This window comes from Nitriliruptor sp., assembly GCF_040882075.1.
Lineage (GTDB): Bacteria > Actinomycetota > Nitriliruptoria > Nitriliruptorales > Nitriliruptoraceae > Nitriliruptor.
In genome coordinates this window covers 6,972-59,834 of sequence record NZ_JBBEBZ010000204.1, presented here as the reverse complement: position 1 = coordinate 59,834, position 52,863 = coordinate 6,972, and the positions used below count along the sequence as shown (strand labels likewise).

Sequence of the window (52,863 nt, the reverse complement as noted above, 5' to 3'; positions counted from 1 at the left end):
AGAGGGCGCGTCGCGTCGCGGGCTGTGATCGCTGGCGGTCAGCTGCAACCAGTTTAGATACCTGGCCCGAGTTCGATGCAGAAGGCCGCGGTGACTACACCGACCCGTCGCTCTCGGGACCCTCAACGAGCTGGCTGGTCCACGTGCGCTTGCGTCTCCCCGCTGCCCGCGCCGGGACGCCGCCGGGTCCGCTCGCGCGGGAACCTGCTGCGTCCGAGGCGACCTGCCGCACGTCATGGCAACGCTGGCATGCCCCGCCCAGCAGCCAGCTACCCGGAGCTCCGCAGCCGCGGCACACCGGGTGCACCTCGTCGTTGCGGCCGCATGCCCGGCACGTCACGGGTTCGCGAGCGGAGAGCGTCGCGACGAACTCGCGACGGCAGACCAAGCACACGCAGCGTCGCTTGGCCGGCCGTGGACGCGCTGCGGGAGGCGTCGGCGTCGCGGGGTTGGCGCCAGCGGCGCGGAGCTGCTGAGCATGGGCGCGCAACGCTGTGGCTGCCTCAGCCGCGGCCTGATCGAGTTCACGCGCATGACGGGTGGCGGCGCGCAACACTGCGGTCAGCTTCGGTCCCACCAACAGACCGACCTCAACCGAAACACGCGGCAGCGCGACGAGTTGGTCGACCTCCGTCCTGGCGAGGAACACACTTCGGTGACGGTCGCTGAGCTGGCCGTGCAAGGCCTCCCACTGCGCGACGATCTCCTCGCGGTCCACGCCTCCGCCTCCCCAGGCGCGTCCGCCGCCCACCCCGACAGCCGGTGACGACAGCGCGGGCCATCATCGCACCGACGCCGGACGTGCGCGCTCGATCCGAGGTCTCCACAACTCCGCTCGCAATCGAGGCTTACGAGTTCCGGACCAACCAAGGCAGAACGCCTGCGGGCTCAACGGGTGGCTGCAACAGCCTCTGCGAACTTCTCTGATGGTGTCATGAACTCGAGGGTCTTGCGGGGTCGGCCGTTGAGCTCGGCGGCGATGGCGGCGAGGTCGGCCTGGCTGTAGGGCTTGAGGTCGGTCCGCTTGGGGAAGTACTGGCGCAGCAGCCCGTTGGTGTTCTCGTTGGTGCCGCGCTGCCAGGGGCTCTTGGGGTCGCAGAAGTAGACCTGGATGCCGGTGTCGATGGTGAAGTTGGCGTGCAGGGCCATCTCCTTGCCCTGGTCCCAGGTCACCGACCTGCGGAGCTGGTCGGGCAGGGTCTGCACGTGCCGGGTGAGTTCGCCCACCACGTGTTCGGACTTGATCCTCTCGAGGTGGATCAGCAGCAAGAACCTGGTCGAACGCTCGACGAGCGTCCCGATCGCGGACATGCCCTTGCCCAAGATCAGGTCACCTTCCCAGTGGCCAGGCACCGCCCGATCCGCGGCCTCCGCTGGCCGCTGCGAGATGTGGACGACGTCGACCAGCTGCCCACGACCGTCGGTGCGCCGGTAGTTGCGACCACCGGGCCGGCGGATCCGTCGCTTCGTGCGCAGATGCTCGGTCAGCTCACGTTTGAGCGCGCCACGGGACTGCACGAACAGCGTGCGGTAGATCGTCTCGTGCGACACCTGCAGCTCCGCGTCATCCGGATACGTGCGCTTGAGCCAGCCGGCGATCTGCTCAGCCGGAGTTCGACAGTTGATGTTCGTGGCGAGGCACACGAATCTGCCGTGTGAGCACGCGGAGAGGGGTGTTACGGCCAGATCTGGCCGGCGGTGACGCTGGCACGTGTAGTGCCTAGTCGCCGGGCCGCGTGGGAGCCGCTTCAGGCGGGGTGATGTCGAGGAACCGGGGCGGGGCCTTGATGCCCACGGCGTCGAAGATCTGGGCGTGACGGGCGGTGGGTTGGGTGGTCTCGACGAGGCGGCCGGCGTTGCCGGCATGTTCGATGGCGGCGAGCTGGCCGAGTTCGTGGCGCAGGTTGCGCCAGGTGTCGTCGCAGGCGTTCTCGGCGATGCGGGTGATCAGCAGCGCGAGCCAGCACAGCAGTACGTGCGCCCGGATGCGCTCCTCGAGCTGATGCCGAACGGGTCGAAGATCGAGGTAGAGCTTGAGATCTCGCCACCCACGTTCGACTTCGAGCAGCTGCTTGTAGCCCAGCGCGACGTCCTCGGTGGACAGGGTCGGATCCGAGGTGCGCAGCAGGAACTTGCCGTCGAGCTTGGCGTCAGCGGTGATGGCGGTCCGGTTGATACGAAGCAGCCCGGACTTGGTGGTGCGCAGGAACCGGTTGTCACCGATGGTCGCGCGCTCCACCTTCCCCAGGCTGGGCCCGCCCGAGCCGGCCCGCGATCTGGCGCAGCGAGTCGCCGGCCGCCAGCCCGCGCGAGATCTCCTCGCGGTCCTCGAGGGTGAGATGCCGCCCAGCCCGCGTGGGGATCGTGGCGGCACGGCGACTCGTCGAGTCCTACAACCGTCACCTACGGCCAGATGGCTATGAGCTGAGCGCCGTGTCGGAGATCTCGGGCCGGCCGGTCTACGCAGCGCACGGTGCGCCGCCATCGACCAGTTCAAGGCGGAGAAGTACGACGGGATGCAACGTCTGGCGTCCGCCGACCGGGTCGCGGACGTCCGAGATCTACTCAGCCGTCGCCTCGGTATGAACCCTGATGGCATCCACATCGCCGGCTACCGCGACGTGGAACGGAACTTGACGGGTGAACTGCACCACGGCGGTGTCAGCTCGGGCGGGACCAGTCGCGCCGAGGCCCAGCAAGCAGGGGACGACCCCACCCGATGGCTCCGCGAGCAGCGGGTCGGTTCGATGGTCGACGAGACCCTGGCGTCCGCTGCGGTTGGTGCCGCCGCTGGCGGTGTTTTCACCGCAGCAGCGCAGTCCCTCCGGCTCGGCCTTGCCGTCAGACACGGTGAACTCAGCATCGCTGAGTCGATCGTCGAGATCGCTACGACGTCGGCAACCGCTGCAGTCAGGTCGGGGACCACATCCGGTCTCGCCCAGGTGATCCAGATCGGTGCCCGCGACAGCCAGATGCTCTCGCCCCTGGCCGCGACGACCGCGCCCGTGGCGATCGCCAGTGCCGTGGTCTCCACCGGTCAGGCGGCCTACGACTACGCGCTCGGCCGGATATCCCGAGCTGAGCTGATCGATCGGTGCGGAGAGATGGCTCTACGCAACACCGGTGCTTGGGCGTTCGGCATCGTCGGCCAGGCGGTCGTCCCGGTCCCTGTCGTGGGCGCACTGGTCGGGCTTGACCGCCGGATACATCACCTCCGCGATCGTGATCGAGGGTTTCAAGCTCGCCCGCGTCGCCGCTGCGGATGCCGACGCAGCCGAAGAACGCCTCGCCTCGATCGAGGACGAGATCATGACTGCGATCATGCGACTCGAGGGTGCCGGCTGACAGTCGAGGCGACCATCGCCACCGAAGTCGAGGTCTTCGAGTCGACCCTGGTGCCTGCGATGGATCGGCTCGAGAACGCGTTCGCCGATGGTTACGCAGCCGACGCCTTGGATGCGATGGTCCAGCTCAACCTCGACCTCGGCGCCAAACTCGACTGGACGACCTTGCCGGAGTTCGACGGGTTCATGGCCGACCACACGAGCCCGTTGCAGCTCTGAGAAGACAGGACCAGATCGTCAGGTCATCAGGGCGTAGACGTTGACGGGACCATGACGCTCGGCGGCTGCTGCCGGGAAGGTCGTCACCGGGCCTGCGACCCCACCCACCTCAGCACTCCGGCTCTTCGACAAACGCCAGAGCATCCCGAGAATGCAGCTGGCTCACGACGCCTTGGCCGGCCGTTGCGGTCGGGAACGAGTAGGTTTGCTAACGCCTCAGCGGACCCGGTCACCTGGTTGCCGTCGGTAAGCTGCCCCCCACCTTCTGCAGGGCGGGTCCACGATGGTCGGACTCGCGGAGGTTCCCGCGGAAGTCCTGCCCTCGTAGCTCAGGGGATAGAGCAACCGCCTCCTAAGCGGTAGGTCGCAGGTTCGAATCCTGCCGAGGGCGCGTTCTTCCGGTCAGGCGTCGGTCGTCCGTGCCGCGTCGCGGTGACCGTTGTTCGAGCTCTCGTCACGGTCCGCGGCCTCGAACGGCGGCGTCACACCCGCATCGCCAGCGTCGTCCTTGCCGAGCAGACCCTCGAACAGGGCGCGCGACCCGATCAGGGCCTGGCGGTACTGCTCGGTCGGGACCGGTCCGTCGCGGTCGGTACGGGGGCGGCTCTTGCGGTAGCGGTCCACGGCCGCGGGGTGGTCGACCGCGAGGTCCTCGAGCCGCTGGTCCGCGGCCGCCTCCGGGTACCCGCGGGTCTCGGCGAGCTCATCGAGCAGCGCGTCCGCGCTGCGGACCGACGCTTCGGGGCTGTCGATGAAGCTCGACTCGAGCGCCTCGAACCGGCCCCGGAACGACGAACGCTGTCCGGAGCTGATCGGCCGGATGTCGAGCTGCTCGCGCCGCGCTTCCCGCTCGGAGAGCTGCTCCTCGGCCTTGCGCTTCGATCCCGCGTCGTCCACGGTCCGCGCGTACTCGGCTCCGTAGCGCTGCTTGAGCTGATCGCGCTTGGCTTTGCGCTTCTTCACCGCGACGACGATGGCGGCGATGACCGCCAGCACGACGACGGCGGCGACCGCGATCGCGATGATCATCGTGGTTGAAAGTTCCACAGGACTCTCCATCGTTGGATGCTGGAGGTCAGCTTGCCCGTGTACCGCGATCCGGCCTCCGTCCGGTCGGCAGGGGAACGCACGCCCCCGACCGTCCGATCAGGCAGCGGCCACCCCCACCCGGCGGTGGCCGCACCCCTGCCGTTCGGACGTCCGAGCCACCTTCGGTCGGTCCGACCGAGGCTGGCTCAAGCCTCGTCGGTGGCCACCTCGACCTTGCGGAAAAGCGGCGTCGGGGTGCCGAGCTTCGTCCCCGCAGCCACCTCGGGACGGACCCAGCCGCGGCCACGCAGATCACCGTCGCCACCGAGCCAGCGATCGAGCTCCGCGCTGGCGAACGGGACGAACGGCGCGAACGCCACGTTCAGCCCGGCGATGGCCTGCACCGCGGTCCAGAGGGTCGTCGCCGTCCGCGCGCGGTCGGTCTTGGCCGTCTTCCACGGCTCGAGCGCGTTGAGGTAGACGTTGGCCGCCTGCGCGCCCGCCATCGCCTCCTTGAGGGCGCGGCGGAGCTCGACCTGCTCCAGCAGACCTTGCGCGGCGGCGAGGTGGTCGTCGACCTCGGCCAGGAGCGCCAGGTCCCGCTCGTCGGTGTCGACCGGCTCAGGGACGATCCCGTCGAACTGCTTGCCGGTCATCGCCAGCACCCGGTTGACGAGGTTGCCCCAGGCCGCCACCAGCTCGTCGTTGATCCGCCGGACGATCTCGTCGGCGGTGAGGTCGACGTCGTTGTACTCGGGCAGGTTCGTGGCCATCGCGTACCGCAGCGCGTCGGGCTGGTAGAGCTCGAGCTCGTCGAGCAGCGACCCTCCGACCCCCTTGGACTTCGACGCCTTCTCGCCTTTGAACGTCACGTACTGGTTGCCCGGCACGTTGGTCGGCAGGTTCAGGTCCCCCGCGCCGAGCAGCTGCGCCGGCCAGTAGACGGCGTGGAACGGGATGTTGTCCTTGCCGATGAAGTAGTAGCTCTCGGCCGACGGGTCCTGCCACCACGCCTTCCACGCGTCCGGGTCGCCCTGGAGCTGCGCCCACTCCTTCGACGCCGACAGGTACCCGATGACCGCGTCGAACCAGACGTAGATCCGCTTGTCCTGCGGGTTGTCGAGCCCCGCGTCCTCCGGGAGCTCGACGCCCCAGGCGAGGTCGCGGGTGATGGCCCGGTCGTGCAGCCCACCTCGGACGAACCCCTGCGCCCAGTTGATGACGTGGTTGCGCCAGCCCTCCCGCGTCGCGAGCCACTCGGCGACCTGCGACTCGAGCTTGGACAGCAGGATGAACCAGTGGTCGGTCGGGCGCGGTTCGGGCGTCGCGCTCGACAGCTTCGAACGCGGGTCGATCAGGTCGCCGGGGTCGAGGGTCTTGCCGCAGGTATCGCACTGGTCGCCGCGGGCGTCGGTCGCGCCACAGTTCGGACAGGTCCCCTCGACGTACCGGTCCGGCAGGAACCGTTCCACCTCGGGGTCGTAGAACTGCTCGGTGGTGCGGATCTCGAGGTAGCCGTTGTCGCGGAGCGCCTGGAACATCTCCCGGGTGACCTCGTGGTGGTTGTCGGTCATCGTCGAGGTGAACAGGTCGAAGCTGATCCCGAGCTCGTCCCAGTAGCGCAGGAACTCCGGGTGGTAGCGCTCGACCACCTCACGGGGGGTGACACCCTCGTTGTCGGCGCGCACCGTGATCGGGGTGCCGTGCGCGTCCGAGCCGGACACCATCAGCACGCGCGACCCCGCGATGCGGTGGTAGCGGGCGAACACGTCGGCCGGCAGGTAGGCGCCGGCGAGGTGGCCGAGGTGCAACGAACCGTTGGCGTACGGCCACGCGACCGCGACCAGGACGTGGCGACCCTCGCCGGTCGCGGCGGAGGACGGGGAGGTGGGGGTGTCTGCGCTCATGCGTCGAGCGTAACGGCCGCCGTGGCACCTTCCGTGACCGCCTGCGGCGGGTGGACCCGGCGCGGTAGGTTCGCGCCCGGAAGAAAGCACCACGTGGAGCGGAGGGCTTCCGTACGGTCAGCGAGCCACGGTCTCGCTGGACCGAACGCGGCCTCGGTCGACCCGGACCGGCTCGTCCGTGTCCTCCGCGTCGGGTTGATCGTCGTCGTCGTGGTGTTCGGGATCTCCACGGTGTGGCGTCCAGAACCCGGCTACTCGACCCTCCTCGACGGTGGCTCGCGCTTGGTCGGCCACGGGCTGGCAGCGCTGCTGATCGTGCTCCGGCCGACGCGGTCGGCTCTCGACCGGGCCCTGTGGGCCTGGGTCGCCGTCGCGCTCGTCACGCGGAGCCTCGGAGTGGTGACGTTCGCGTTCTGGGTCCGACCGCTCGACTCGCCGCCCTACCCGTCGATCGCCGATGCCTGGTGGCTGGTCTCCTACGCGGCACTGCTCGGGGCGGTCGGGGTGCTCGCCTTGGGCCGTCGACGGACCACCTCGCTGCCGCTGGTCCTCGATGCTCTGGTCGCATCGCTGGCGGTAGCGGCCGCCGTTGTCGCCTACATCCACCCCACCATCTCGCAGGTCGTCGACGATGGTTCGGCGTCGCTCACCGCGGTGGTCGTCAACCTCGCCTACCTCGGGGTCGACATCACGTTCCTGGTCGTCCTCGCCGGGCTGCTCGCGGCCGGCCGTGGGTTCCGATCCTCGGTCGTGTGGCTGCTGGCCGCGGGCATCGCGGCGATCGCCGCCGTGGACGTGGTCTTCCTGCAGGTGGCAGCCACGGGAGGGTTCGGTCCCGGGTGGTTCGCACCGCTGTCGGCGGTGTCGCTGGTCGGGTCGGCCCTCGTGGCGGTCGCCGCGTGGGCTCCGGATCGGACGGCCGACCGAGACGGCGCGCTGCCGCTCCCGCGTCTGGTGGCACCCATCACCGCTGCACTGGTGTGCCTCACCATCCTCGTGGTCGCCACCGGCGCGCCCGTACCGGTCGCAGCGGTCGGGCTGGCGACGGCCGGCGTGCTCGCCGCGATCGCCCGCACGGCGGTCACCTTCCGGATCGTGCGGACCGCCGTCGAGCTGCACCGGGTCGCTCGCACCGACGACCTCACTGGGGTGGCCAACCGACGCGCCTGCAACGAGATCCTCGCGAAGGCGCTGGCCGACCGGAGCCACGACGCGGAGGTGGCCATGATCGTGCTGGACCTCGACGGGTTCCGCGAGATCAACGACACCTACGGCCACCCACACGGTGACGAGGTCCTGCGCCTGGTCGCTCAACGGCTGGCCGGGGCCGTCCGGGACGGTGACCTGCTCGCACGGATCGGGGGGGACGAGTTCGCCGTGGTGATGGAGGGGACCGGCTCGGACGCGGCCACCGAGGTCGCGGAACGGCTCGCGGCCAGCGTGCGGGTCCCGCTGGCGGTCGGGCCGGGCGAGCTCGCCATGGACGTCAGCCTCGGCATCGCGACCTGCCCAGGGGACGCGACCGACGGCGCCGAGCTGCTCCGGCTCGCGGACCTGGCCATGTACGACGCGAAGAGCACCGGGTCGGGACCTCGCGTCTACGACCCGCGCCGACACGTCACCGGCGACAGGCGGCGACGGACGGTCGACGAGCTCCGACGCGGGATCGACGCCGACCAGCTCGTCCTGCACTACCAACCCCAGGTCCAGCTGGCGACGGGTGAGATCGTCGGCGTCGAGGCGCTCGTGCGGTGGGAACACCCCCGCGAGGGCCTGCTGGCGCCCGCGGACTTCCTCCCCGACGCCGAGAGCGGCGGCTTGATGCGACAGCTCGCCTCGAAGGTCCTGGAGCGCGCGATCGAGCAGACCGCGGTGTGGCACGCGGACGGCCACGCGCTCCGCACGGCGGTCAACCTGTCGGTCACCAACCTCCTCGACGTCGAGCTCCCCGACCAGCTCGATGCGCTGTTCGGTGGGACCTCCCTGTCGACGTCCGCCATCACCCTCGAGCTGACCGAGGACATCTTCATCGTCGACCCGTCGCGGGCACAGCGGGTGATCTCCGCCCTGCTCGACCGTGGGCTGGAGCTGTGGGTCGACGACTACGGGACCGGGTACTCGTCGATGAGCTACCTGCGCGACCTCCAGGGTCTGGCGGGGCTCAAGCTCGACCGCTCGTTCGTCGGCCACATCGACGTCGACCAGCGTGCATGCGCGATCGTGGCCTCGACCATCCAGCTCGCGCGGTCGCTCGACCTCGGCATCATCGCCGAGGGGGTCGAGACCGAGGCCGTCCGTGACATCCTCGCCGACCTCGGGTGCCCGACCGCGCAGGGGTACCTGTTCTCGCACCCGCGCCCGGCGGACGAGCTCGACCTCACACCGCTCACCGTCGCCCGAGGCGTGCGTCGGTGAGACCCGCTGGCCGGTGGCGGGCCCATCCCGACGAGGGCAGGCTCCGAACCCGCGAGGATGGCCACACGTCACCGCCTCCTGTTCTCCCTGTCCGCCCTGCTCGTCCTCGTGGCCGGAGGTCCGCTGCTCGTGCCAACCAGTCCCGCTCCTGACACCCTGCCCCACCGCGAACTCGCCGACGACGACAGCCGCTTCGCACGGCTCGGCGGCGTCGAGGTGCACCACAAGGTGGCCGGCGACACCGACGCGCCCACGGTCGTCCTGCTCCACCACTTCTACGGCAACGTCGCCACGTGGCGGCACGCGCAGACCGGGCTCTCCGACACCCGCCGGGTCGCAGCTTTCGACCGTCCCGCGTTCGGGTTGACCGAGCGCCCGCACCGTTCGACGTGGACCGATCGCAACCCGTACACGCGTGCCGCGTCCGTGGACATCACCCTCGACCTCCTCGACGACCTCGAGAGCGACCGCGCGGTCCTCGTCGGCTCGTCCGCCGGTGGGACGTCGGCCCTGGAGACCTACGCACGGGCACCGGAACGTGTGCGCGCCCTCGTGTTGGTCGCGCCGGCGATCACCGGCGACGTCGGACCACCGACGTTCCTGCGCACCGTGATGCGCACCCCGCAGCTCCGCCGGATCGGACCACGGATCGTGCGACGAGCGGCCGGCGACGTGACCGTCGACCGGGTCTCCGGCTCGTGGGCCGACCCCACCCGCGCCACCGACGACGACGTGCAGGCCTACACCCGTCCGCTCCAGGTCGAAGGGTGGGACCGCGGCTACTGGGAGCTGTTCGCTGCCGAGCCGCCCCCGAACCTGTCCACGCTCCTGCCTCGCATCGACGTCCCGACGCTGGTGATCTCCGGGGACAGCGACCCGGTCATCACGCCCCGACAGAACCGGCGGACCGCGGCCGCCATCCCCGGCGCCGAGTACGTCGAACTCGAGCGCTGTGGTCACACCCCGCAGGAGGAGTGCCCCGACGCCTTCCTCGGGGTCGTGCGTGACTTCCTCGACCGACTCCCGCGCTGAGACCGCGGCCCTCGCCGGGATCAGCCGGGGTCAGCTGGGGTCAGCCGTCCGGTTCGTCACCCGTGAGGACATCAGCGACCCACCCCTGGACCTCCGGGTCCCCCTCGGCCGGGCTCACGCGACGCTCCTCGGCCGCGAACGCGAGCACGTCGGCGACGTAGCTGTCCGCCGCCGCCCAGAGGTCGACGTCGGCTCCCTCGACCTCCGACAGGTGGTGCCAGTGGGCGAGCACCTCATGGAACAGCTCGGGCGGCTCCCGTCGCCCTCGCAGGTCGTCGGGGATGCGTTCGATGACGGGTTCGAAGGAGCGCTCGAGCCAGCGGTGGGCGACCACCGCCTCCGGCAGCTGGCGGCCCTCCTCGTGCTCGAGCCACGCCCCGAAGCTGTGCACGTCGTTGAGCAGACGGCGTGCCTGGTGGTCCTGGACGTCCAGACCGGTCAGCGTCCGAAGGAGCCGCTGGAAGCGACCCGGTTCGAGCACCGAGGTCTTGAGCACCATCCGGGTGACGCCCGGTTCGTCCTGGACCAGCTCGAGTTCGTCGACGTCGTAGCCGAGCTCGTTGATCCCCTGCAGCCGCTCCTGCATCCGGTACCGCTCGTCGTCGGCGAACACCTCGTCGCGGGTCAGCTCGGCCCACAGCGACGCGTACCGCCGACGGAACTCGTCGCTGAGGCCGAACGGGTCGACGTCCGGACCGAGGATCCCCGCCGCCTGGAGGTCGAGCAGCTCGCCCCCGCACTTCTCGATCGCCATCTCGACGTCGTACTCGCGCTGGCCGTCGGTCAGGTCCTCGTGCAGCTCACCGGTCTCGGTGTCGACCACGTAGGCCGACAGACGACCGGCGTCCCGTCGGAACAGCGTGTTCGACAGCGAACAGTCGAGCCACAGGAAGCCGTTCAGGTGGATCCGCACGAGCAGGTGGACGAGCGCGTCGAGCATCAGCTCGCGGAGCTCCTCGTGCGCATGTCGCTGGAACAGCAGACGGTACGGCACCGAGTACTCGAGGTGCTCGGTGATCAGGACCGGGTCGAGCCGCTCGTGCTCGCTGGTGTCGCGCGCGGTCACGACACCGACGACGTCGACGACCGGGACACCCTCCTCCTTGAGGTGGCGCAGGAACCGCCACTCACGCAGGGCGTACCGGCGGGGCAGCTCCTTGAGGTGGTAGAGCCGATCGTCGTACTGGACGGTGCGGACCACGTGCCGGTGGATGCCCATCGGCATCTCGACGATGCGTTCGTGGTCCCAAACGGCCAGCGTCTGCGTCCACGGCAGATCGAGGAAGTCCGGGTGCCCGGTCCGTGCTGTGAGCTGGAACCGCACGTCGCGTACCCACCCCTTCTCGGGCCACGCATCAGCCCTTGACGGACCCAGCGGTCAGGCCACGGACGAAGAACCGCTGGAGGGTGAAGAACACGATCATGGGCACGATCATCGTGATGAACGCGCCAGCGGTCAGCAGGTGCCACGCCTGCCCCTGCGAACCGATCAGGTTCGAGAGGTTCAGCGTCACCACCTGGACGTCGCTCTGACCGCCGAGGAAGACCAGCGCGACCAGCAGGTCGTTCCAGACCCAGAGGAACTGGAAGATGGTGTAGGCCGCGAGGACGGGGACGGACAGCGGCACGACCAGCCGCCAGAAGACCGCGAAGTGGCTGGCACCGTCGACCTTGGCCGACTCGATGACCTCGCGCGGCAGCGATCCCATGTAGTTGCGGAACAGGTAGACCGCGAGCGGCATGCCGAACCCCGCGTGCGCGAGCCACACCGCCAGGAAGGTGCCGTTCCAGCCGAAGTTGCCGTAGATCTGGAGCAGCGGGATGAACGCGACCTGCAACGGCACCACGAGCAACCCGACGAAGAGCACGAAGATGACCTCGCGGCCCTTGAAGTCCATCCACGAGAACGCGTACGCGGCGAACGCCGCCGCAGCGATCGGGATGACCGTCGCCGGGATCGCGACCACGATGGTGTTGAGGAAGGCGTTGGCCATCCCCGACCCGAACAGGACCTGGTCGTAGTTGGCGAGCGTCCACTGGGTGAAGTCGAGGGGGGAGGCGAAGACCGTCCACCAACCGCTCGAGTTGACCGCGTCCGCCCTGCGGAACGAGGAGATCAGCAACCCGAGGGTCGGCACGGTCCAGATGAGCACGATCACCAGCAGGACGATCCGCGGCAGCAGGCCACGTCGTCCGTGCTGCGCGTCACCCTCGGACGCGCCGCGGGTCACGCCCGAGTCGGCTCCCTCTTCGGCGGCGACAGGAGTGGCGGGGGCCTGGCTCATCGTTGCGCCTCCTGTTCGCGGAACCGTTTGACGTTGATGATCATGAACGGGATGGTCAGGACGATCAGCAGCACGACCAGCACGGCGGCGTGGCCGAACTGTCCGAAGTTGAACATGTTGCGGATGAAGAGGTTGGCGATGACGTCGGTGCCGAAGTTGCCGTTCGTCATCACGTAGACGATGTCGAAGATCTTCAGCACGAGGATCAGGATGGTCGTCCCGACCACGACGATGGTCGATCGGATCTGGGGGACGGTCACCCGCCAGAAGATCTGCACCTCGGTCGCCCCGTCGATGCGCGCCGCCTCGATGGTGTCCTCGGGCACGTTCTTGATGGCCGCGGACAGCAGGACCATGGCGAACCCGGCCTGCAACCAGACCATGATGACCATCAGCGCGAAGTCGTTGACCAGCTGGTTCTGGACCCAGGGGATCGGTGTGCCGCCGAAGGCGGTCCAGATGGCGTTGAGCAGCCCGATCTGCGGCGTGCCGGGGGTCCGCCAGGCGTAGATGAACAGCCAGATGGTGCTGGCACCGACGAAGCTGATCGCCATCGGCAGGAAGATCATCGACTTGGCGACCTTCTCCCACCGCTCCGAGAGCCGATCGGCGAGGACGGCCACCGCGAGCCCGATGGCGACCGACAAGGTCGGGACGATCACGAGCCACAGGATGTTGTTGGTGACGGCGGTGCGTACGCCAGGGTCGGTCACGAGGTAGCGGTAGTTGGCGAGCCCGACGAACTCCTCGGAAGCGGGGCCGAGGAAGCTGCGTCGCACGGTGTCGAGCGCGGGGAACACCAGGAAGATGGTGACGACGATCACGGCCGGGCCGATGAACACCCACGGCTTGAGTCGGCTCTCCCACCGCTCGGGCATACGCTCGACCACGGCGTTCAGCACCCAGAACAGCAGGAGGACGCCCCCGACCCCGAACAGGATCGCAGCCGCCGCCGAGACCAACTGGCTCACCGTGCTCTCCCTTCACGGGGTGGGGCGGCCCGGAGCCGCCCCACCGTCGTCCGGATCAGGCCTCGCTCGGCCACGCCGCGTCGATGTTCTGCAACGTCGCGTCGAGGTCCTGGGTGCCGTTGAGCCACCCGACGATCTCGGTCCAGAACGCGCCGGTGCCGACCTCGCCCGGCATGACATCCGAGGCGTCGAAGCGGGCGAAGTCCGCACCGCTCAGGATCTCACCCTGCAGGGTCAGCTCCTCGGTCGGGTAGATCCCGGGGTCGATCTCGGAACGGACCGACAACGCACCTGCGCCCTCGTGTTCCATCCACGCGGTCTGGCCCTCCTCGGAGGCGAGGAACTCCACGAGTTCAGCCGCGACCGGGTTGTCGGTGTGGATCGCGGCGAGGTCACCGGCGAAGAGCACCGGGTTGCCGACGGACTCGTCGATGGCCGGGAAGTAGGCCATGTCGAAGTCGGTCCCGAGCTCAGCGTCGTCGGGGAACTCGCCGGCGATGAAGCCCGCCTGGCGGTGGAAGAGGCACCCAGCCGGGTCGTTGAACATCGGCGCGTTGCCCTGCAGGAACGGGGTCTGGAGGATGGCGGTGGTGCCACCGACGACCTGGTCCTCATCGAACCAGATCTCCTCGAGCATCTCGAAGGCCTCACGGACCTCGGGCGAGTCGAACTCGAGCTCGTGCTCGACCCACTGGTCGTAGACGTCCGGCCCGTGCAGCCGGAGCATGATGTCCTCGATCCAGTCGGTCGCCACCCACCCGGTGTCACCGCCGGACTCCATGCCGATGCACCACGGCGCACGGCTCTGGTCACCCGAGTTGTCCGAGGCGAACTGGTCGGCCGCCGCCTGGAGGTCGTCCCACGTCTCGGGGACCTCGACGCCGATGTCGTCGAGTCCCGCGGGCGAGTACCACAGCAGGCTCTTGAGGTTCAGCTTGACGACGACCCCGTAGGTCTCGTCCTCGAAGGTGCCGGTGTCGATCATGCCGTCGATGAGGTCACCCTCGAGCGCGCCGACGTCGACCCCGGCCTCCTCGAGCGGGACCACGTTGCCCGCGGCAGCGATGCGCTCGAGCACGCCCGGTTGCGGGTAGAGCGCGACGTCCGGGGCGTTCCCGCCCGTGGTCCGGGTGACGATCGTGGTGTCGAAGTCCGGTGACGCTTCGACGTTGACGGTGTTGCCCGTCGACTCCTCGAACGCGTCGACCGCCGCCTGGAGCGCCGCCTGCTCCTGCTCGCCGGTGATGCCGTGCATCAACCCGACGGCGCCGGAGCCTTCACCCCCGTCACCGCCGCCGTCTCCATCGCCACCGCACGCCGCCGCGAACAGAGCGATGGCCGCCGTCGCTGCCAGCGTCCGCCTGATGTCTCGTCGTGCTGATCTCACGTGGGTTCCTCCTGCGTGGGGTGCCGCGCGACGGGTGGTCAGCGCAGTGTCTTCCCGGTCTCGTGGTCGAAGAAGTGCAGGTGTTCGGTCCGGAAGCCCAGATCCTTGTTCTCGCCGACCTTCGGCGGGTTCCCCGGCGCGAAGCGAGCGGTGAAGGTCTGGCCGCCGGACGCTGCCTGGCGCTTGAGGTCCTCGAAGGCTTCCTCGTCGTCGATGGCTTCACGCATGTCGTCGGACACGATGGGTGGCGACTGGGTCTTGAAGTGGACGAGCATCTCCGCACCGAGCATCTCGACGAGGGTGATCTCGCGACCGTTCCAGACCTGGTCGGGCCCGACGTCCTCCGCCAGCGCGAAGTGCTCGGGACGCATCCCGACCGCGACCTGGCCGCCGTCGTGATCGGCCGCGTGGGGGTACTTGTCGAGCGCCCGCTCGTCGACCCGCATCGTGGTCGACCCGCCGTCGAGTTCGACGAAGACCTGCCCGTCCCGCTTACGGACGGTCGCCTCCGCGAGGTTCATCGACGGCGAACCGATGAAGCCGGCGACGAACAGGTTGTCGGGTGAGTCGTAGAGGGTCTGCGGCGCATCGACCTGCATCAGGTGACCGGCCTTCAGGACCGCGACCCGGTCGCCCATCGTCATCGCCTCGACCTGGTCGTGGGTGACGTAGACGGTGGTGACGCCGAGGCGGTCCTGGATGGCGGCGATCTCGGCACGCATCTGGACGCGGAGCTTGGCGTCGAGGTTCGACAGCGGTTCGTCCATCAGGAACGCCTGGGGGCTACGGACGATGGCGCGACCCATGGCGACGCGCTGACGCTGCCCACCCGAGAGGGCCTTCGGCTTGCGTTCGAGGTACTCGGTGAGTCCGAGGATGTCGGCCGCCTTGCCGACCCGTTCCTCGATCTCCTCCTTCGGCACCTTGGCGAGCTTGAGCGCGAACCCCATGTTGTCGGCGACCGACATGTGGGGGTAGAGCGCGTAGCTCTGGAACACCATCGCGATGTCGCGCTCCTTCGGCGTCAGGTCGTTGACGACCCGGTCACCGATGGTGAGCTTGCCGGAGGTGATGTCCTCGAGCCCGGCGACCATCCGCAAGGCGGTCGATTTCCCGCACCCGGACGGACCGACCAGGATGACGAACTCCTCGTCTTCGACCTCGAGGTTGAGGTCGAAGACCGCCTGGGTCCCGTCGGGGTAGATCTTGTTCACGTCCTCGAAGACGACCTTCGCCACGTCCAAGCCCTCCCTGCCGGCGCGACCCGGAGGTCGACGCGCTCTCCCGCGACCACCCTGCCACCAGGGGCCGCGTCCCGGCAAGCGCCAGTTCCCGTCTCGGCGGTGCCGGTCCTCGACTCGACGCTAGTCACCGCACCGGCGTTCGGCAGCCGTCCATCGGACCGGGCGTTCAGGGGTCGACGTAGCGACGACGCGACGCGCTCTGGCAGGGTGCGGCGAGGTGCGCCGTTCCCGGCGACCGAGGCGACGAGAGGAGCGACACGTGACGTCCTGGTGGAGCGGTGCGGTGGGCTACCAGATCTACATCCGCTCGTTCTCCGACAGCGACGGCGACGGGGTCGGGGACCTCGCGGGCATCCGTGCCCGCCTGTCGTACCTCGCCGATCTCGGCGTGGACATCGTGTGGATCACCCCGTTCTACCCCTCCCCGGGTGCTGACCACGGCTACGACGTCGCCGACTACACCGGCGTCGACCCGATGTTCGGTTCGCTCGACGACGTCGCGGCGCTGGTCTCCGAGGCGCACGACCTCGGCCTCCGCATCGTCATCGACCTCGTCCCCAACCACTCCTCGGATCAACACCCCTGGTTCGTGGACGCTCGCAGCGGGCCCGACGCCCGTCACCGTGACTGGTACGTGTGGCGCGAGGGTGGTCCCGACGGGAGCCCCCCGAACAACTGGGTGAGCAACTTCGGCGGCCCGGCGTGGACCTACGACGAGCCGTCCGGCGAGTGGTTCATGCACCTGTTCCTGCCGGAGCAACCCGACCTCAACTGGGCCAACGAGGAGGTGCGTGACGCGTTCGACGACGTGCTCCGCGCCTGGGCCGAGCTCGGCGTCGACGGCTTCCGCATCGACGTGGCTCACTCGCTGATCGAGCACCCCGACTTCCTCGACAACCCCCTGCGCGGCGCCCCTCCGCCTCCCGGCGCATCGCCATCGGAGGTCTTCGACGCCTACGACCACGTCCACGACCAGGACCGACCGGAGGTCCTCGACATCTACCGGCGCTGGTCGCGCGTGCTCGAGAGCCACGACGGGCTGCTCCTCGGCGAGGTCTACCTGCTCGACACCGACGAGGTCGCCCGGTACGTCCGTGACGGGGACGGGCTCGACCTCGCGTTCTGCTTCCCGGTGCTGCGCACCCCGTGGGATGCCGAGGCGATCCGCTCGATGCTCGAGCGCAGCGTCGCGGCCGGTGGTGACGCGTTCGCCTGGCCGCTGTCGAGCCACGACGATCCGCACGCCGCCACCCGCTTCGGCGGCGGAGAGGTCGGTGCCCGCAGATCGGCGGCCTACTTCGCGCTGCTCTGCGCTCTTCCGGGCGTGCCCTTCCTCTACCAGGGCGACGAGCTCGGACTCGACGACGGCGAGGTCAGCGGCGCGTTCGCCGACCCCATCGCGGTCCGCAACCCCGGCGCGGTCGGACGTGACGGCAGCAGGACCCCGATGATCTGGGAACCGGGACCCGGACACGGTTTCACCACCGGCACCCCCTGGTTGCCGTTCGGCCGGCCGGACGCCGACGAGCACGCCGCATCGGTCCAGGCGGGCGATCCCGGCTCGGCGCTCGAGCGGACCCGCGCGTTGCTGGCCACCCGGCGGCAGCTACCCGACCTCCGCGACGACCTGACCGCCAGCTGGCCCGACGTTGACGGTCCGCTCGTGGCGGTCCGCCGCGGGTCGACGACCGCCGTGCTGCACGTCGCCGCCGATGGTGCGGACCAGGGTGCCGTCGCGACGTTCGAGGTCGGGGACGTCGAGCTCGTCCACGCCAGCGCCGATGGGGCCACCGTCGAGGACGGGGCCCTGCGCCTGCCACCGGACTGCACCGCGTTCGTCGTCGACCGGACGGCGCGGTCGTGATCCGACCGGCGGTCGTGGTCGCCGGGGAGGCCCTGATCGATCTCGTCCCCCGCGGCGACGCGTTGTGGCCGTCCGCGGCCGGATCACCCGTCAACGTCGCCGTGGGACTCGGGCGCCTGGGGGTCCTGACCGCGTTCTGCGGACCCGTGTCGACCGACGGCCTCGGTGACCTGATCGCGACCCGCCTCGACGACGCCGGGGTCGCCCTCGACCTGCTCACGCCGGTCGATCTGCCGACCACGCTCGCGGTCGTGCACCTCGATGCCGAGGGCCGCGCGGCGTACGGCTTCTACCTCGACGGCACCTCGGCGAGCGCGCCGTCCACCGCGACGCTGCCCGACGGCGCGGCCCTCCACGTCTCGTTCGGCGCCATCGGGGCCACGCACGCGCCCGCGGGCCGAGCTGCGGTCGCGATGCTGCGTCGGGAAGCGGGCCGCCGGGTCGTGAGCCTCGACCCCAACGTGCGCCCGACCGCCATCGGCGAGCTCGCCGAGACCGTCGCCGCGCTCGAGGAGGCCGTCACCGTGTGCGACCTCGTGAAGGTCAGCGACGAGGACCTCACCCACCTGTACCCGGACGAGGACCCCCTCGACGTTGCCGAGCGGTGGGCCGGGACGGGTCCGGCCCTCGTGGTGGTGACCCGCGGCCCGGATGGCGCGGTGGCGTTCGGCGCGGCGGGGCACCTCGAGGTGGTGGGGCGTCCCGTCGAGGTCGTGGACACCGTCGGCGCCGGAGATGCCTTCACCGCCGGTCTGCTCGCTCGACTGGCGGAGAGCGGCCACCTCGACCGCCGGGCGCTGCGAGCCGCCGACCCGGCAACGATCACGGACGCGCTGTCCCACGCGGTGCACGTGGCCACGATCACGTGTGGCCGTGAGGGTGCGGACCCGCCGACGGCGGCTGAGCTCACCGCGAGCTGACAACGACGCACCGGGCGGACCACCCGCGGTCACCGGTCCCGGGCGGGGAGGGCGCTTCAGTCGTCGCTGCGTAGGGCCGCGAGCCGTTCCTCACCCGGGTCCTGGTCGGCGTAGGACCAGTCGGGTTGCTTCAGGTGGTAACGCTCCTGGAAGGTGACCGTGCCGGTCGCCTCGTCGATGTGCTCGATCAGCGGCACGGGCAGGTCCGCGGGCGTGGGCTCACCCGCCTCGACCGTCGCGACGAACTCGTCGACGAACGCGTCCACCGCGGACCCGACGAGGGCCTGGGAGCCGACGGGCAGGTAGCACCGGTTCTGGTCGGTGACGGTGTGCGAGCGCACGACCATCCGTTCGAGGTCGGTCTGGGTCGCCTCGCCGCGCTGCATCGACGCGAGGATCGCGTCCATCTCGCCGTTGCCGAGCTTGCAGGCGTTGCACTGCCCGCACGACTCGATCGCGAGGAAGTGGATGAGCGTGGCCAGCACGTCGACGATCGAGCGCGACGAGTCATAGACGACGTACCCGCCCGACCCGAGGCCCGTCCCCGCCTCGCGCATCGCGTCGAAGTCGAGGGGCGTGTCGAGCATCGCCGGGGTGATCAACCCGCTGCTGGTCCCCGGCGCGACGACCTTGATGTCACGGGCGCCAGCGATGTCGACGAGCAGGGTGCGCAGCGGGGTGCCGAGCGCGAGCTCGTAGGTCCCGGGGCTCTCGACGTCGCCGACGACGGTGAACAGCATCGTCCCCGGTGAGGCCTCCGTGCCCGCCTCCCGGAAGCCGTCGGGCCCGTCCGCCACGATGCGTGGCAGGTGCGAGAACGTCTCGACGTTGTTCACCACCGTCGGGTTCGGCGAGGTGGCCGTCGAGAAGAGACCCTCCTCGTAGGGACGGACCACGCGAGGCAGCGGGAGCTCACCCTCGATGACCTTGAGCATCCCCGTCTCCTCGCCGAACAGGTACGCGTCCGGGCCGAGGACCAGCTCGATGCGGTCGGCACCGGCCCAGCCGGCCTCGCGCACCTCCGTCAGGGCGGCGCTGAGTGCGGCGACCGGCTGCGTGAACTTGGCCTTGGTCCCGACGTACGCCGCGGACGCACCGGTCGCGTGCAGGGCGATGCAGACCCCCTCGAGGAACGCGAACGGCTGCTGCTCGAGCAGGACACGGTCCTTGTAGGTCCCTGGCTCACCCTCGGCGCCGTTGGCGACCAGCGTCGGGGCCACGCCCGCTGCGGCGGCGTTCTCGAGGACACCTCGCCACTTGCGAGCCGTCGGGAACCCCGCACCGCCCCGACCCCGCAGGCCCGCCTGGTCGACGAGCTCGGTCACCTCGTCGGGCTCGAGCGTGAGTGCCCGCTGCAGACCCCGGCCGCCACCTGCGGCGAGGTGGTCGTCGAGCGAGCGGACGGGTCCTTCGGGGAGGAGACGATCGGTGTCGCGAACCACGGGGTGTCCTCTACGGGGGAACGGACGGCACACGAGCGGTCGAGCGGTCGAGCGGTCGAGGTCGAGCGCGTGCACCTGTGCGGTGAGCATGCCTGGTCGCGGGCCACGACGCCGAGGGCGAGCACCGACACCCGGCTACGGTCGCTGCCCGCGGACGACGGTCCGCACCGCACCGCACCGCACCGCACCGCACCGCACCGCTTCGGAAGGAGCCCTCGTGCCGTACGCCGACGTCAACGGTCAGCGCCTGTTCTACGAGGACACCGGCGGTGACGGCCCACCGTTGGTGTTCAGCCACGGCTTCCTGATGGACCACGAGATGTTCCGCCACCAGGTCGCCGAGCTCGCGCCGAGGTACCGGGTCGTCACCTGGGACGAACGCGGTTTCGGTCGGACCGAGACCGACGGGCAGCCGTTCTCCTACTGGGACTCGGCGCGTGACCTGTTCGGACTGCTCGACACGCTCGGCATCGAACGGGCGGTGCTCACCGGGATGTCCCAGGGCGGCTACCTGTCGTTGCGTGCAGCCCTGCTGCACCCCGACCGGGTCCGTGCGCTGGTCCTGATCGACACGCAGGCGCCGCCGGAGGACGACGACAAGATCGCCGGGTACCGGGCGATGATCGACACCTGGGTCGAGAACGGCTACCAGGAGGAGCTCGCCACGGTCGTCGCCGGGCTCATCATCGGCGATCCGGACGAGGAACCGCGGTGGAAGGCCAAGTGGGCCGAGTGGCCCGCGGAACGGCTGGTCACGGCAGCACCGGCGCTGCTCGACCGCGATGACATCAGCGACCGCCTCCACGAGATCGACGCCCCGACGTTGATCGTCCACGGCTCCCAGGACCTCGCCATCCCGGTCGAACGGGCCGAGCAGCTCCGGGACGGCATCCGCGACAGCCGCGGCCTGGTCGTGGTCGAGGGCGCGGCGCACGCGACCAACCTCTCCCACCCGGACGAGGTCAACGCCGCGCTCCGCGACTTCCTCGAGGGCCTCCCCGCCTGACGACCCCGCTACGTGCGACTTTCCGGGCTGGGCCCCAGGGAGTTGCAGCCCCGAGGCGGCATGTGCGGATCCGACGCGCCTCGTTGACAACTCCCTGGGCTCAGGCCCAGGGAGTTGTCCGAACGAGCTGACGGACCCTCGGCTGCCCGCGCGCCGACCGGGTGCCACGGACGTTCTCGGTCCGCTCCCCGCAGTGTCTATCCACAGGCTCGAGAGCCGGCTCCCCCCAAGGGCCCGCTGCGCATCCATCATCTGCGCATGCGACTCCCCGAGGAAGCCATCAAGCTCTGCGAGGCCCAACGTGGCGTGCTCGCTCGTCACCAGCTCCGACGGTGGCTGCCACAGCACGTCATCGACGACCTCCTCCGGAACGGACACCTGGAACGTCTGGAGCACGGCGTCACCCGGATCCCGGGCAGCGCGCCGTTGCCTGAGCAGGCCGCTTTCGCAGCCGCCTTGCGAGCTCGGCCGCTTGCAACGGTCACGGGTCCGCTCGTCCTCCACCTCTTCCAGGTGCCGTCGTTCATCGGCTCCGAAGCGTTCGAGATCCTCCTGCGCCCCCACCGCAGGATCTGTGGCGTCGAGTTCCCGTGCCGCCGCGACCCTGACCCAGGCCGGGCGGTGGCGGTGCACGGCGAGGTCCGCACGACCGGCCCGCTCGATGCGCTCATCGATGCGGCCGGTGACGCCTCCGAGCGTGACCTCAGGCTCGCCTTGGACCACCTGCGCCACCGCAACCTCGTCACCCTCGACCGACTCCGACGACGGGTCGAGCAGCTTCGTGGTCTCACACCCGGTGCCGAACGGCTCGAGGAGGTTCTCGACCGGGCTGGCGGGGCGGAGATCGAGAGCGAGGGTGAGCGCATGCTCGCGCCGATCCTCGCCGGCTTCGAACCTCGGTTCGAGCCACAGGTCTGGGTGACCCCACGGCGGCGGGTCGACTTCTACTCGCGACGCTGCCGGTACGGCTACGAGTACCTCGGCGAGGTCGACCACGCCTACGTCGCCGCGCGCCTCGAGGATGACGCCCGCGACACCGAACTCCGCGAGGAGGGCATCCGCCTCGGCTACGTCACCAAGCACGACCTGCGTGAGCCGGTCGCCCTCGTCGCAACGATGGCTGGAACGCTCACGGTCCGAGCACACGAGCTCGGTGTCCTCCCGCCTGTGGCGGTTCGACCGCTCGCCACGACCGCGAGCTCCACCTGATCCACTCGACCGACCGGTGCGACCTCCTGGGCCGGGACCCAGGGACGTGCGGAGCCACTGGCGCGGGGCGGCCTCAGATGCAACTTCCTGGTCTGGGGTCCAGGTAGTTGCAGGAGCAGCGGCGTGCACCCAGCCGCACACGCAACTTCCTGGGCTGGAGCCCAGGAAGTTGCGGTGGAGGGGTCCGGGCGGCGGGCCCGGATGCCCAGCCCGCCGGGCGGCGCGCCGGGCGTGCCGGCGAACGTCAGCTGTCGACCGGGCCGAGGGTGTCCTCGAGGAGCTGCTCGAGCTCCTGGCCGTGGACCACCGACTGACCGGCAGCGGGTGAGGCCGACGGGACGCGGGCGGCGTGGCGCAGCTGACGGCCGTCCCCGAGCTCGTCGAGCAGGTTCCAGAGCCGGCCGTCCACGAAGCTCCACGGCCCCATGTTCGACGGCTCCTCCTGCACCCAGACGACGTCCTCGGCGTTCGGGTAGCGCGAGAGGATGTCGCGGAGCTGGGTCAGCGGGAACGGGTAGAGCTGCTCGACGCGGACGACCGGCACGTCGAGGCCGCGTTCGTCGCGTTCTGCCACGATGTCGTAGGCCACCTTGCCGGAGCACAGCACGACGGTCCGGGCCGCTTCCGGGTCCCGCGGCTCGTCGGCGGCGTCGGAGAACGCCGGGTCGTCGAGGGTCTCGCGGAAGGACCCGGAGGTGAACTCGGACAGGTCGCTGAAGGCGTTCGGCGACCGCAGCAGCGACTTCGGCGTGAAGATCACCAGTGGCTTGCGGACATCACGGTGCATCTGCCGACGCAGGACGTGGAAGTACTGCGCCGCGGTCGTGGCGTTGACGACCTGGATGTTGTCCTCGGCCGACAGGATCAGGAAACGCTCGATGCGGGCCGAGCTGTGTTCGGGGCCCTGCCCTTCGAAGCCGTGCGGTAGCAGCAGCACGAGACCGGAGGTGTCGTCCCACTTGTCCTCGGCGGCGACGATGAACTGGTCGATGACGATCTGGGCACCGTTGACGAAGTCGCCGAACTGCGCCTCCCAGCAGACCAGGGCGTCCTTGTCCTCAACCGAGTAGCCGTACTCGAACCCGAGCGCCGCGTACTCGCTCAGGAACGAGTCGTAGATGAACCACTTGCCCTGGTCCTCGGACAGGTTCGCGAGCGGCAGGTACTCCTCGCCCGTGTGGAAGTCGACCTGTACGGCGTGCCGCTGGGAGAACGTGCCGCGGCGGGAGTCCTGGCCAGCGACCCGCACGTTGATATCCTCGAGGAGCAGTGACCCGAACGCCAAGGTCTCCCCGAGCGCCCAGTCGATGGTTCCCGACTCGTAGCGTTCCCGGGCCTTCTTGAAGATGCGGTCGAGCTTGGGGTGGCGTGAGAACCCGTCGTGCACGTCGAACTGCACCGAAGCGATGCGGTCGAGGTCCTCCTGCTCCACCCCGGTCTCGACGGCGGGCAGCAGCTCGGTCGATTCCTCGGGACGGATGGCCTTCGGCGGCTCGGGCGGCGCGGCCTGCTTGGTCTCGTCGAACGCGGCCTGCAGACGCTCCTCGAAGTCGGCGAGGAACTCCTCGGCCTGCTCGATGGAGATGTCGCCGCGCCGCACGAGCCGTTCGGTGTAGAGCTTGCGCAAGGAGCGGCGGTTGTCGATGATCTCGTACATCTGGGGCTGGGTGAACGACGGGTCGTCGGTCTCGTTGTGTCCGTGTCGCCGGTAGCAGACGAGGTCGATCACCACGTCGCGGTGGAACCGCTGGCGGTAGTCGAACGCCAGCCGAGCGACGCGGACCACCGCTTCGGGGTCGTCACCGTTGACGTGCAGCACGGGGGCATGGATCGCCTTGGCCACGTCGGTCGCGTAGAACGACGAGCGTGACGAGTCCGGCGAGGTGGTGAAGCCCACCTGGTTGTTGATCACCACGTGGACCGTCCCGCCGGTCCGGTAGCCGCGGAGCTGCGAGAGGTTGAGCGTCTCGACGACCACGCCCTGGCCGGCGAACGCGGCGTCACCGTGCATCAGCAACGGCAGCACCGGGAAGACGCCCTCGTCGCCGCGGTCGTAGCGGTCCTGCATGGCCCGCGCCACGCCCTCGACGACCGGGTCGACGGCCTCGAGGTGGGACGGGTTCGGCAGCAGCCGGAGCGCGGCCTCGTTGCCGGAGCGAGCGGTGTAGGTGCCCTCGGTGCCGAGGTGGTACTTGACGTCGCCCGAGCCCTGCACGGTGTCGGGGTCGATGTGCCCCTCGAACTCCCCGAAGATCTGGGCGTGCGACTTGCCCACGATGTTCGACAGGACGTTGAGCCGGCCGCGGTGCGCCATGCCCATGACGATGTCGGAGATGCCGTCGTCGGCTGCAGCCTCGCAGACGGCGTCGAGCAGCGGGATGAGCGCTTCCGCGCCCTCGAGCCCGAACCGCTTCTGACCGGTGTACTTGGTGTGTAGGAACGACTCGAACGCTTCCGCGGAGTTGAGTCGCTCGAGGATCCAGGCCTGGTCCTCCGACGGCACGTCCTCGTGGACGCCCTCGACCTGGTCCCGGATCCACTGCTTCTGTTCCGGGTCGAGCACGTGGCCGTACTCGATGCCGATCGTGCGGCAGTACGCGTCGCGCAAGACCCCGAGGATCCTGCCGAGCGGCCGCTTGCCCACCGTGCCACCGACATCGCTGACGAACTCGCGATCGTTGTCCCAGATCGACAGCCCGTAGTAGGTGGGGTCGAGCTCGGGATGCATCTCGGCATCACGTTGCCGGAGCGGGTCGAGGTCAGCGATGAGGTGGCCACGGACCCGGTACATGTTGGCGAGCTGGCCGACCTTCATCTGCTTCTCGAGCAGATCGTCCTCGGACCCCATGGCCGAGGAGTCGGTCCGCCACCGGGCGGGCTCGTACGGCAGCCCGAGCGAGCGGAAGACGTCGTCGTAGAACCCGTCCTCGCCGAGCAGCAGCTCGTGGACACGCTTGAGGTACAGCCCCGACTCGGCCCCCTGGATGACCCGGTGGTCGTAGGTCGAGGTGAGGGTGATGACCTTGCCGACACCGAGCTTGGCGAGGGTGCGAGGGTCGGCGGCCTGGTAGCCCGGCGGGTAGTCGATCGAGCCGACCCCGAAGATCGCGGCCTGACCGGCCATCAAGCGCGGGATCGAGTGGACCGTGCCGATGGTCCCCGGGTTGGTGATCGTGATCACGCCGCCGCTGAACATCGCCGGGTCGAGCTTCTTGGTGCGGATCTTGCGGATGATCTCCTCGTAGGCGCGCAGGAACGCCTCGAACGAGAGGGTGTCGGCGTCCTGGATGACGGGCACCAGCAGGGAGCGGCTGCCGTCGTCGTTCTCGATGTCGACGGCGAGGCCGAGCCCGAAGCTCTCGGCCTGCACGACCGCGGGCTTGCCGTCGACCTCGGCGAAGACCTTGGTCATCGCCGGGACGTCCTTGGCGGCCTTCACCATCGCGTAGGCGATCAGGTGGGTGAAGGAGACCCTCCCGCCCCGGGTGCGACGCAGGTAGTTGTTGACGATGGTCCGGTTGACCTCGAGCAGCTTCGCCGGCACGTCACGGACCGAGGTCGCCGTCGGGACGCCGAGCGAGGTCTCCATGTTGTCGACGATGCGGGCACCCGCTCCGCGCAGGCGTTGCGGTTCGGGTCCGTCCTCGGAGAGGGTCGCCGCCGCCCGGGGGCGCGCGGGTGCGGCAGCGTCCTTGGCCTCCTTGGCCGCGCCGTTGGAGCTCGCGCGTTCCGCGTCGTCCGCCTTCCCCTTCGGAGCGTCGGTCCGTGGCGCACCCGACTCGCCGGAGACGTCGTCGGCACCGTCGGGTCGGTAGTCGGCGAAGAAGTCCCGCCAGGATGCCGACAACGAGTCGGGGTCCTGGCGGTACTGCTCGTACATCTCCTCGACGAGCCAGGCGTTCAGCTCGGACCGCGAGCTGGAGGGTGCGTCCGGGGTGCGTGCCACGTGGCGGGCTTTCGGTGACGCGGCGGGGACCGCGGAAGGGAGCAGGGCGGGCTCGGGACGCGCGGTGGCGGTGTCCGACGAGGTCCGAGGCGAACGGACCCGGACAGCCCCTGTCGCGCGCGATCGAACCTACCGCCGCACCCCCCGTCAAGCCGGACCGGGGTTGGGACGTCCGACCGTGGAACCCGTCGGTGCCAGCGAACGTCCCACCGGCCATCGCCCACCGCCCCCATCAGCTCGGAGCCCCCGTGAAGTCCGACGCGAACCGTCCCCCCACCCCGCAGCGGCGACGCCGTGGGATCGCCGCGGTCCTCGCGCTGCTCACCCTCCTCACCGCGTGCTCCGCAGCGGACGAGGCGGCGACGGATACCTCTGCCGAGGCACCGGCGGTCGACCGCGACTGGGCCGACGGCGAGGCTTCCGGTGGCGGGGAGGAGGCCGAGGGGCTCGACGACGCCGTCGAGCCCGGCGGTGGCACCACCGGAGAGCCAGCACCGGCGCCCGAACTGGCCGCGCTCGGACGCGAACGGATCCGCACGGCGTGGATCACGCTCGAGCTCGAGGACCCCGAAGCCGCGGTCGCCGAGGTGGCGGACGCCGCGGAGGCCAACGGGGGCTTCGTCGCGCTGGCCGACCTGGCGCGCGACGACCACTCAGGAGAGCTGCACGGCACCGTGACCGTCCGCGTGCCGAGCGCGGCCCTCCTCGAGACGCTGGACGCCTTCGAGGCCCTCGCCGTGGACGCCCCCGTCCGTCGGATCGAGGAGCAGGACGTGGGTGCACAGCTGACCGACCTCCGCGCGCAGCTGACCAACCTCACCGCCTACGAGGGCGAGCTGCGCGAGCTGCTCACCGAGGTGCGCGCCGGCACCTCGGACCCCGACGACCTGCTGCCGATCGTCGAGCGGCTGCAGTCGGTCCGCTCCGACATCGACCGCATCCGCGCCCAGCGTGACGGTCTCGAGGAGCGGGTGGCACTGTCGACCATCACCGTGACGCTCACCTCGACGCGCAGCGCGACCCCCATCCCCACCTCGAGCTGGGCGCCCCTGCGGACCCTCCAGGAGGCGGTCGCCGCCACCGGTCGGGCACTCGCCGCCGTAGCCGATGCGGCCATCTGGCTGGTGGTCACCGCGCTGCCCATCGCGCTGATCCTCCTCGGCCCGCCGCTGCTGATCTGGCGGTGGCTCCGACGCCGCTCGGACGACGCCCACGTCGGACACGTGCCGACGGGACCCCCGGCGGTCGACGGGCCCCCACCGCCGACCGGCTGAGGCCTCGCTAGCGTCGCCCCGGACGCGACTCCCGGGAGGTAGCGGTTGCGCCAGGTCCTGGCGGGTCTCGCCGCGATCCTCGTGCTCGGCGCCGCCGTGTTCGTCGTCCTGCGGGCGCTCGACGCGAACGACCCCACGCAGGAGACGGCGGCTGACGTCCCCGCGGAGACCGTCGACGCCTACCTCGACGCCTGGGAACGCGGCGACCACGACGCGATGGCCGAGCTCGTCCGCGACCCACCCGAGGTCTTCGTCACCGCCCACGAACAGCTGCGCGATGGCCTCGCCCTGCAGGCGCTGATCACCGAGCGCATCGCCCTGGCCGAGGACGTCGACGGTCGGGCGACCGCGACCGTCACCGTCACCGCCGACCTGCCCACCGTGGGAGAGCTCGGCTGGGAGGTCGAGCTTCGCCTGCTCCGCGAGCGTGGACGCTGGGGGATCGCCTGGGAGCCGGCCTCGCTCCACCCCGACTGGCGGCCCGGTCTGCGCTTCGTCACGACGACCGTCGAGGTCGACCGCGCCCCCATCCTGGCCACCGACGGCACACCGCTGGCGGGGCCGGGGCAGCGGGTGACCTTCGGGGTCGAACCCGGCGCGGTCAGCAACGTCGACGAGGTCGTCGCCGCGTTCGAGGCGGCGATCCCGGGCAGTGGCGACACCGCTGCCCGCGTGCTCGGCCAGCGCGGGCTCGTCGACGGGTGGTTCTACCCGGTGGTGTCGCTGTCCGCGGACGAGGCACGGGACGCCGGACCGAGCGTCGTCGGCGTGGCCGGGATCCTGCGCCGGACCGAGGACGGCGCGAGGTCGCTGCTGGCCGACGGGTTCGCGGTCCACGTGGTCGGTCGCACCGGAGAGGCCACCGCCGAGGAGCTCGAGCGGCTCGGCCCGCCCTACGAGCCCGGCGACATCGTGGGCCGTTCCGGTCTGGAGCAGGCGCTCGAAGCCGACCTCACCGGGCGTGAGCTGATCCAGGTCGAGCTGCGTGACGGCGAGTCCGGTCCGGTCCGCGCGACGCTCGCGACCGTGGACGCCGACGGGGGTCCCACCGCCGGTCCGCTCACCACCACCCTCGACGTCACCGTCCAGCGCGCCATCGAGAACACGCTGCTCGGTCGCGACAGCGGCGCCGCCATCGTCGTGGTCGACACCGAGGATGGCGCCATCCGCGGCAGCGCGAGCCGGCCGCTCGACGAGTTCGACCGGGCCCTGCAGGGCCGGTACCCGCCCGGGCCCGCGTTCGCCCCCGTCGTGATCGACGCCTGGGTCGCTGCCGGCGGGGACCCGACCGACGACGTCGACTGCCCGGCCGAGGCGGTGCACGCCGGCCGACGCGTCGAGAACGTGGCCGGTGCGGACCTCGGCCGCGTCCCCCTGGCCGTCGCTGCGACCGGCGGCTGCGCCACCTCGCTGGCTGCGCTCGGCGCGGAGCTCGGCGCTGGTCCGCTCGGCGAGGCGGCTGCCCGGTTCGGCGCCGGCCGGGACCTCGACCTGCCCCTGTTCAGCAACGGGTTGTCGTTCCCGGACCCGGTCGACCTCGGCGAGGCGACCGTCGCCGCCAGCGGCCAGGGACGCGTCGAGGTGTCACCCCTGCACGCCGCCACGGTCGCGGCGGCCGCCGCGACCGGCCGTTGGTCACCCCCCTACCTGCTCGAGGACGCGGGAGCAGGTGACGGACCACGCGACGGCACGGCGCTGGCACCGGGGGCGCTCGACGGGACCCGCCGGCTGCTCGTGGCGAGCGACGAGGTCGAGGGCCTCGCGGGGTTCGCCGCCACCGCCGCCGGCCTCGACGGCGTGGTGCACTCGTGGTTCCTCGGGACCGTCGACGACCTCGCGATCGCCGTCCTCGTGGAGGACGACGGCAGCGACGGATCGGCAGCAGGGCTGGCCGTCCGCTTCGCGCGGGAGCTGATGGCGCTCGCCGACGCTCCCGTCGACGGGTCGCGCTGAACGCCCGGGAGGGCCCGGGTTCGCCTCGCCAGGACCTGGACCGGAGGTGACCGACGTGCCCACGCTGACGCTCACCGGGGACGCCCCCGCGGACGAGCTGCTGTCCGACAACGCCTTCGCCCTGCTGATCGGGATGCTGCTCGACCAGCAGATCGCGATGGAACTGGCCTTCGTCGGGCCCCACCGGCTCGCCGAACGGCTCGATGGCGATCTGACCCCCGGGTCGGTGGCCGCGACCGACCCGGACGACCTCGAGGCACGGTTCCGACGGAAGCCGGCGATCCACCGGTACCCCGGGTCCATGGCCAAGCGGGTCCACGCCCTGGCCGAGCACCTCGTCGACCACCACGGGGGCGACGCCGGAGCCGTCTGGCGCGGTGCGGCGACGTGACCGACCCGGCCACCCTCACCAAGGTCCGCGAGTTCAAGCAAGCGCGCAAGGCGGCGGCGAAGGCCGCGAAGAACGCCGACTGAGTAGCGCCCGAACGCGAGGCGCCGAGCGGCGGACGTCAGGCCTCCGGCACGATCGACAGGCGGAACAGCAGCAGCGTCGCGAGCCCGATGGCCACGATGCCGAATGGCGCCCACCCCCAACCTCGGCTCCAGGGCCAGACCGGGAGAGCACCGAACGCCAGCAGGCCGATGACGACGAGCGGGATGAGGTTGGCCACGAGCGGCTCCGTCGAGGTGTCGACGCGACGCTACCTGGACGGCCGACCGATCCCCCGCCGGCGACGGCAGTAGCGTGCGCACCGTCCCCCGTCCCGCGAGCGGCCCCACCCCACCCCGGGGACCGCTCGGAACCCGGCCGAGGCCCATCCGATGAAGCTCGCCATCCTGTCGCGCAACTCCTCGCTCTACTCGACGCGACGCTTGAAGGAAGCGGCTGAGGCACGCGACCACGAGGTCCGCGTCCTCGACTACCTGCGGTGCGTCATCGACATCACCTCGCACCGCCCAGCCATGCACTACGGCGGCTCCGAGCTGGCGCCGCTCGACGCGGTCATCCCCCGCATCGGCGCCACCCACACCTTCTACGGCACCGCGGTGGTCCGGCAGTTCGAGATGATGGGCGTCTACCCGACCGTCGAATCGCAGGCCATCAGCCGGTCGCGCGACAAGCTGCGTTCCCTGCAGCTGCTGGCCGCCGAGGGCGTCGGGCTCCCCGTCACATCCTTCGCGCACTCGACCAAGGACATCGACGGGCTCATCTCACTCGTCGGCGGGGCGCCGGTCGTGATCAAGCTGCTCGAAGGCACCCAGGGGATGGGGGTGGTCCTCGCGGAGACCAAGAAGGCCGCGGAGTCGGTCATCGGCGCGTTCCGGCAGCTCGATGCCAACATCCTCGTGCAGGAGTTCATCAAGGAGTCACGCGGCACCGACATCCGCGCCTTCGTCGTGGGCAACAAGGTCGTGGCCGCCATGGAGCGGACCGCCGCTCCCGGCGAGTTCCGCTCGAACGTGCACCGCGGTGGCGAGGCCAAGCGCGTCAGGCTCACACCCGAGGAACGGTCGATCGCCAAGCGTGCCGCCAAGATCCTGGGTCTGAACGTGGCCGGTGTCGACCTCATGCGCTCGAACCACGGCCCGGTCGTCCTCGAGGTCAACTCCTCCCCAGGCCTCGAGGGGATCGAGGGCGCGACCGGGATCGACGTGGCGACCAAGGTCATCGAGTTCGTCGAGACCCACGCCGAGGTGAAGGCCACCACCCGGGCACGGAAGAAGGCCTAGCGCCGAGCGGGAAGGCCGAGCGCTCCGGTCCCACTCGGGTCAGCCGTCGACGCGATCAGCCTCCACGGCGTCCCAGCTCTTGCGCGCCGCGATCAGCACGGGGTCCCAGACCGGCGAGAACGGCGGCGCGTACGACAGGTCGACGTGGAGCAGGTCGTCGACGTGCATGTGGTTCCACAGGGCCGTCGCCAGCACGTCGATGCGCTTGGCCGACCCCGCTTCGCCGACGATCTGCCCACCGAGCAGACGGCCGGTGTGGCGCTCCGCGATCAGCTTCACCGCGATCGGTTCGGCGGTCGGCCAGTACCCGGCGGTGGTCGTCGACTCCACCACCACGCAGACCGGTTCGTACCCGGCGGCGCGCGCGTCGTCCTCGCCGAGACCCGTGCGGCCGATCTCGACACCGCACAGCTTGGTGATAGCGGTCCCGAGCACCCCGGGGAAGGTCTCGTACCCGCCACCGAGGTTGATCCCGGCGACGCGGCCGGTCTTGTTGGCGATGGTCCCGAGCGCGATGGCGGCGGGTCGGCGCGTGACCAGGTGGTGCACCTCGGCGCAGTCACCGGCCGCCCAGACGCCGTCGACCGGCGTCCGCTGCCGGACGTCGACCACGATGCCGCCGGTCGCGCCGGTGGGGATGCCCGCGTCGCGGGCGAGATCGCTGTTCGGGCGGGTCCCGGTCCCGAGCACGACCACATCGGCCACCAGCTCGCCCGCGTCGGTGACGACGGCGCGCACCCGGCCGGCCTCGTCGTGCTCGATCGCCGAGACGGCGGTCGACACGTGCAGCTCGATGCCCATGCCGGCCATCGCGGCGGCGATCCGGTCACCCATGTCGGGGTCGATGGTGCTCATCGGACGCGGCGAGCGTTCGACGACGTGGACCTCGATACCTCGGGTGACGAACGCCTCAGCGATCTCGAGGCCGATGTAGCCCGCGCCGACCACGACCGCCCTCGGAGCACGATCGAGCTCCAGCCCGGCGAGGTGGTCGATGATCGCCTGCCCGTCGTCGAGGGTCTGCACCCCGAAGACAGCCGGCCCGTCGATCCCCGGCAGGTCCGGTCGCTGGGGTGACGCCCCGGTGGCGATCAGCAGCTGGTCGTAGCCGTGGTCGTCCTCGCCACCCGACCCGAGGTCTCGGACCCGCACCGTCCTCGCGGCGGTGTCGATCGCGACCACCTCGTGGTGGATGCGCGCGTCGATGTCCTGCCGCTCGCGGAACTCCTCCGGCGTGCGGACCACCAGCTCGGCGCGGGTGTCCACGACCTCGCCGATCCAGTAGGGGATGCCGCAGGCCGAGTACGAGGTGTCGCCCCCGCGTTCGAACACGACGATCTCGAGCTCGTCGGGTCCGCGGCGTCGGCGCGCCTGCGACGCCGCCGTCATACCCCCGGCGTCGCCGCCGATGACCACCAGACGTTCGGTCACGCTCCGTCTCCTCGTCGCGACCGAGGCTAGGGCGAGGTGGGAGCCGGTGAACGGGCTAGCGGTCCCGTCGGAGCACCGCAGCGAGGTGGTGGGTCAGCGGCGTGTCCGCGTGCGCCATCCACACGTCGTAGGTCAGGACGTCCCCGTCGAGCACGAACCTCCGGCGTACCTCCCGGACGTCCTTGGCGGTCCCCGCCCTGCCGACCGTCGTGGTCGAGAGGTCGAAGGTGGCCACGCCCGAGGCGTCGACGATCAGGCCACCTTCCTCGACCTCGACCAGGCCCGTCGGGTGGGCCAGCACGAACTCCACGCGCGTGCCACCGTCCGGGTCCACCCCGACCCCAGCCGCGGACGTGCTGGGCGGAACGAGGCGCAGGTAGCCCGACTCGGCGTGCATCGGGGCACCCGTCTCCGGGTGCGAGGTGCGTTGCGCGTAGGCGAGGAACGGCTTGCCGACGTGACCGACCGTCACCGTCTCGCGGTAGGTGAACGGGTCGATGGTGGGGTAGTCACCCCGCCCCTCACCGCTGAAGCTGCCGACGAGCCCGGCGATCGGCGCGAGGACGTCGTGGAGCAGCACGCCGACGTCGGGCTTGCCGGCGGTGGTCACGTGGCGGCTCCGGTGACGGCTTCGACTGGGCGCGCGAGGCTAGCGTCCAGCGACATGATCCTCTCCGTGCTCGGCATCGTCGGCGGTCTCGTCGTCCTCACGTTCGCGTCCGACCAGTTCGTGGTCGGCGCGGCGCGGGTCGCGCGTGTCCTGAAGCTGTCACCGATCCTGATCGGAGCCGTGGTCATCGGCTTCGGCACGTCCGCTCCCGAGATGCTGGTGTCCGGTCTGGCCGGCGCCCAGGGGTCGCTCGACATCGGGATCGGCAACATCATCGGCTCGAACGTCGCCAACCTCTCGTTGGTGCTCGGCGTGGCCGCGCTGGTCACCCCGATCGTCGTCCGCTCGCCGGTGCTCAAGCGTGAAGCTCCGATCGCGCTGATCGCCACGATCATCTTCGCTGTGGTGGTCCAGGGCGGCCTCGCGGGCGGCGAGGCGACGATCCTGCTCATCGTCCTCGTCGTGGGGTTGACCCTGATCATCCTCGGCGCACGCCGCGGTGGGGAGGACCAGCTCACCGCCGAGGTCGACGAGCTGGTGGTCCCCGGGATGTCGACGGGACGCGAGGTGCTGCGCACCCTGCTCGGCCTGGCGTTCACCCTCGGAGCCGCGCAGATCCTGGTGGTCTCGGCCGTGGACATCGCCGGACGGCTCGGGCTGGAGGAGGGGTTCGTCGGGCTGACGATCGTCGCCATCGGCACCTCGCTCCCCGAGCTCGCGACGGCCATCCAGGCCGCACGCAAGGGCCAGACCGACCTCATCGTCGGCAACCTGCTCGGCAGCAACCTGTTCAACGCTGGTGCCGTCGGCGCCGTGGCCGGCTACCTCGGCCCCGGCGCCCTCCAGGACCCCTCGCTCACCGGCACCGCCGTCTACCTCATGGTCGGCATCGCGGTCCTGGCGACCGCGTTCATGGTGACCGGCAGGCGCGTCGCGAGGTGGGAGGGCGCCACGCTGCTGCTCATCTACGTGGTCGCGGTCCCCCTGCTCGCCTGAACGCACCACCCGATCGGAGCACCCGTGGAGCTGCTGGTCCTCGAACACCACCCCACCACCGGGGTGTGTCGGTTCGGCGACGTCCTCGATGGCCGACGCGAGATGGTGCCCTGGCGTGCGGTCGACGTGACCGCCGGTGACGTCCAGCTGCCGAGGTCCTTCGACGAGGTCGCCGGCCTGGTGGTCATGGGCGGTCCCCAGTCGGTCACCGAGGCGCACCCCTGGCTCGAGGGCGAGCTCGACCTGCTCCGGCGTGCGGTCGACGCGGACCTGCCCGTGTTCGGTGTCTGCCTCGGTGCGCAGCTGCTGGCCGTCGCGACCGGTGGCACCGTCACCACCCGGCCGGTCCCCGAGATCGCCTTCGTCCCGCAGCGGCACACCCCGGTCGGTGGCGACGACGATCTGGCCGCGGGGTGGCCTGCCGGCGCTGCCACCTTCATCTGGCACGGGGACGAGATCACGGTCCTGCCTCCGGACGCCGTCCCGCTGCTGGAGGGCCCCGAACAGGTCACGGCCTGGCGGGTCGGCTCGGCGTTCGCGACGCAGGCCCACCCCGAGGTCGACACCGAGCAGATCGCCCGGTGGGTCGAGCTCGACGATCTCGATCAGCAGCTGGCAGCGGCCGGCACCGACGCCGAGGCGCTGCTCGCGGAGGCGGCTCGTCGCGAGCGCTTCGTCCTCGCGGCCGGACTGTCGCTGTTCGGCCGGTTCGTGGACGGACCGGTCCGGCGCCGCGTCACCGGCAGCAACCGCTGAACCCGATCAGCCCGCGCCTCCAGCGACCGCCGGCACGATCGACACGGTGTCGTCATCGCCGACGGGCGTGTCGAGGCCCTGCTGGGAGCGGACGTCCTCGTCGCGGACGAAGACGTGGACGAACCGCCGCAGCTCCCCCCGCTCGTCGAGGATGCGCTCGGCGATGCCGGGATGGATCGCATCCAGGCCCTGCACCACGGAGCGCAGGTCGCCGCCGGTCACCTCGACGACTCCCTCGCCGCCCGTCAGCCGGCGGAGCGGGGTGGGGATGCGGACGGTGGGCACACGCGCCTCCTCCGTCTCGACAGCGGCCGGGCGGGACGGTGGGACCGGGCTCCGGTGCTCGGCCAGGGTGCCACCCGACGGTCCGGGGACCAACCGGGCCGCCGCGCTGTGGTCCACTGGTGCCCCACCCCGCTCCCGGCCCGCGAGACCTCACGTGACCGACCGCACCGTCGATCGCTTCACGGCGCGCACCTGGTCGCACCACGACTTCGATGCGGACGCGCTCGCGGCGGAGAAGCGAGCGCGGTCCCTGACGGTGTCGGTGGTGATCCCGGCGCTCGACGAGGAGGCCACGGTCGGCACCGTCGCAGGCACGTTCGTCGAGGAGCTCGGCCACCGGGTCGGGCTGGTCGACGAGGTCGTCGTCGTCGACGCGGGCTCCACCGATCGCACGGCGGAGGTGGCTCGGGCGGCCGGTGCCCGCGTCGTCCAGCAGGACGCGATCCTGCCCGAGCTCGGCCCGGGGCGCGGCAAGGGCGAGGCGCTCTGGAAGGGGGTCGCCGCGACGGCTGGCGATCTCGTCTGCTTCGTCGACGCCGACATCGTCGACGTCGGACCCCGGTTCGTGGTCGGGCTGCTCGGTCCGTTGCTCGAGGATCCGGGCGTCCACTACGTCAAGGCCACCTACGACCGGCCGCTCGACCTCGGCCACGAGCTGCGTCCGACCGGTGGCGGCCGCGTGACCGAGCTGCTCGCACGCCCCGTCATCGACGCGTTCTGGCCGGAGCTCGCCTGGCTCGCGCAACCGCTGTCCGGTGAGTACGCCGGCCGGCGCGCGCTCCTCGAATCGCTGCCTTTCGTGCACGGGTACGGCGTCGAGCTCGGTCTGCTCGTCGACATCGCCGCGATGCACGGCGCCGACGTGATCGCCCAGGTGGACCTCGGACGTCGCGTCCACGTCCACCAACCGCTCGACGCGCTCGGGCGGATGGCTGCCGAGATCCTGCACGTGGCGGTCGACCGCCTCTCGCGACAGGGACGGTTGGTGCTCACCGACCCGCTCGCCCGCGACCTGCTGCAGCCCGTGCGCGACCTGACCGGCCAGCTCCACCTCGAACGCCACCCGATCGCGCCCTCCGAGCGGCCGCCTCTGCGGGACGTGCTCAGGTAGCGTGCGAGGTGTCCGCCGCTGGGACGCACGAGCGGTGGAGCATCGGACGGGAACCTGGCCCCGACGGGTCGATTCGGACAGGAGCTCCAAGTGGCCGAGCAGCGCACGGTCCTCGTCGTCGACGACGAACCCGACGTGCTCCTGCTCTGCCGCGTGAACCTCGAGTTCGAGGGCTACCGCGTCCTCGAGGCCTCCGACGGGGAGCAAGCGCTCGCCCGGCTCGAGGATGAGCTGCCCGACGTCGTCCTGCTCGACGTGATGATGCCCAAGCTCGACGGCTGGGCGGTGCTCGAACGCATCAAGTCCGACCCCCGGACCGCCAAGGTCCCCGTCGTGATGCTGACCGCCAAGGTGCAGGATCACGACCAGATCCGCGGCTGGTCGTCGGGAGCGGCGGAGTACATCACCAAGCCGTTCAGCCCGCTGTCGCTGTCGCAGGTCGTGCAGGACGTGATCGACACCGATCCCGAGGAGGAGGAACGGCGCCGCCGCCTCGTCCTCGACAAGCTGCAGATCCTGCGCGACGGCAACTGAGGCCGCCCCGGCGGCGATGACGCCCCGGCCCGGGACCGGGCGCGGTCAGCCTCGGTCGCGTCCCACGACCACGTGCAGGTCGACCGCGGTGGACAGGTTGCCGGGCTGCTCGCGGACCTCGGCGCCGCCGAGCTGCGCAGCGACCTGACGCGCCGCATCCTCGTTGCCGGGGTTGTAGAGGACGGTCGTGACCTCGTAGGTCAGCGCGTCGTTGCGGGCGACGACCTGGTAGCCCTCGTCGCCGAGCAGGGCAGCGACCTCGTCGGCTGCGGTGCCGCCGTCCTCCTTGAACCCGTCGAGCACCTGCACCGACACCGACCCCGGATCGACGGCGTCGGCGTCCTCGTCGGTCCCGTCCGCGGCGTCGGCGTCGGTGTCGGCGTCGGCGTCACCGTCGGTGTCGGCGTCGGCGTCACCGTCGGCGTCGGCGTCGGCGGGGTCCGGGTCCCCCTCGTCGTCGGGGAGCTCGGCGCCGTCGTCGGCGGCCGCGTCGGCAGCGCCATCGTCGGTGGCACCGTCGTCGCTGACGTCGGGGCCGTCGGCTCCCGGATCGCCGTCGGGGTCCTCGACCGCAGCACCGCCAGCGCCGTCGGCGGCCACCGGGTCGCCATCACCACGGATGGTCCCGATACCCCAGAAGATCGCCGCCACGAGCACGATCAGGCCGAGGACGCTGCCACCGATCCGAAGCAGCGCTGCTCGTGGGTCCGGGTCGCCGGCGGTCGTGCGGTCCGCGTCGCTCACGGTCAGCGTGCGTCGGCGCCGAGGCGACGCGCGGCACGCTGACGCTGGCGCGAGGCACGCAGACGACGCAGGCGCTTGACCAGCATCGGGTCGTAGGCCAGGGCCTGCTCGTCGTCGATGACCCGGTTGAGCAGCTGGTAGTACCGCGTCGGGGACACCTCGAAGCGTTCCTTGACCGCCTGCTCCTTCGCGCCGGCGTAGCGCCACCAGTCGCGTTCGAAGTCGAGGATGTCGCGTCCGCGCTGGTCGAGACCGGAGGTGTCGTCCGAGCCGTCGTGGAACGGGGCCATCGGTGCTCTCCTCGGGACGTCGACGGGTGCGGGTCGTGAGTGTCGCCCACGAACCACACGCGTGCAACTACGCGGCTGGTACCGCCGGCCGCGAGCTCCGCGCGTGGGGTCAGCGCCGCGACTAGCGTCCTGGCCGCGTACCTGCCGGTACGCGCGGGCGGGGAGCAGCGCGTGGGCTCGGTCGTGGTCGTCCTGGTCGCGCTGCTCGCACCTGCGGCGGCGATCGCGGGAGCTCGTCGCTGGAAGGCGCTCGACACGGTCGGGCCGGTGGTGCTCTGTTACGCCATCGGGGTCGTGCTCGGCAACGTGGGGCTCGTGTCCGCGGGGAGCCCTGCGGCGGAGACCGCGAGCCTGGTCCAGACCGCCACGGTCGCGCTGGCGATCCCGCTGCTGCTGTTCGGCACGGATCTGCGCGCTTGGTCCCGGCTCGCTCGGCCGGCGCTCATCTCCTTCGCTCTGGCCATCCTGAGCGTGATCGTGACCGTCGTGGTGGTCACCCGCTGGTTCGACCTCGGCGCCACCACCGACGAGGTCGCCGGCATGACGGTCGGCGTCTACACCGGTGGGACCGCGAACATGGCCGCCATCGGCACCGCGCTCGGCGTCCCCGAGGCGACCTTCGTGGCCCTGAACGGGGCCGACCTCTTCGCCGGCGCGATCTACCTGCTCGTGCTGCTGACGGTGGCCCAGCGGGTGCTCGCGAGGTTCCTGCCGGCGCCGCCGCGCGTCGGGGTGAGCGACGACCCGGAGGTGGCAGCCGCCACCGATCCCTTCGACGTGGTCCCGCGGCCACGCGAGGTCGGCGTCGCCATCGCGCTCGCGGTGGCCACCATCGTGGTGGTCGCCGGTCTCGCCCTCGTCGCGCTGACCCCGGTGGTGTCGGGTGAGCCGGTCGTGGACTCCGACGCCTTCGCCACGGCCGTCGTCCTCGGGGCGACCACCGCGGCGCTGGCCCTCTCGTTCGTCCGACGGGTCCGCGAGCAGCCCGGCACCTACGCGACCGGGCAGTACCTGTTCCTGGTCTTCGCGGTGGCCATCGGCACCCTGGCCAACCTGCGCGACCTCGCCGGCTCGTTCACCTCGGTCGTGCCCTACGTCCTCACCGTGCTGGTCATCGCGGTCACGATCCACCTGCTCCTGGCCCGGTTGCTGCGCATCGACCACGACACGGTGATCATCACCTCGACCGCGGCGGTGTTCGGGCCGCCCTTCGTCGGGCCGGTCGCGGCGGCTCTGCGCAACCCCGACGTCGTTCCGTCCGGGATGACCACCGGGGTGCTCGGGCTGGCGGTCGGCAACTACGTCGGCCTGGCGGTGGCCGCGCTCCTGCGCTGACGCTGGCCGGCTGCGTGAGCGGTGCCCCGCGGCTGACGGGCCCGAGCGTCACGCTGGGGTTCGCACCGTTCGCACCGCCACCCCGTGACGCGACGGCGCGAGGCCGCCACGATGCCCCATCGCCGACACCGGAGCCCGACCCGTGGCCGCCACCGTCACCGCGCACGACGCCCCGCCCGCTCTGAGCGCGCCGGCCGTCGCGAGCTGTGGCGCGGAGCTGGCGACCGGCTCGGCCGCGGTGGCCGCCACGGCCCGGATCGATGCCGGGACCCTGCGCGTGACCTGCGGCGACGGCGTCGAGCTGGTCCGTCCCGCCGCGTGGCTGCGCGACGCCGGTGACGGTCGGGACGCCATCGACGTGGTCCTCCGCCCCGGTGGTCACGCGCTCACCATCACCTGGCGCGACGGTCGACGCACCCGCTACGCCGTGGCGGGCCTGCGGGCCTGATCGCCTCGGGCTCGCGGGCTCGGACGCGACGCGCCTCGCCGACGAGCCCGACGGGCCTCAGACCTCGTACAGCCCGTCGATGAGGGCGAGCAGGAACTCCTCGGCGGGTTCGTGCTGGCCGTCGGGCAGCGTGGCGACCATCCCGTACATCGCCGCCTGTCCCTCCTGGGAGCGTTCGGGCCGGCCCCGCACCTCCTCGACGCTGTCGGCGAGGTCGGCGACGAAGCGGTCGGCCACCTCGCCGGCGTGGACCGGGGTGACCATCACGTGCAGAGCCGGCGGTGACAGCAGGCGGTCGGGGTGCCACCCGCGGGTCTCGAGCGCGTCGGCGACGGCGAAGACGTCCACCTCGTCGGTCGTCGAGCCGATCGCGAACACCCCCGCCGGTGGATCACCGAGGATCTCGAGGCCGTCGATGGTCGCGACCCCGGTGCGGATGCGGTCGCTGGTCCCGAGCAGACCGGCGTGGAGGTCGAGGTAGCCATCGACGCCGAAGGCCCGGAGCGTGGCCCACGCACCGGCGATCGCGCCACCTGGGCGCGTGCCGGCGATGGTGGGCGACAACCAGATGCCCCCGGGCCAGCCCGTCTCGACCTGGAACTGGTGGCGACGCAGGACCGCATCCCGGTAGAGCACGACCGACGCCCCCTTCGCCGCGAAGCCGTACTTGTGCAGGTCGGCGGAGATCGAGGTGACGCCGGGCACACGCAGGTCCCAGGGTGGGACCTCGCGACCGAGCCGTTCGACCCACGGCAGCAGGAAGCCGCCGAGGCAGGCATCCACGTGGCAACCGACGCCCCGGTCGATCGCCAGCGAGGCGAGCTCGGGGATCGGATCGACGACCCCGTGCGGGTAGCTCGGGGCCGAGCCGACCACCGCGATGGTCCGGTCGTCGATCAGTCCGGCGACCGCGGCCACGTCGACACGGAGGTCGTCCCCGATCGGCGCCAGGCGGGGTTCGACGTCGAGCAGGTGGCAGGCCTTGAGGAACGCCGGGTGGGCCGTGACCGGCAGGACCAGGTTCGGCGCGTCATCCCCGACGATGCGCCCCTCAGCGCGGGCGCGGTCGCGGTAGGTCTTGACCGCGAGCAGGATCGACTCGGTGCCACCCGAGCTCATCGTGCCCGCGACCTCGTCGTCACCGCCGAGCAGCCAGGCGCTCATCCGCACGACCTCGGCCTCGAACCGGCGCAGGCTCTGGAAGGCGATCGGGTTGAGCGCGTTGGTGGACAGGAAGGCGCCGACGACCTTCTCCAGGAAGGCGTGGTGCTCGTCGGAGTGGTGGTAGACGAGGCTGAAGGTGCGGCCGCCGTGCCAGTCGGCATCGCCTTCCGCGGCGGCGCGGACCTGGTCGAGGAGCGTGTCCCGATCGGTGCCGTGGTCGGGGATCGGGACGGTCACGTGCCACCTCGCGTCGAGCGTCGCGGTTCAGATACCGGATGGTACGCCGAGGCGTTCGCCGCCCCGGCGGTTCCGGGCCGAGACCCCTCGGCGACCACGAGGGAGCGCCAGGGACACGACGACCGCGACCGGACGGCTACCTTCCGGGCCACGCCGGAGTAGCTCAGTTGGCTAGAGCAACGGATTTGTAACCCGTAGGTCAGGGGTTCGATTCCCCTCTCCGGCTCCGTCGAGTGCCGACACAACCTCGGCACCTGGACCTACACAACCCGGCGTAGATGGGCCCGATAGGCCCGAGTGCGCCAGGTCCGGCCGACATCGCCGCCCGCGGCGTCGACCAGGGGACGCTCACCGGCCTGCCGGACCCGACACGGTGCCGCAAGACTTTACCATTTCCGGTAAAGTCTTGCGGTGGACCAGGGGTGAGCATGACGATCCGGCAGCAGCTGTGGGAGATCGCCGCAGACCAGTACGGCTACGTGACGACCTCTGACGCGGCAGAGCTGGGCATCGCGGTCATCGAGCTCGGCAAGCTCGCGCATCGGGGCAAGCTCGAGCGCGTGCACTACGGCATCTACCGCTTGCCAGAGATACCCGTCAGCGACCTCGATCCGTACATGCTGGCGGTGCTGTGGGCCGGCGGGCGTGGGCATCTCAGCCACGACACGGTGTTGTCGTTGCGCCGACTGTGCGACGTCAACCCGGTCAAGATCCACCTCACCGTGCCTACGAACTACGAGCCGCGACGCAAGGGCGGCGAGCTGTACCGCGTCCACCAGCAGGACCTCACCCACGACGAGATCGACTACTTCGAGGGCATCCCGGCCGTGTCCATAACGACGGCGATCGCCCAGGCACTGACGACCTTGCCGCACCGGCTGACCAAGCAGGCGTCGGACAACGCGGCTGCTGCCGGGCTCATCAGCGCGGACTACCACGACCACGTTCTAGGCCGACTGCAGGACAACGCATGACCGACCATCCGCTCTCGCAACTGCCCGACCGCAGCAAGGAACCCAACAGCAAGAGGACGTTGGACACCTGGATCCAGCAGGCCCAGGCAAAGACCGGCATCGGTGCCGGTCGGCTCAGCTGGATGGTCGCGTCGTCCGTCGTCGTTGCGGCACTGCAACGCGCCGTCGACGACACCGGCCGGCCCCGGTTCCTACTCAAGGGCGGCACGTACCTGGAGCTGCGGCTCGGGCTCGAGTCCCGGTCGACCTCCGACGTCGACGGGCTGTTCCGCGGCGAGTTCGACGAGTTGATGCCCCACATCGACGCCGCGCTGACCGAGCCGTGGGGTCCGCTGACGTTCGTCGGACAGGCCCGCCGGCTCCCTCCACCTGGCTCACCGGCAACGTGGGGTAGGTCCCGCCGGGACTTGTGGTAGGTCCAACACCACCCCCGGACGAACGCGGCCGCAGCGCAGCGTCGCAGCCACCTCAGGGTTGTGTCGTCACCCTCCGTCCGTCCTGCCGCTGGTGGCCGCTCGAGGTCAGCTGGTCAGCGCAGGAAGCGGCCGTGCCAGTCGAGGATCACCTCGAAGCGCTCGAGGCGGTGCTTCGGCTTGCCGGACCGGGACAGCTCGTGGCCCTCGTCGGGGAACCGGACGAACTCGGCCGTCACCCCCGCCGTGACCAGCGCGGCGAAGTAGCGCTCGCCCTGCTCCACCGGGCAGCGCCAGTCGCTGTCGCTGTGGAGGACCAGGGTCGGCGTCCGCACGTTCGACGCGTCCCACAGCGGGCTCGCGGCGTGGTGCGGCGCCGGGTCGTCGAGCAGGCTCGAACCGAGGAACATCCGGTCGAAGTAGGGACCGATGTCGGAGGTCCCACCGAACGAGCCCCACTCGAGCAGGCCCCGCTCGACGATCGCGCTGGCGTAGCGGTCGTCGCGGGCGATCAGCCGCGCGGTCGCGTACCCCCCGTACGAGCCGCCCATGAGCCCGAGCCGGTCCGGATCGGCGGCTGGGTAGCGCTCGAGGACCGCATCGGCGACCGCCTCGAGGTCGAGCACGTCGACCGGTGCGTCCTCGGCCCAGCGTCCCACCACGGCGCGTGCCCAGTCGGTCCCCCGTCCGGACGAGCCGCGCGGGTTGATACCGACCACGAGGTAGCCGGCGCCGGCCTCGACCTGGAACTCGTCGAAGAAGTGGTCGCCGTACTGCGCCGTCGGCCCGCCGTGGATGTTGATGAGGACCGGGACGGACCGGTCGTTCGCGTCGGCCAGCCCCGCCGGGAGCACGCTCCAGGCGTCGATCTCGGTGCCGTCGCGCTCGAAGGTCCAGCGCTCGGTCTCGGCCAGCTCCACCTCGGCGCGGAGGGCGTCCCCGAACCCGGTGACTTGCTCCTCACCCCCGTCGCGGAGGACCGACAGCTCCCCCGGTGTGCGCGGATCGGTCCAGCACACCGCCAGGGTGGCGCCGTCGGGGTGGACGTCGACACCGATCGTGACCCGGGCTCCGCCGAACACCTCGGTGACGACAGGCTCGTCGCCGGCATCAGCGTGGGCGATGTGGACCACGCCCACGGTGCCGCGGCCCTCGAGTGCCGCCACGAAGCCGTCGTCGACCGGTCGCAGCCCCGCGCCAGGCAGGACGTCACGGTCGAGGTGGCCGGTCAGGTCGCGGAGCCCGGAGTTGTCCTCGCCCGCGTCCGTCGCCACCTCGTGGACCCGGTTCACGCCGGGCCAGTGGAACGGGTCGAGCTGGCCCGTGGCGAGCAGCACCCCGCGGGGATCGACGTGGACCGACTGCCACGACCCCCGCGGCCCCCACGTCACCTCGTGGACCGTCACCGCGCTGCCCTCCTCGCCGTCCGCCACCTCGATGCTGATGACCTGCTCGTGCGGTTCGGTGTCGGGCAGGCCGCGAGCGCGCGTCACCGCGTGGACGACGCGCCCGTCGAGGTCCCAGACCGGGCTGGCGACGTCGTCGGGGAGGTCGGTCAGCTGACGGACCCTCGGCTGGTCGGCGTCGAGGTCCTCGACGAGGTGGAGCTGGCGGCGACGCTCGTGGACCCACCCGTCGTCGTCCGCCCGGTACGGCAGCCGGGTGATCCGGCGGGGCCGGCGGCGGCGCTCCTCGGGGGTGAGGTCGGCGAGCTCGTCGATCCAGGCGTCGCCGACGAGCACGATGCGCGCCCCGTCCGGCGACCACTCGTAGGCGCTGACGCCTCGGCTGAGCGAGGTGATGACGCGTGCTTCACCGCCGTCGGCCGGCAGGAGCGCGAGCTGCGTGGTCGCGTCGTCACCGGTGGGTGTGCGCAGGAACGCCAGCGTGGTCCCGTCGGGTGACCAGCGCGGGTGGAGGTCGCTCGGGCCGGCCGTGAACGGCCGCAGGTCGGACCCATCGTGGAGGTGGATGCGCCGCTCGTAGCGGTCCTCGTCGAGGTCGACACGGGTGATGACGACCGCGAGCCGCCGCCCGTCCGGGTGCCAGCGCGGGTCGGACGGGGTGACGAGCGAAGCGAGATCGGTGGGACGCAACGCAGCTCCAGGGACGGGAGCTGCAGGACGCTACCGGCCGCCGGTCGCCAGCACCGCGGGTCGGACGTCCACGTCGGCGGCGGGGCCGACGTGCGGCTCGAGCTTGCGCTTGATGCGCTGGAGGGCGTTGTCGATCGACTTCACCCGCCGTCCGAGCAGGTCGGCGATCTCCTGGTAGGAGCGCCCCTCGACGTAGAGCGACAGCACGTCGGTCTCGAGCCCCGACAGCACCTCATCGAAGGCGGCCTGGAGGCGACGCAGCTCATCGGAGGCGACCAGCTGGGAGAGCGGGTCGACGTCACCTTCGGCGGCCACGGTGTCCCCGAGGGTGCGTTCGGGGTCGCCCTCGTGCGGGCGGTCGAAGGACACGTAGCTGTTGAGCGGCGCGTGCTTGTGCCGGGTCGCGGTCTTGATCGCCGTCAGGATCTGGCGGGTGATGCAGAGCTCGGCGAAGGAGCGGAACGAGGCGCCGTGGCCGGGGGCGTAGTCGCGGACGGCCTTGTAGAGGCCGATCATCCCCTCCTGCACGGTGTCCTCGCGGTCACCGCCGGCGAGGAAGTACGAGCGGGCCTTGGCGCGCGCGAACCCGCGGTAGCGCTGCAGGAGCTCGGTCATCGCGCGGTCGTCACCGGTGTGGACGAGCGCGACGAGCTGCTCGTCGCTGCCAGCGTCGACGTCCCGCTCGGTGATCGTCCCGCGAGGTGCCGTCACGCCTGCCTCCTGGTCCGGTCGGTCCGGTCGGTCCGGTCGGTCCGGTCCGCCGGGCGAACGCTCACCTACCGAGCGGTACCCGATCGGATGGACCAACGAGCAGGTGTCCGTCCGGTTGCGGCGGGTGCCCTGACGCGCTCGTGGGGTCGGTCGGAGCGCACGTGACGGTCCGTCGGTTGGACCTCGCGGTGCGGATGCGCTGTGGCGGTCGCCCTGACCCAACGGGCCGCGCGGTCCCGCGGGAAGCCGCCTCAGCCGGTCGCGTCGCGCGCCGCGCGAACGGCGTAGAGGGCGACGCCGGCGGCCACGGAGGCGTTGAGGGATCCGACCCGTCCGCGCATCGGGAGCGACACCAGCTCGTCGCAGGACTCGCGGGTGAGGTGAGCGAGTCCGGCTCCTTCGGCGCCGACGACGAGCACGAGCGGTTCGGTCAACAGCCGGCTGGCACCGATGGTGCTGGGTGCGTCACCGTCGAGCCCGACCGACCAGATGCCGTGCTCGCGGTGCAGGCCCTGCAGGGTGCGCACGAGGTTGCCGATCGGCACGACGCGGAGGTGAGCGAGGGCGCCCGCCGCGGCCTTCTCAGCGACCGGGGTGACCGACACGCTGCGCCGACCGGGGATCAGCAGGGCGTGCGCGCCGACGGCCTCGGCGGTGCGGGCGATGGCACCGAGGTTGTGCGGGTCGGTGACCCCGTCGAGCAGGACCAGCAGCGGCGGATCCCCGGCACGTTCGGCGGCGGCGATGGCCCCGGCGAGGTCGCTGTAGGGGAACGGCGGGGCGGTGGCGACCAGGCCCTGGTGGACGAGGTCCGGAGCGAGGGCGTCGAGGCGGTCCCGGGGGACGGTCTCGACGCGGACCTTCTGCTCCTCGGCGAGCGCGACGATCTCGTCGACGAGCGGGTCGGGGTCGCGGGTGTCCTGGAGCCGGATGACCTCGATGGGCCGTCGGGCGCGCAGCAGCTCGCGGACGGGGTGGCGTCCGATGACGAGCCGCGTCGGCCGGCCGCCGTCGCGGTCACCGCCGCGACCGCCGGACCGGCTCTTGCCCCGCCCACCGCTCACGCGTCGGGCGAGGCCGCCGTGGCGGCGTCCGGGGTGGTGTCGACGTACCACCTCGGTCCGTCGGGGCGGTCCTCGACGATGACGCCGGCGGTGGCGAGCTGGTCGCGGACGGCGTCGGCGGTCGCGAAGTCCTTGTCGGCGCGGGCGCGCTGGCGCTGGTCGAGGAGCTGGGCGACGAGCGGGGCGAGCTGACGTTCCTTCACGGCCGCGTCCTCGAGCGCGCCCAAGAGCGCGAACCCGAGCGTGCCGTCGGCGAGGTCGACCAGAGCATCCGCGAGCGCGGCCACCTCGGCGCGGGCGTCGGGCTTGCCGGCTTCGGCGCGAGGCAGGATCTCGTTGCCGACGGAGACGAGCTCGTGCAGCGCGGCCACGGCCTGGGGGGCGTTGAGGTCGTCGTCCATCGCGGCGGTGAACGCGGTGCGGTGTTCGTCGGCGGCCGACGTGTCGGGTTCGGCATCGCCGGCGGCGCGCCGGGCGGAGCGCAGGAAGGTGGCGAGCCGGGAGTGCGCCGCGGTGGCGTCGACGAGCCGGTCGGTGTCGAAGGTCAGCGGGGAGCGGTGGCTGGCCGACAGGTACCAGAGGCGCAGCGGGCCGACGCCCCAGGTGGCGGTCGCTTCGGCGAGCGAGACGACGTTGCCGATGGACTTGGACATCTTCTCCTCGCCCATGCGGACCATGCCGTTGTGGACCCAGTTGCGGGCGAAGATCCCGCCGTGGGCGGCCTCGTGCTGGGCGATCTCGTTCTCGTGGTGGGGGAAGACCAGATCCAGGCCGCCGCAGTGGATGTCGAAGCCCTCGCCGAGGTGCTTGACCGCCATGGCGGAGCACTCGATGTGCCAGCCGGGTCGGCCCTCGCCCCAGGGGGACGGCCAGGCGGGTTCGCCCGGCTTGGCCGACTTCCACATCGCGAAGTCGAGCGGGTCCTCCTTGCGGTCGGAGTCGACGACGTCCTCGCCCTGCTGCATGTCGTCGATCCGGCGGCCGGAGAGCTTGCCGTAGCCCTCGAAGGTGCGGACGCGGAAGAAGACGTCACCGTCGACCGCGTAGGCCTTGTCCTGGTCGATGAGCTCGGCGATGAGCGCCTGCATCTCGAGCAGGTGCCCGGTCGCCAGCGGCTGGATGTCGGGCGGCTGGATGCCGAGCGCGTCCATGGTGCGGTTCCAGCCTTGCGTGTACCGGGTGGAGATGACCGCGGGCGGGACCTTCTCGCGACGGGCGCGCAGGATGATCTTGTCGTCGATGTCGGTGACGTTCTGGACGAACGTGACCGCGTACCCGGTGGCGGCGAGGTGACGGCGGAGCACGTCGGTGACGACGGCGAGCCGGCCGTGCCCGACGTGGGCGTCCGCCTGGACCGTGGGCCCACAGACGTACAGCGACGCTTCGCCCTCGATACGAGGTTCGAACGGCACCTCGGAACGGCGCAGGGTGTCGTACAGCTGCAGGCTCACGGTTCGTCCACGGTCCTCGGGATGCCGCCTCTGCGGGCGGGAACGAGCGCCGAGGGTAGTGCCGAGTGAGGGCCGCCCGGGCGTGCGGTCAGGTCGACGCGTCGGGGCCGCCGGCGGGACCAGGGTGTTCGGGTCCACGCGGCTCGGCGGTGGCGGGTTCGGCTCGACGTGGATCGGCCCCTCGGAGCTCGGCGCGGCGGTGGTCGATCCAGGTCGTGACGTCGAACGCTGCGCGGCCCAGCACGGTGCCGCCCGACGCCGCCTGCTCGACCGCTTCGACGACCTCGTCGATCGCCGTGTCCTTGAACAGGTACCCGGCCGCGCCCGCCTCGCGGGCGGCCTCGGCCACCTCGTGGTCGTCGTGCATCGTCAGCAGCACCACCCGGGTAGCCGGCGCGGCAGCCGTCAACTCGTGGGTGGCTGCGATCCCGTCGAGCTTCGGCATCGAGACGTCCATCAGCACGACGTCAGGGGTCGTGGTGAGCGTCACGTCGATGCCCTCCCGGCCGTCGCCGGCCTCGCCGACCACCTCGATGCCAGCTGCCTGCAGCGCGAGCGTCAGGCTCTGGCGGAACAGCCGGTGGTCGTCGACCAACACCACCCGGATCGACACCCTGTCCTCCACGTCGTGCGGTCGTCACCGGTGACCCTAACGACCGCGCCGCCGATCCGGCGCTCAGTCTGGGGCTACTTGGACCAGGACCGTCGCCCACGCGGCGATGCCCTCGCCGCGTCCGATGCTGCCGAGGTGGTCGGTCGTGGTGAACTTCACGCTCACTGCGTCCTCGGCCACCGCGACCGCTGCCGCGAGCCGCTCGCGCATCGTGTCGCGGTGGGCCGCCAGCCGCGGACGTTGCGCGACGATGGTCAGGTCCAGGTTGCCGACGACCCAACCCTCGCCGTGGACCCGGTCGACCACGACCTCGAGGAGGCCGATCGAGTCGGCGTCGGCGACGCCAGGCCGGTCGACCCCGAACCAGCTGCCGAGATCGCCGAGCGCGAGGGCACCGAGCAGCGCGTCGGTCACCGCGTGGGTGGCCACGTCGGCGTCAGAGTGACCCGCGAGCGGCGGACCGTCCGGCACGAGCACGCCGGCGAGGACGAGCGGCCGGTCGGCACCCCCGTCGAAGGGGTGCACGTCGAGCCCACTGCCGATACGGATACCGCCCGTACGTGCGCTCACCCGAGGTCCGTTCGTCCACGTTGGAGCAGCTGCGGCCACGACCCGCGAGCGTCTCGGACAGCCGACTCCCCGACCAGCAGCACGTGCCACTCGTCAGGCGTGGCGGCACCGTCGGCGTTGACCCGTGCGGACCACCGGACGGCCGCCTCGTGTTTGGCGACCACGTCGGCGGCGTCGAGGTCACGGTCGGCCTTGACCTCGACGACGAAGCAGCGGCGGACCACGCGACCGTGACGGTCCCCGGTGGCCTCCGCGACCAGGAAATCAGGGTGGTAGGTCCGATCGCGGCCCTCGCCGGTCCAGTCGACGGACAGGTCGCCGACCCGGAGCCGCAGCCACGCCTCGACCTCCGGCGCGTCGTCGAACAGCAGCGCCGCATCGCGTTCGGTGGACGAGTCGAAAGCGACCTCGTCGTACAGCGAACGGCGCCAGCCCCGGTAGCCGGCACGGCGTTGGAAGTCGCCGTGGGAGCGGTCGAGCACCACGTCGTGCCGCGGTCGGGGGCCGCCGACGGTGCGCAGCTGCACGTCCACCTCGGTGGCGAGGTGAGGTCCGGAGTCGGTGACCGCACGCCCGAGTTCGGCGACCACCGCTCCGGTCACCTGATCGAGGTAGCGGCCGAGCACCGGCGCGTCGTCACCCGCCCCGTCGAGCACCGCCTCGGCGAGCAGCGAGGCCGGGTGACGATCGCTCGGGCGTCCCGTCGCCACCGAGGAGTGGAGGATGGCGCGTTCGAGCCGGTGCCGGACCTCCCCGACCGAGACCTCCTCGGTGCTGGCCAGGATGCGGTCCTCGGCGGCTCGGGTGGTCACGACGGTCCGCGCGATCCCGTCGGCGCCCACCTCGACGCGTGCCTCGACGGCGGTCCGTCGCAGCGCATCCTCCGGATCGGCGGCGTACCGGCGTCCGAGTTCGACGAAGCGCGGTCGCAGTCCCGGGGCGACGTCGACGAGCTGGTAGGTGGACCGGATCCGCGTGGTGGTCACGACCGGCAGTCGCAGCTGCCCGAGGTCGGTCCGCGGCAGCATCGTCGCCGCGACCGCGTCGGCGTCCTCGTCCACCTCGCGACGGCGGTCCTCGATGGTCTCGACGGTGAGCTGGAGCGGCGATCGTCCGGCGGTGGACGGCTCGCCGTGACCGCCGAGCGCCTCCGCGGAAGCGCTGCCGACCGAGGTCGCGGTCGCATCGACCGTCGCCCCCTCGGGACCGCGGTCCGAGGGGGCCGCGAGCGACCCCGCCCCGCTGCGGTCGTGGTAGCGGGTGATGGCGGCGAGCTCGGCGCGGACCGCCTCGGCCGCCTCCGCGGAGGCGCTCCGTGCGGCGAGATCCTCGGCGACGGCCAGCTGCTGCTGCTGCCAGGTCGACCAGTCGACGCGTTGCTCACGGAGGGCCACACCTGCTCGCTCGAGGACCTGCTCGTAGCGCTCGTGCGCGAGGACGTCGAGCTGGTTGAGCAGCGGCACCTCGACGTAGCTGCCCCAGGGCAGCCGGAGCCCGCGACCGAGGGTCTGTTCGGTGAGGATGTCGCTGACCGAGGCGCGGAGCGACACGATCACGGCCACGGTCGCGACGTCCCAGCCCTCCTGGAGCATCTGCACCGACACGATGACCCGCACCGGACTGTCGGCGTTCTCGACCCGCTCCAGCGCCTCGAGCGCGTCATCGGGCTGCGAGCTGTCGATCCGGAGCACGGCGTCCGCGTACTCACCGTCGAAGGTCGTCGCGGCGGTCAGCGACGCCTCGACCGCTTCGGCCTCCTCGATGGACTGGGCGACCACCAGCATCAGCAGGTTCCGCGCAGGGAGCCCGCTCTGGGCGACCCACGCGTCGGCGGCTCGTTGCTTGGCGCGGAGGAGGGTCAGCCCGTCACGGAGCTTGGTCGCGTCGTCGGCCAGGTCGTCGCTGCGTCCGACGATCACCGGGGTCTTGACCAGCCGGTCGGCGATGGCCTCCGCCAGCGGGTAGCGGTAGATGATGCTGTCGGGCGGGGTCTTGCGGTGCGGGGTGCCGGTGAGCCCGACGAGCGCGAGCGGGGTGAGGTCGCGGATCGCGGACGAGAAGCTCGGGCCGAAGTAGACGTGGTGCTCGTCGGCGAACACGACCAGGTCCGGGACCGCGGCGAGGTGGCGGTAGAGCCCGTCGCCGAGCGCCTCGCGGAAGTCGTGGGTGCGGCGGCCGACCTTCGTGGTCGGCTTCTGGAGCGACTGCACCGACAGCAGGTAGAGGGTGACCTGGTCGGGGTCGCAGCCGACGGTGTGGGTCGCGGCAGCGTCGAGATCGTCGATGGTGACCACCACGGGCCGCACGGCCATGTGGTCGACGACGGACTTCGGGTGGCCGGGGGTGAAGTTGGCGACGGTCTTGTCGAGGATGGCCTTGCGGTGGCAGACGGTCACGAAGGTGCGGACACCCAGCGCGGCGAGGTACTCGATGGCTGCGGCCATGACGAAGGTCTTGCCGACGCCGGTGGCGACGTCGACGACGGCTTCGAACGGCGCGTCGGTGCCGGACGCCTGGTGGGCGGCCATCCGCCCGGCCAGGGCAGCGACGGCTTCGGCGTTCGGGACGCGCAGGTCCATCCCGTCGGCGATCTCGTCGAGCAGGTCGTGGTCGAGGAAGATCGTCGGGGCGGAGGTCACGACCGGGTCGGTCACCGGCGCACCTCCCGCCGGTACCGGGTGAGGATGGCGGCGGGGATCTTGCGGACCTGACCCCCGCGGACGAGGCTCCGGCAGTCGCGTTCGGCGTCGGAAGCCACGGCGGTCCCGGCCACCAGCAGCGAGCCGTCCGCGGGCAGCCGCGCGACCAGCGCCTCGAGCACCGGCCGGTTCACCAGCCCGTCGACGACGGCGAGGTGGGTGCGTCCGCGGGTGCCGGCGAAGGGGCCGTCGGGTTCGTGGGCGATGCCGAGCTGCGCGGCGACCGCTTCGGCGAGCGCCCCGTTGGTCGCCCAGTCGGCGAGCTCCACCTCGCCGTCGTCGGCCTCGTCGAACATCGACGGCGCCACATCGAGCACCCGGAACCCGCCGCCGCCCTGCCAGGCGTGCTGCTCGGTGACACCGCCGGGGTCCTCGCCCTCGACGACCTTGGTCAGCCGCGGCACCAGGAAGGTGGCGACGGTGTCCGGTTCACGCTCCACCGTGACGAACCGCCGTCCCATCTTCAGCGCCACCGCCGCCGTGGTCCCCGATCCCCCGAAGCAGTCGAGCACGATGTCCCCCGGGTTCGACCCGATGTGGATCACCCGCTCCAACAACCCCTCTGGTTTCGGCGTCCCGAAGGGTTCGATCTCTGGGAACATCTTCCGAAGGTGGTCCCTCTTCGCATGCATATTGCTACCGACTTCTTCCGCCATCCAGAGCGTTCGAGGGACCAGACCTCCCTGTACGTCACTCAGGTATCGCTTCACGACAGGAAGGCTGTCACCGTTCTGGCCGAAGTGGACACGCCCTTCAGTCCGCGCAGCTTCGAGCGAGGCCTCGGTGAAACGCCAATAGTTTCCCTCCGGTGGTCGAACAACTCGCCCTGAAGGCAGTGTGACCGGAAACCGATACTTCTCACCCCCGCTTTTCGCTGTTCCGTTGTCGCCCTGTAGCCATGGCCCACGCGGGTCATCGTCAGGATTCCGGTAACGCCCGTCTTGTGCTGCGGTTCGAGGTAACAGGTTGCGTGACGCTTTCCAGGTCTTGCGGTCCGACCTGCCGAAGACCAGCAAGAAGTCCTGAGCGTCGGAGAGGTGAGCATCGTTACGTCGTCCTTGGTCCTTCTCCCACACGACCGTCCCAAGATACGAAGCAGGGCCGAAGACCTCGTCCATGACGCACCTGGCGCGGTGGACCTCGGTGTCGTCGA

General features: G+C 71.1%; 47 protein-coding genes and 2 tRNA genes. 22 read left to right on the top strand and 27 right to left on the bottom strand.

What is annotated here, in order from left to right:
• Positions 1-888: 888 nt before the first annotated feature.
• The 3 genes from WEB03_RS14830 to WEB03_RS14820 form a co-directional block, all read right to left on the bottom strand.
• A complete protein-coding gene (locus tag WEB03_RS14830; protein WP_368071693.1) occupies positions 889-1,644 on the bottom strand; it encodes an IS30 family transposase in 756 nt (251 codons plus the stop codon).
• Positions 1,645-1,720: 76 nt separating this feature from the next.
• A complete protein-coding gene (locus WEB03_RS14825; RefSeq protein WP_368071692.1) occupies positions 1,721-2,239 on the bottom strand; it encodes a hypothetical protein in 519 nt (172 codons plus the stop codon).
• Positions 2,217-2,363, bottom strand: coding sequence for a helix-turn-helix domain-containing protein (locus WEB03_RS14820; protein WP_368071695.1), 147 nt, complete (start codon positions 2,361-2,363; stop codon positions 2,217-2,219). The genes WEB03_RS14825 and WEB03_RS14820 overlap by 23 nt, the downstream gene beginning before the upstream one ends.
• Between WEB03_RS14820 and WEB03_RS14815 the strand changes: the two genes are divergently transcribed.
• The 3 genes from WEB03_RS14815 (at position 2,335) to WEB03_RS14805 (ending at position 3,954) form a co-directional block, all read left to right on the top strand.
• On the top strand, positions 2,335-2,586 hold the full coding sequence (locus WEB03_RS14815; RefSeq protein WP_368071691.1) for a hypothetical protein: 252 nt from the start codon (positions 2,335-2,337) through the stop codon (positions 2,584-2,586). The genes WEB03_RS14820 and WEB03_RS14815 overlap by 29 nt on opposite strands.
• A gap of 161 nt (positions 2,587-2,747) precedes the next feature.
• Positions 2,748-3,563 (top strand): hypothetical protein, encoded by an 816-nt coding sequence (locus WEB03_RS14810; RefSeq protein ID WP_368071690.1) that lies wholly within the window; start codon positions 2,748-2,750, stop codon positions 3,561-3,563.
• A 318-nt stretch (positions 3,564-3,881) separates the two neighbouring features.
• Positions 3,882-3,954 (top strand) — tRNA-Arg (locus tag WEB03_RS14805).
• Between the two features lie 11 nt (positions 3,955-3,965).
• Here WEB03_RS14805 and WEB03_RS14800 read toward each other — a convergent pair.
• Together WEB03_RS14800 and metG are read right to left on the bottom strand one after the other, a co-directional pair.
• The gene (locus WEB03_RS14800; protein ID WP_368071689.1) at positions 3,966-4,610 is read right to left on the bottom strand and encodes a hypothetical protein; all 645 of its coding nucleotides are present in this window, start codon (positions 4,608-4,610) and stop codon (positions 3,966-3,968) included.
• 188 nt (positions 4,611-4,798) lie between these two features.
• Positions 4,799-6,499, bottom strand: a complete 1,701-nt coding sequence (metG, locus tag WEB03_RS14795; protein WP_368071688.1) for a methionine--tRNA ligase — start codon at positions 6,497-6,499, stop codon at positions 4,799-4,801.
• Positions 6,500-6,694: 195 nt separating this feature from the next.
• Between metG and WEB03_RS14790 the strand changes: the two genes are divergently transcribed.
• Both WEB03_RS14790 and WEB03_RS14785 read left to right on the top strand, forming a co-directional pair.
• Positions 6,695-8,914: a putative bifunctional diguanylate cyclase/phosphodiesterase gene (locus WEB03_RS14790; protein WP_368071687.1), complete on the top strand. Its 2,220-nt coding sequence runs from the start codon at positions 6,695-6,697 to the stop codon at positions 8,912-8,914.
• A gap of 57 nt (positions 8,915-8,971) precedes the next feature.
• Positions 8,972-9,946, top strand: coding sequence for an alpha/beta fold hydrolase (locus WEB03_RS14785; protein ID WP_368071686.1), 975 nt, complete (start codon positions 8,972-8,974; stop codon positions 9,944-9,946).
• 40 nt (positions 9,947-9,986) lie between these two features.
• Here WEB03_RS14785 and WEB03_RS14780 read toward each other — a convergent pair whose 3' ends face one another.
• Genes WEB03_RS14780 through WEB03_RS14760 form a run of 5 tightly spaced genes read right to left on the bottom strand, consistent with a single transcriptional unit; the run spans position 9,987 to position 15,827 of the window.
• A complete protein-coding gene (locus WEB03_RS14780) occupies positions 9,987-11,270 on the bottom strand; it encodes a DUF4032 domain-containing protein (RefSeq protein WP_368071685.1) in 1,284 nt (427 codons plus the stop codon).
• Between the two features lie 31 nt (positions 11,271-11,301).
• Positions 11,302-12,231: a carbohydrate ABC transporter permease gene (locus WEB03_RS14775; RefSeq protein ID WP_368071684.1), complete on the bottom strand. Its 930-nt coding sequence runs from the start codon at positions 12,229-12,231 to the stop codon at positions 11,302-11,304.
• Positions 12,228-13,202: a carbohydrate ABC transporter permease gene (locus tag WEB03_RS14770; RefSeq protein WP_368071683.1), complete on the bottom strand. Its 975-nt coding sequence runs from the start codon at positions 13,200-13,202 to the stop codon at positions 12,228-12,230. The genes WEB03_RS14775 and WEB03_RS14770 overlap by 4 nt, the downstream gene beginning before the upstream one ends.
• 55 nt (positions 13,203-13,257) lie before the next feature.
• Positions 13,258-14,589, bottom strand: coding sequence for an ABC transporter substrate-binding protein (locus WEB03_RS14765; protein WP_368071682.1), 1,332 nt, complete (start codon positions 14,587-14,589; stop codon positions 13,258-13,260).
• Between the two features lie 38 nt (positions 14,590-14,627).
• Positions 14,628-15,827, bottom strand: a complete 1,200-nt coding sequence (locus WEB03_RS14760) for an ABC transporter ATP-binding protein (protein WP_368071681.1) — start codon at positions 15,825-15,827, stop codon at positions 14,628-14,630.
• Positions 15,828-16,092: 265 nt separating this feature from the next.
• Here WEB03_RS14760 and WEB03_RS14755 point away from each other — a divergent pair, with 265 nt between their 5' ends.
• Both WEB03_RS14755 and WEB03_RS14750 read left to right on the top strand, forming a co-directional pair.
• A complete protein-coding gene (locus WEB03_RS14755; protein WP_368071680.1) occupies positions 16,093-17,697 on the top strand; it encodes an alpha-amylase family glycosyl hydrolase in 1,605 nt (534 codons plus the stop codon).
• The gene (locus WEB03_RS14750; protein ID WP_368071679.1) at positions 17,694-18,617 is read left to right on the top strand and encodes a carbohydrate kinase; all 924 of its coding nucleotides are present in this window, start codon (positions 17,694-17,696) and stop codon (positions 18,615-18,617) included. Before WEB03_RS14755 ends, WEB03_RS14750 begins: the two co-directional genes overlap by 4 nt.
• 56 nt (positions 18,618-18,673) lie before the next feature.
• Here the strand turns inward: WEB03_RS14750 and WEB03_RS14745 are convergent, their stop codons facing one another.
• Positions 18,674-20,059 carry an NADH-ubiquinone oxidoreductase-F iron-sulfur binding region domain-containing protein gene (locus WEB03_RS14745; RefSeq protein WP_368071678.1) on the bottom strand — a complete coding sequence of 462 codons (1,386 nt, stop codon included), beginning with the start codon at positions 20,057-20,059 and terminating at the stop codon, positions 18,674-18,676.
• Between the two features lie 217 nt (positions 20,060-20,276).
• Between WEB03_RS14745 and WEB03_RS14740 the strand changes: the two genes are divergently transcribed.
• Entirely contained in the window at positions 20,277-21,065 is a 789-nt protein-coding gene (locus WEB03_RS14740; RefSeq protein ID WP_368071677.1) for an alpha/beta fold hydrolase, read from the top strand.
• Between the two features lie 258 nt (positions 21,066-21,323).
• Positions 21,324-22,274 carry a hypothetical protein gene (locus WEB03_RS14735; protein ID WP_368071676.1) on the top strand — a complete coding sequence of 317 codons (951 nt, stop codon included), beginning with the start codon at positions 21,324-21,326 and terminating at the stop codon, positions 22,272-22,274.
• Positions 22,275-22,518: 244 nt separating this feature from the next.
• Here WEB03_RS14735 and WEB03_RS14730 read toward each other — a convergent pair whose 3' ends face one another.
• Positions 22,519-26,220, bottom strand: coding sequence for a multifunctional oxoglutarate decarboxylase/oxoglutarate dehydrogenase thiamine pyrophosphate-binding subunit/dihydrolipoyllysine-residue succinyltransferase subunit (locus tag WEB03_RS14730; RefSeq protein WP_368071675.1), 3,702 nt, complete (start codon positions 26,218-26,220; stop codon positions 22,519-22,521).
• 248 nt (positions 26,221-26,468) lie between these two features.
• On the opposite strand from WEB03_RS14730, the gene WEB03_RS14725 reads away from it, so the two are divergent.
• Genes WEB03_RS14725 through WEB03_RS14715 form a run of 3 tightly spaced genes read left to right on the top strand, consistent with a single transcriptional unit; the run spans position 26,469 to position 29,838 of the window.
• Positions 26,469-27,494 (top strand): DUF4349 domain-containing protein, encoded by a 1,026-nt coding sequence (locus WEB03_RS14725; protein ID WP_368071674.1) that lies wholly within the window; start codon positions 26,469-26,471, stop codon positions 27,492-27,494.
• Positions 27,495-27,539: 45 nt separating this feature from the next.
• The gene (locus tag WEB03_RS14720) at positions 27,540-29,447 is read left to right on the top strand and encodes an NTF2-like N-terminal transpeptidase domain-containing protein (protein ID WP_368071673.1); all 1,908 of its coding nucleotides are present in this window, start codon (positions 27,540-27,542) and stop codon (positions 29,445-29,447) included.
• Positions 29,448-29,502: 55 nt separating this feature from the next.
• The gene (locus WEB03_RS14715; protein WP_368071672.1) at positions 29,503-29,838 is read left to right on the top strand and encodes an HhH-GPD-type base excision DNA repair protein; all 336 of its coding nucleotides are present in this window, start codon (positions 29,503-29,505) and stop codon (positions 29,836-29,838) included.
• Positions 29,839-29,956: 118 nt separating this feature from the next.
• Here WEB03_RS14715 and WEB03_RS14710 read toward each other — a convergent pair whose 3' ends face one another.
• Positions 29,957-30,118, bottom strand: coding sequence for a DUF3309 family protein (locus tag WEB03_RS14710; RefSeq protein ID WP_368071671.1), 162 nt, complete (start codon positions 30,116-30,118; stop codon positions 29,957-29,959).
• 151 nt (positions 30,119-30,269) lie between these two features.
• On the opposite strand from WEB03_RS14710, the gene rimK reads away from it, so the two are divergent.
• The gene (gene rimK, locus WEB03_RS14705; protein ID WP_368071670.1) at positions 30,270-31,178 is read left to right on the top strand and encodes a 30S ribosomal protein S6--L-glutamate ligase; all 909 of its coding nucleotides are present in this window, start codon (positions 30,270-30,272) and stop codon (positions 31,176-31,178) included.
• A 39-nt stretch (positions 31,179-31,217) separates the two neighbouring features.
• Here the strand turns inward: rimK and WEB03_RS14700 are convergent, their stop codons facing one another.
• Together WEB03_RS14700 and WEB03_RS14695 are read right to left on the bottom strand one after the other, a co-directional pair.
• Positions 31,218-32,609 carry an FAD-dependent oxidoreductase gene (locus tag WEB03_RS14700; protein ID WP_368071669.1) on the bottom strand — a complete coding sequence of 464 codons (1,392 nt, stop codon included), beginning with the start codon at positions 32,607-32,609 and terminating at the stop codon, positions 31,218-31,220.
• Positions 32,610-32,664: 55 nt separating this feature from the next.
• Positions 32,665-33,219 (bottom strand): FABP family protein, encoded by a 555-nt coding sequence (locus WEB03_RS14695; RefSeq protein ID WP_368071668.1) that lies wholly within the window; start codon positions 33,217-33,219, stop codon positions 32,665-32,667.
• A 54-nt stretch (positions 33,220-33,273) separates the two neighbouring features.
• On the opposite strand from WEB03_RS14695, the gene WEB03_RS14690 reads away from it, so the two are divergent.
• Positions 33,274-34,215 carry a calcium/sodium antiporter gene (locus WEB03_RS14690; RefSeq protein ID WP_368071667.1) on the top strand — a complete coding sequence of 314 codons (942 nt, stop codon included), beginning with the start codon at positions 33,274-33,276 and terminating at the stop codon, positions 34,213-34,215.
• A gap of 24 nt (positions 34,216-34,239) precedes the next feature.
• Positions 34,240-34,971 (top strand): type 1 glutamine amidotransferase, encoded by a 732-nt coding sequence (locus WEB03_RS14685; RefSeq protein ID WP_368071666.1) that lies wholly within the window; start codon positions 34,240-34,242, stop codon positions 34,969-34,971.
• 6 nt (positions 34,972-34,977) lie between these two features.
• On the opposite strand, the gene WEB03_RS14680 is transcribed toward WEB03_RS14685, so the two are convergent.
• On the bottom strand, positions 34,978-35,256 hold the full coding sequence (locus tag WEB03_RS14680; protein WP_368071665.1) for a MoaD/ThiS family protein: 279 nt from the start codon (positions 35,254-35,256) through the stop codon (positions 34,978-34,980).
• 154 nt (positions 35,257-35,410) lie between these two features.
• Between WEB03_RS14680 and WEB03_RS14675 the strand changes: the two genes are divergently transcribed.
• Both WEB03_RS14675 and WEB03_RS14670 read left to right on the top strand, forming a co-directional pair.
• Positions 35,411-36,367, top strand: coding sequence for a glucosyl-3-phosphoglycerate synthase (locus WEB03_RS14675; RefSeq protein WP_368071664.1), 957 nt, complete (start codon positions 35,411-35,413; stop codon positions 36,365-36,367).
• A gap of 90 nt (positions 36,368-36,457) precedes the next feature.
• Positions 36,458-36,901, top strand: a complete 444-nt coding sequence (locus WEB03_RS14670; RefSeq protein ID WP_368071663.1) for a response regulator transcription factor — start codon at positions 36,458-36,460, stop codon at positions 36,899-36,901.
• 45 nt (positions 36,902-36,946) lie between these two features.
• Here WEB03_RS14670 and WEB03_RS14665 read toward each other — a convergent pair whose 3' ends face one another.
• Both WEB03_RS14665 and WEB03_RS14660 read right to left on the bottom strand, forming a co-directional pair.
• Positions 36,947-37,645 carry a LytR C-terminal domain-containing protein gene (locus tag WEB03_RS14665; protein ID WP_368071662.1) on the bottom strand — a complete coding sequence of 233 codons (699 nt, stop codon included), beginning with the start codon at positions 37,643-37,645 and terminating at the stop codon, positions 36,947-36,949.
• 2 nt (positions 37,646-37,647) lie between these two features.
• Positions 37,648-37,935 (bottom strand): DUF3263 domain-containing protein, encoded by a 288-nt coding sequence (locus tag WEB03_RS14660; RefSeq protein WP_368071661.1) that lies wholly within the window; start codon positions 37,933-37,935, stop codon positions 37,648-37,650.
• Between the two features lie 171 nt (positions 37,936-38,106).
• Here WEB03_RS14660 and WEB03_RS14655 point away from each other — a divergent pair, with 171 nt between their 5' ends.
• On the top strand, positions 38,107-39,270 hold the full coding sequence (locus WEB03_RS14655; RefSeq protein ID WP_368071660.1) for a DUF819 family protein: 1,164 nt from the start codon (positions 38,107-38,109) through the stop codon (positions 39,268-39,270).
• A gap of 142 nt (positions 39,271-39,412) precedes the next feature.
• Positions 39,413-39,718, top strand: a complete 306-nt coding sequence (locus WEB03_RS14650) for a hypothetical protein (RefSeq protein WP_368071659.1) — start codon at positions 39,413-39,415, stop codon at positions 39,716-39,718.
• A gap of 57 nt (positions 39,719-39,775) precedes the next feature.
• Here WEB03_RS14650 and WEB03_RS14645 read toward each other — a convergent pair whose 3' ends face one another.
• Positions 39,776-41,119: an aspartate aminotransferase family protein gene (locus WEB03_RS14645; RefSeq protein WP_368071658.1), complete on the bottom strand. Its 1,344-nt coding sequence runs from the start codon at positions 41,117-41,119 to the stop codon at positions 39,776-39,778.
• A 152-nt stretch (positions 41,120-41,271) separates the two neighbouring features.
• On the opposite strand from WEB03_RS14645, the gene WEB03_RS14640 reads away from it, so the two are divergent.
• The 3 genes from WEB03_RS14640 (at position 41,272) to WEB03_RS14630 (ending at position 42,509) form a co-directional block, all read left to right on the top strand.
• Positions 41,272-41,345, top strand: a tRNA-Thr gene (locus WEB03_RS14640).
• Between the two features lie 202 nt (positions 41,346-41,547).
• Positions 41,548-42,093 carry a type IV toxin-antitoxin system AbiEi family antitoxin domain-containing protein gene (locus WEB03_RS14635; protein WP_368071694.1) on the top strand — a complete coding sequence of 182 codons (546 nt, stop codon included), beginning with the start codon at positions 41,548-41,550 and terminating at the stop codon, positions 42,091-42,093.
• Complete coding sequence (locus WEB03_RS14630) at positions 42,090-42,509, top strand: nucleotidyl transferase AbiEii/AbiGii toxin family protein (RefSeq protein WP_368071657.1); 420 nt, start codon at positions 42,090-42,092, stop codon at positions 42,507-42,509. The genes WEB03_RS14635 and WEB03_RS14630 overlap by 4 nt, the downstream gene beginning before the upstream one ends.
• Before the next feature lie 113 nt (positions 42,510-42,622).
• Here WEB03_RS14630 and WEB03_RS14625 read toward each other — a convergent pair whose 3' ends face one another.
• The 8 genes from WEB03_RS14625 to WEB03_RS14590 form a co-directional block, all read right to left on the bottom strand.
• On the bottom strand, positions 42,623-44,602 hold the full coding sequence (locus WEB03_RS14625) for a prolyl oligopeptidase family serine peptidase (protein ID WP_368071656.1): 1,980 nt from the start codon (positions 44,600-44,602) through the stop codon (positions 42,623-42,625).
• Between the two features lie 30 nt (positions 44,603-44,632).
• On the bottom strand, positions 44,633-45,313 hold the full coding sequence (gene sigH, locus WEB03_RS14620) for an RNA polymerase sporulation sigma factor SigH (RefSeq protein WP_368071655.1): 681 nt from the start codon (positions 45,311-45,313) through the stop codon (positions 44,633-44,635).
• Between the two features lie 251 nt (positions 45,314-45,564).
• Positions 45,565-46,377, bottom strand: a complete 813-nt coding sequence (rlmB, locus tag WEB03_RS14615; RefSeq protein WP_368071654.1) for a 23S rRNA (guanosine(2251)-2'-O)-methyltransferase RlmB — start codon at positions 46,375-46,377, stop codon at positions 45,565-45,567.
• Complete coding sequence (gene cysS, locus WEB03_RS14610; protein ID WP_368071653.1) at positions 46,374-47,828, bottom strand: cysteine--tRNA ligase; 1,455 nt, start codon at positions 47,826-47,828, stop codon at positions 46,374-46,376. The genes rlmB and cysS overlap by 4 nt, the downstream gene beginning before the upstream one ends.
• Positions 47,829-47,916: 88 nt before the next feature.
• Positions 47,917-48,441 (bottom strand): response regulator transcription factor, encoded by a 525-nt coding sequence (locus WEB03_RS14605; RefSeq protein ID WP_368071652.1) that lies wholly within the window; start codon positions 48,439-48,441, stop codon positions 47,917-47,919.
• A 63-nt stretch (positions 48,442-48,504) separates the two neighbouring features.
• On the bottom strand, positions 48,505-49,011 hold the full coding sequence (gene ispF / locus WEB03_RS14600; protein WP_368071651.1) for a 2-C-methyl-D-erythritol 2,4-cyclodiphosphate synthase: 507 nt from the start codon (positions 49,009-49,011) through the stop codon (positions 48,505-48,507).
• Positions 49,008-51,665: a DEAD/DEAH box helicase family protein gene (locus WEB03_RS14595; RefSeq protein ID WP_368071650.1), complete on the bottom strand. Its 2,658-nt coding sequence runs from the start codon at positions 51,663-51,665 to the stop codon at positions 49,008-49,010. Before WEB03_RS14595 ends, ispF begins: the two co-directional genes overlap by 4 nt.
• Positions 51,662-52,863: site-specific DNA-methyltransferase (locus tag WEB03_RS14590; protein WP_368071649.1), on the bottom strand; the 1,202-nt coding region annotated here is incomplete at its 5' end. The genes WEB03_RS14595 and WEB03_RS14590, both read right to left, overlap by 4 nt.

Excerpts from the sequence above, each read along its gene's own strand:
- WEB03_RS14660 (WP_368071661.1), bottom strand. The coding sequence starts at position 37,935 with ATGGCCCCGTTCCACGACGGCTCGGACGACACCTCCGGTCTCGACCAG.
- WEB03_RS14635 (WP_368071694.1), top strand. The coding sequence starts at position 41,548 with ATGACGATCCGGCAGCAGCTGTGGGAGATCGCCGCAGACCAGTACGGC.
- WEB03_RS14785 (WP_368071686.1), top strand. The coding sequence starts at position 8,972 with ATGGCCACACGTCACCGCCTCCTGTTCTCCCTGTCCGCCCTGCTCGTC.
- WEB03_RS14735 (WP_368071676.1), top strand. The coding sequence starts at position 21,324 with ATGCGACTCCCCGAGGAAGCCATCAAGCTCTGCGAGGCCCAACGTGGC.
- metG (WP_368071688.1), bottom strand. The coding sequence starts at position 6,499 with ATGAGCGCAGACACCCCCACCTCCCCGTCCTCCGCCGCGACCGGCGAG.
- WEB03_RS14690 (WP_368071667.1), top strand. The coding sequence starts at position 33,274 with ATGATCCTCTCCGTGCTCGGCATCGTCGGCGGTCTCGTCGTCCTCACG.
- WEB03_RS14630 (WP_368071657.1), top strand. The coding sequence starts at position 42,090 with ATGACCGACCATCCGCTCTCGCAACTGCCCGACCGCAGCAAGGAACCC.
- WEB03_RS14810 (WP_368071690.1), top strand. The coding sequence starts at position 2,748 with ATGGTCGACGAGACCCTGGCGTCCGCTGCGGTTGGTGCCGCCGCTGGC.
- rimK (WP_368071670.1), top strand. The coding sequence starts at position 30,270 with ATGAAGCTCGCCATCCTGTCGCGCAACTCCTCGCTCTACTCGACGCGA.
- WEB03_RS14775 (WP_368071684.1), bottom strand. The coding sequence starts at position 12,231 with ATGAGCCAGGCCCCCGCCACTCCTGTCGCCGCCGAAGAGGGAGCCGAC.